The sequence below is a fragment of the Haematomicrobium sanguinis DSM 21259 genome (assembly GCF_000688395.1).
GTDB lineage: Bacteria > Actinomycetota > Actinomycetes > Actinomycetales > Micrococcaceae > Haematomicrobium > Haematomicrobium sanguinis.
This window is the reverse complement of record NZ_JIAG01000017.1, coordinates 1-57,671: the sequence shown is the minus strand read 5'-3', so window position 1 is coordinate 57,671 and position 57,671 is coordinate 1. Positions and strand designations below refer to the sequence as shown.

Sequence of the window (57,671 nt, the reverse complement as noted above, 5' to 3'; positions counted from 1 at the left end):
CACTCATCGTGTGCATGGTCATGATGCCGGTTGCACTGGTGATGGCGGTAGCCGTGGTATCAGCAAGCATGGTACCGAATGCCCAGGAACGAGTGAGCGAGTTTGTCGGGGGCTATCAGGCGAAGATTACCGAAATTGGCCAACCGATTCTTCAGGACCCGCGCAGGCCGGACGAGTACTTCTTGTTGTCGCCAGCCGTGCCAGGGGCGACCCAGGAAAATCAGCGCCCGGTATCGTCAGCGAACCAACTCCTGCCAGACCTGCTCCCGGCGAACTCCGAGCTCTTGCCCACCTGGCAAACGGGGGTTTCGGTAAGCACAAGCACCTACTCATTTGGCGCGAACTTGATATATCGAGACATCTTTCGGCCCGAGGAGCGCGGCGGTTTTACAGTAATCGACGGCGGTGCGCCCCAGGGCGATACCGAGGTCGCCGTCACCGAACAACTTGCGAAGAACTTTGAGCTCAAGGTGGGAGACTCGCTGGAAATCCCGGTCGCACCCAACGGCGTCACTCTCACTGTAAGTAGCGTCGTCCGCCCAGAAAACCGGGAGACACCATCCGGGGCGATCTACTTCTTTGGCAAGACATTCGCTGGCGCAAGTTTGGAATCGTCAAGGGGAAGCTCCCCTGTGCAAACTTGGTATGTCGCTTCGGATTCGTCTGTGGGCTGGAATGACGTTCAGAAACTCAACAAGGCCGGCTTTCTGGTGGATTCGCGGACCGTCCTCCTGGATCCCCCACCCGGAAACGTGAATATTCCGGACGGTTTGCAATCGGTGCAACGTTCGGAATCGGGAGAAATTCTCTTTGTGGGACTCGGAGTTATTGGTGGCGGTGTGCTCGCGCTCATTTTTGCTATGGTCTGCGTCTCAGCATATTCGGTGTCTGCTCGGCAACAGTACCGATCAAGTATTCTGCTGGCGATTACCGGTGCCGATCGCCGAACGGTTTCGGGATCGCTGACAAGCATGGGTCTGATTCTTGGTGCGGTGGGAGGAATTGTCGGTGTTGCCGTAGGCATTGGTGCGGGGGTCGGGGCCGTCGCGATAGGAAAGAACGTCATCGGCGGACTCTACGGTCCCCATATCTGGTGGGCAATTATCCCCATTCTTATTCTGGCGGCCATCGCCGTGAGCATGATTTCCAGCGGCATCCCTGCGCGCCGCCTCAAGAAATCCAGTATGCGAGCAGCACTGAGACTAGCCCGAACAGCGGGCGACACGAAACCGCCTCGATGGCGCGCTGGAATCGTAACGGTGACGTGCGGGCTTGCCGTGTCTCTCGCGGGATACTTTGCATTTAAGGCAGCATTTGAATCCGAATCGCAGAACTCAACCCAATTTTTGGGGAGTGCCTTGGCCATGGTGGGGCTCGTCGTCGTACTTATTGGAATCTTGCTATTGGTCAGCCCCATTGTTGCCCTGCTCGCGAAAAACCAAGGGAAACTCCCGGTCTCGCTTCGCATGGCGTTGCGCGATTCGGCGAGAAATCGGACCCGAACTACCGCATCGGTAGGTGTGATCGCCGTGGTGACGATGGGAGTGTCGCTCGGGATGATCTCGTCCGCATCGGCGGAAAACTACATTCTCAGTTCACAGCCGCGCGCCACCGCTGAAAATACCTTGGCATTGACGGTCAACAGTCAGGCAAGGCCAAAAGGCGTCGACCCGATGGACTGGTACGCCCAACTGGATTCCGCAGTGCTTGAAACCCAGCCGAGCGCGAATACGGCACTCATGATCAATGCCGTCGAGTCAATGGCTAATTGCACCGTGACGGAGGAGAAACCCGACTGCGATCCCTACCTTGCGCTCACTCCAGAAGCTAACCGTTGCACCCCAGATCGAAACGGGACGCTGCAGTGTGAGGGCGGATTCACCCAAGGGCGGATGCCAAGTTATGTCGTGGGAGATGCGGCCACGTTTCAGCGAATCACGGGCGTTGCACCGAGTCCCCAAGAGCAACAGGCCCTAGACTCTGGTGGCGCGCTCACCTTCATGCCCGCACTCATCGACGGCCAGGTCCTCAAGTTTGTTCAACTCGATGACGAGTCCCCTCGGGACACCAACGCGCGCGATCTGGAGGACTATTACGCCAGCTCGCCAGTTGGCGAGGTGCCCGCGACCGTATCGGACAAGGCGAGCTATGGAACTCAAGTGTTGCTCTCGCCCTCAGCCGCGGAGCGCCTGGGTATGACCGCGGTACCTATCTTGCGCACATACGACATTCCTCAGCCGTTGGGCGCGCAAAAGGTCGCCCAGCTGGCCAAAACGGTGTCAGAACTTTCGGTTCCAGGCCGGCCCGTGCAGGTATTGGACGCATCAGAGGGCCAGTCTCAGGCTGAGGGAATTTCCACTGTTATAGCCGCTGGCGCTGTGGGATTCCTCGTGATCGTGTTGCTCATTAGCGTAGGGCTCGCGGCGGCCGAGGGCCGCGAGGCGAACGCCGTACTTGCGAGCATTGGGGCGTCGCCGCGGGTCCGTAAAGCGTTGGCAGGGTGGCAGTCTGGAACGACCGGTATGTTGGGTTGCGCACTGGGCGGTCTCATTGGTGTCATCTTTGGAGTGACATTTTCCCAAGTGATGTCCGGGGCGTCCCTTAGCGTTCCGTGGCTAGGACTGGCAGTTCTGCTGCTCGGAACGCCGTTGGCTGCCGCTGCGGTGGCGTGGCTCTTCACCAGGGCAAAATTGCCTCCGCCACGGCGCGAGCGGCTAGGTTGAAGCTTGCGCTATCTGTTCTTGCGGGTGAGTAATATGAGATTCACATCACCGATGTCATGACCGTAAAACTCGCAGCGCCGGGAAGCGCCAGCCACCTCAAAGGAGAGCACCGTGAGCCAGACCGTGGGGAATCAGGAACTTCCGCCGCCGGCCGTCGATGAGAAGGTCGCGCAGGCCGAAGACCGCAAGTGGACACCGATCAAGATCATCATTTGGGTCGCGATCGCGCTACTGGGCGGCGTCGCCTGGACGATCCTCGCGATTGTGCGCAGCGAACCGGTGAACGCGATCTGGTTTGTGTTTGCAGCGGTGTGCACCTACTTCATTGCCTACCGTTTCTACTCCAAGTTCATCGAGAACAAGATCACCCGTCCCAATGATCGGCGCGCCACCCCTGCCGAGTACAACGCCGATGGCAAGGACTTTGTCCCTACCGATCGCCGGGTGCTCTTTGGCCACCACTTTGCGGCCATTGCCGGTGCCGGCCCGCTCGTCGGCCCAATCCTGGCCGCGCAAATGGGCTACCTGCCCGGCACCATCTGGATCATTGTCGGCGTGGTGCTCGCCGGCGCGGTTCAGGACTACCTGGTCATGTTCTTCTCGATGCGCCGCGGCGGGCGCTCGCTCGGCCAAATGGCGCGCGAAGAACTGGGTGTGATCGGTGGCACCGCAGCGCTCATCGCAACCCTCGCCATTATGGTCATCATCGTGGCGATCCTCGCGCTGGTGGTCGTCAACGCGCTCGGCGAATCCCCGTGGGGCGTGTTCTCGGTAGCGATGACCATCCCGATCGCGCTCTTTATGGGCCTGTACTTGCGTTACATCCGCCCCGGCAAAGTCACCGAAGTCTCGATCATCGGGTTCGTGTTGCTGATGGCCGCGATTATCGGTGGCGGGATGATCGCGGACACCGCCTGGGGCCAAGAGATCTTCACCCTGGGCCGCACCGAAATCGCATGGGGCATCATCATTTACGGTTTCATCGCCGCGATCCTCCCGGTCTGGCTGCTCCTCGCCCCGCGCGACTACCTCTCCACCTTCATGAAGATCGGTACGATCGTGATGCTCGCCGTCGCGATCATCATCGTCCGCCCGGAAATCAACTGGCCGGCCTTCAGCGAATACGCCGATAACCCCGCGGGCGGCCCCGTAGTCCCCGGCTCGCTCTTCCCGTTCCTCTTTGTCACGATTGCCTGCGGCGCGCTCTCCGGCTTCCACGCCCTGATCTCCTCCGGCACCACCCCGAAGCTGGTAGAGAAGGAAAAGCAAACCCGCTTCATCGGTTACGGCGGAATGCTCATGGAGTCCTTCGTCGCGATCATGGCGCTCGTCGCTGCACTGTCAATCGATCGCGGCATTTACTTCGCCATGAACTCCTCCGCGGCCGCAACCGGGGGCACCATCGAAGGCGCGGTCGCGTTCGTCAATGGGCTGGGTCTGACCGGCGTCAACCTCACTCCGGACATGCTCTCCAGCCTCGCGAGCAACGTCGGCGAAGAGTCCGTGGTTTCGCGCACCGGCGGCGCCCCGACACTCGCGGTCGGCCTCGCGCAAATCATGCACTCGCTCATTGGCGGCCCCGGATTCATGGCCTTCTGGTACCACTTCGCCATCATGTTCGAGGCGCTGTTCATCCTCACCGCGGTCGACGCCGGCACCCGCGTCGCCCGCTTCATGCTCCAAGATTCCATCGGAAACTTCATCCCGAAGTTCAAGGAAACGAACTGGCGTCCCGGCGCGTGGCTCTGCACCGCGATCATGGTTGCCGCCTGGGGTGCGATCCTCATCATGGGCGTCACCGACCCGCTCGGCGGCATCAACACCCTCTTCCCGCTCTTCGGCATCGCGAACCAGCTTCTCGCGGCGATCGCGCTGGCCATCTGCATGACCATCGTGGCGCGCAACCGCCGCTTCAAATACCTGTGGGTGGTCGCGTTGCCGCTCGGTTTCGCCTCGGTTGTGACCATCACCGCGAGCGCCTACAAGATCTTCTCGCCGGTTCCCGCGGTCGGTTACTGGGCACAAAATGCGGCCTTCAGCCAAGCGCTCGCCGACGGCAAGACCGAATTCGGCACCGCAAAATCGGTCGCCGCCATGGAAGCCGTGGTACGCAACTCCGCCATCCAGGGCACGCTCTCAATCATCTTCGTGGTGCTTTCCATCATCGTGATCCTGGCTGCCATCCTGGCAACCTGGCGCGCATGGCAACACCGAAACGAGCCGGCCCCGGTGAGCACCGAGGACCCCGAAGTGCCGTCCAAGATTTTCGCGCCCGCGGGCCTGATCCCCACTCCCGCTGAGCGCGAGTTGGAAAAGGAATGGGCCAGCGTGGGCGCGGCACCTCGCCGCGGTGGGCACTGATGAACGACGGCGTCTTCCGCACTCGAGCGCGGAACGGCTGGCTTGAGCTTCGGCGCATCTTCCGGGGCGTCATGGGTGCGGACGCCTACGAGAAGTATCTGCAGTACCACGCGGCCCACGGGCATGCTGGACCGCCAATGACGGAGAAGGAGTTCTGGCGGGAGAAGACCGACCGCCAAGACGCCAACCCGCAAGGCCGCTGCTGCTAGCTCCCTAGCCACCCCCGCACCACCCTCGCCGAGCGCCCCACCCCCGCCGAGTCGGCATGTTTTCCGCTATAGGGCGGCCCTATAGCGGAAAACGTGCCGACTCGGCGGCGGGAGTGTCGTCGAAGGGGGTCCAACCTCGCTTGCGAAGTGCGGACTTCACCTTCTCCACGGCGATCTCCATGTTTCTCAAGTCCACTTTCGTCAGTCGGATTTGAAGCCAGCCGTTCATTTGGACGCGCATGTCCCGGCTCGCATCGGAATGCAGCTGGTCGGCCGTGAGGTGGTGGGCGCCCTCGTATTCAACACACACTTTGAAATCAAAGTTCGCAAGATCCGGCCATGCGACGGGTTGCTCATGCTCGTCGTGAATGGGCATATTTGCGTGGAAAAATGGGCAGCCAGCGTCTTCTAATGCCAGTCGCAGTTTGGTCTCTGGAGGCGAGTCCGCACCGTCGACGGCGCGATCGATAGCGGCCATAAGCCTGCGAATTCCCCGCGTCCCTCGCTTCTTTGCCAAGTATTTCAGCAACACCTGACGCGGCAATCTGGCCTTTTTCGTCAAACGCAGACTGCGCATGCCGCTCGAGAATAAGTGATCCAGAGCAACGATGAGATCTACCTCGCTGAGGTATTGGGCGAGATCCAGAATCGTTCGTGCTAGCGACGTCACCGCGATCCCACCCACTTCGGTGATTTCCTCGGGTTGGAGCTCGCTGGCGTGGCCTTTTGTCCCCCGGCGGCGCGGCGCGCGATGCTCGGGCGGGACCGTGATGTGGACCAGGTCAAGCGGGCTGACGAGTGTTCGCTGAGTGCCAACGCTCATCCATTGTCGCCGCACGCGGAACGGTAGAGGAATTCCATGCAAATGCGCCGCCGTGAAATGACTGGCGACGCCGGTTACCGATTCCGCGACAACGCACCTGACGAATTGGGGGTAGGAGCCTTCGCGGGGTTCCAAGTCTGACACTGCGCGAATTCCCCGGCTCGGGGTGAGCAACTCCTGGCGGCCAAGTTCGTGTTTGGTTATCCCTAGCCTCCGCGCGTCTGCAGCCAGGAACGCGGGGCTAGCTAACTGTGGCGGTAAGGGACGTGGGCGTTTTGGCATGGAACAATTCAAGCCAAAATGTGAGAACCGCGCAGAAGTTATCCACAGGCTGGGTGTGCCGGCGAAGCGAGATGCCAGCGTCGCGGCTCCCCACCTACGCCGAGTCGGCACGTTTTCCGCTATAGGGGGCGCCTATAGCGGAAAACGTGCCGACTCGGCGAAGGGGCGCGCTACGCGGGGGTCGACGCGTTCCGGTTCCGCTTCGCGACCAGCACGCAGCGCACCACGTAGAAGATCACCACCGCGCCGCCGATGATCCCTGCAACCCACAACCGCTCCACTGGGAAGAGGAAGTACGCGAGGAGCGCGAACACCACCAGCCCAATCACACCGGCCCGGATCTCTCGGCCCACGGTCGGCAAGAGCGAAAACGTCGTCAGATCTTTGAGCAGTTCCATCGTTATCGTTTCTCCCATTTCATTGTTGTGCTTGCCAGATATCCAAAGAGCGCGGCCCACGCGAACAACGCAATGAGCGCAAGCCAGGTATCCCCGGCCACAGCCCCGCCTTCATAGCTCGCCTGCAACACCACGTAGAACGATCCGCCGGGCGTCACTTGCGCGTACCGGGCCATGCCCTCAACCGCGAACTGGGCCCAGAACATCGTGCCGAGGAACACCAACATGAACGGCATGACGGTGATTTGCGCGGCGCTGGCCGAAGGCGTGAAGTTCGCGGTTAAGAGCGCCGCCGTCACCGACATCGCCACCAGCCCCACCATGGCCAACCCGAATAGCAGTGCGCTCGTGGGGGGAACGGTGCCCACCCACACGAGACCCGCCGCAACAATGAGCGCCTGAAAAACGGCAATCCCCAGCACCGGCAGCACGATCGCGGAAATGATCGCGCCATCGCTCATGGATGAGGTCCGCAATCTCTTGAGATACAGGTCCTCCCGACGGGTTGTCATGGTCGTGGTGAGCGTGAAATACACCGAGAAGATCCCGTTGTACATTGCCACGATCGAAATCATGACCACTGCCACGGCCGGGGTGCCCATGCCGCTGTTCGGGCGCAACACGATAAATGCGCTCAACGCCAAGGGGATGACGATGGCCGAGATCGAGACGGTCTTGTTGCGCAAAATCATCTGCATTTCGCGTTTGGCTACAATCATGATCTGGCGAAACGTCCCGGGCCCTTTGCGCCCAGCGTGCACGTAGCCCACGGGTGCTTGCTCCATTGTGCTCATTGCTCTCTCCTTACGCTTCCTCGGCGGCGTCGCCGCTCGTCTGACTGATCTGACGGAAAACCTCGGCAAGGGATGCCTCCGACGCCCGCAAATTCTCCAGTTCCACACCCAACGCATCGGCTCGAGAAAGCAAGCGGTAAAGCTCGCCTTGCAAATCCGCGGGCCGCAACGCCACCTGTGTCACCTCGCCGCGCGGCGTCAGCGCCGCTGAACCGCGGCTTTCCAACCCACCAAGAACCCCATCAACCAGCTCGCCCGGCACGGCAAACGAAATGTTCGCCGGCTGGCTGGCCAGCACCTCGGTGAGCGAGCCCTCCAGCGCGATCCGCCCCTCGTGCATGATCGCGAGGCGATCGGCCATGGACTCGGCCTCCTCGAGATAGTGCGTGGTGAGGATGACTGTTGTGCCGCCGTCGTGCATTTTCTGAATATGCGCCCAGGTGCGGTCCCGCGATTCCGGATCCAGCCCGGTGGTGGGCTCATCCAAAAACAGCAGATCCGGCTCATTGATCGTCGCCATCACGAGGTCCAGGCGGCGGCGCTGCCCACCGGAGAGTTTGCGCACACGCACGTCCGCTTTGTCGGTGAGCTTCAGCCCGGCAAGCGCCTCGGCAACCCGCGATCGCACCGCCGCGGATGAGAGTCCAACGCTGTTCAGCTCGAGCCACATCCGCGCCGTCTCGGCAACCGTGAGATCCTCGGCGAGTCCGGCGCTTTGCAGCATGACCCCGAGGCGCCCGGCCAGCTTGGCGCGGTGCGCGTAGGAGTCCATACCGAAAAGATGTGCGACGCCGGAGCTCGCCTTGCGCTGTCCCTCGAGCGTTTCGAGGGTGGTCGTCTTTCCGGCCCCATTGGTGCCCAACAGGGCGTAAAACTCACCGGTCTTGACGCTCAAGTTGATCCCTTTGACGGCGGTGAAATCGCCGTACTTGACCACGAGGTTTTCCGCCTGGATCGCCTGGGCTTCCGGGTCCACCTGCCGTGCAGGTTGTTCGGTCTGGGTGATGGTCATGGCCGCCTCTCTTTCGGTGTCGAGCTGATGTTTCTAGTCTTCGCGAACGTGTCCGGCTCCTATAGTGGCTAGCCGTCACCGGTTCGCCGGGTACACCTCACATGGAGCTCATGACAAATGTCACGGCCCTAGGATGGGAAGCATGGAGCAGATGATCGCCACCGCACGCGAGGCGAGCCGTGGAGCGATCGCGGCGCCCAAACGGATGCGGCAAGCCTGGATTTACACCTGGGTGTCGGTGGCGTTTGTGCTGGTGATGTACCTGTTTCTGATCGACTTCTTCTTGGTGCTCTACCTCGTGAAGCAGCAGCCGCCGAGTTCACCGATCCTGGTGGCGTTGATCGCGCTGAGCCTTCTCATTGCGGGGATGTGCCTGCGGGTGCTCTTTGCCGCGAGGTATATGTATGGGCGCGGTTTGGCGAGCCTGAAGATGGTGTGGGTGCCGATCGGTCTGGCCGCCGTCTTTGCCCTGCTCGCGTTTTTTGATCCCTTTCTTGGGCCGGTGGCGGTGCTGCCGTTGACGGTGGCGCTCAGTTTTGCGTTCTTGCCCGCCACGGTAGAGCAGCGTCGGATCATTTGGGTGGCGCTCGCGCTGATTTTGGCCTTCTACCTTTGGTATAGCGGACAGAATCCGTCAGCGGTTTCGGCCAGCTACGGCTCCTTTGTGCTGTTTGCCTTGATCCCGCCGCTGACGATCATGCCCACGTTCTGGTGGTGGCAGGTGATGCTCCAGTTGGACGAGGCACGCACCGCCGAAGCGGAGTTGGCAACCGCCCGCGAACGGCTACGCATCGCTGGCGAACTGCACGACATTCAGGGCCACCACCTGCAAGTCATCGCGCTCAAGGCCGAGCTTGCCGCCCGGCTCGTGGCGAAGGACCCGGATGCCGCCGAGGAAGCGATGCGCGAGGTTCAAGACATCGCCCGCAACACCATGGAAGATACCCGCGCCCTGGTCCGCGGCATGCGGCACACCGAGTTCGGCGCCGAACTGGTCAACGCCGTGAGCGTGCTGGAAGGCGCCGGGATCTCGGCCCGCATTGATGCACCCAATACCGATGTCCAGGCACCTCTGACTGAGGTGCTTGGCCTGGCAGTGCGGGAAGCGACAACCAATATTTTGCGCCACTCGGCCGCAAAGCACGTGGTGCTCAGCCTGCGCCAGAGCGCCACCAGCGTGGACTTGCGCATCAGCAATGACGCACCCACCACCCCCACCGCGCAGGTCAATCCGGGCTCGGGCCTCAAGACCCTGCGCGAACGGGTCTCCGAACTCGGCGGCACCGTGGACACCAAAGCCCTGGAAACCGAATTCATCCTGACCATTACGGTCCCCACAGCATCCACCTCAGTGCGCCCCGCCCCGGCGGCGCCCCCGAGTCCACAACGAGCCACCCCGCCGAACCGCAGAAAGACCCGACATGATCCGCCTCCTGTTGGCCGATGACGAGGACCTCATCCGCGGCGCCCTTGCCGCCCTACTTGGCCTCGAAGACGATTTTGACATCCTCGCGCAGACCAACAACTCCGCCGACGCGGTGACACTCGCAATGGAGCACCGCCCCGACGTCTGCGTCCTCGACCTGGAAATGCCGCCGACCGACGGCATCGACGCCGCCGAGAAGATCACTCGCGCCACCCCGGCCAAGATCATCATCGTCACGCGGCACGCGCGCCCCGGCGTCCTGCGCCGCGCGCTCGCCGCCAAGGTCTCCGGTTTTGTCCCGAAATCCACCCCCGCCGAACAGCTTGCGCGGGTGATCCGGGATGTCGCCCACGGTAAGCGCTACGTGGACCCGGACATCGCTGCCAGTGCGCTATCCGGGGAAGTCAGTCCGCTCACCGACCGTGAACTGGACGTCCTGCGCCTCACCCGGCGGAACCTGAGCCTCGCCGAAATCGCGAAAGAGTTGCACCTCGCGCCGGGAACTGTGCGCAACTACGTCTCCACCGCGATGGCCAAACTCGGCGAAAGCTCCCGCTACGGTGCCGCCGACCAAGCCTGGCAGCAAGGCTGGATTTAGCGCCCCGGTAGAGACAGCGCCCGGCAATTTTGACACAATGAACCCGTGACCGACGCATCGCAAGCACCCGCCGCAACCGCACCCGCGGGCACTGCGCCGACCTGGCCGACCGAGCCGACCGAACCGACCGGCCTCGCCGAAATCCACGAGCGCTCGCTCAAGGAGCTCGAGGACGGCCTCTCACCCGAGCTTCAAGACAAACTGCGCCGCATCACCCTTCCACTGAGCGACACCGACGACGCGCCACCCACCGAATCCGAACTTCGCATCGCCCAGGCACAACTCGTCGGGTGGCTCGAGGGCCTCTTCCACGGCATCCAAACCGTCATCGCCGCGGGCGTCATCATCGGCGAGGACGGCGAACCGGTTCGCCAAGCGCCCGGCTCACCGAAGCTGCGGGACACCCAAGAGAAGCACGACGGCGATGCCCCCTCCACGGGTCAGTACCTCTAAGCGCGTGGTCACCAAGGCGAATCTCGCGTGAAACTGTTCAAGAAGAAGCAACGGCAACCGGACCTTGGAACCGGGGTGTGGAAGCGAGCGGCGGACCGATTCGACCGCTCGCTGGATCGATACCACCAGGTCCTCGACGGAATCGAGGACACCGAGGATTACAACCATGCGGTCGTGATCGGCAACGAACTCGTCCAACTAGCCGGCCACGTGCGGGAGTTGGCGGCCCGCGCTCAGGAGGCATCGCCGTCGTACACCTTGGACGTCCCCGGGAAACTCTCCGATGCGCACCGCGCGCTCTCGCGGGCGAGCAACTCGCTGGCCACCGCGGTCGAGGCGCTCGCGCTCTATCGGTTGGCAAGCGAGCAAGGATTGCGCCTCGATGCCACGACCCATCTAGACGCGGTGCGTTTCAGGTTGGACATTGTTAAAAGAGACGTCGCGGAATCGGAATTGATCCTGGATGCCGCGAGTTAGACGAGACTGTACGGAAAAAATCGAGAGAAGGAACAGCGTGAGCAAGTCACCAGAACTGAAGTTTAATGACGGCAACTCGATCCCTCAGTTGGGGTACGGCGTGTGGCAGGTCGAGAGCGATGTTGCCGAAGACGTGGTCGGGAAGGCGCTGGACGCCGGGTTCCGTCACGTGGATACCGCCAAGATTTACGGGAATGAAGAGGGCGTGGGCAAGGCTCTGGCCGAAAGCGACGTGCCGCGCGAGGACGTGTTTGTCACTACCAAGCTGTGGAACGAGGATCAAGGTTATGACTCCACACTTGCCGCCTTTGACGAATCCATGCAGCGCCTCGGTTTGGACGAGCTGGACCTGTACCTGATTCACTGGCCGGCGATTGCCAAGGGCAAGTATGTGGATACGTGGAAGGCATTCGTGGAGTTGCAGAAGCAGGGCCGCGTGAAGTCGATCGGTGTCTCCAATTTCCCCATTGAGCAGCTTGGGGAGATCATTGAGGCGACCGGGGTGACCCCGGCGATCAACCAGGTTGAGACGCACCCCTACTTCAATCAGGAGGAGTTGCGCGCGTTCCACAAGGAGCACGGCATTTTGCACGAGTCCTGGTCCCCGCTTGGGCAAGGCAAGGAAGTTCTCGAGGATCCGGTAATCGTCAAGATTGCGGAGAAGCACGGGGCGACCCCGGCGCAAGTCATCATTGCTTGGCATCTGGCGCTCGGCAATGTGGTCATCCCGAAGTCGGTGACCCCGGAGCGCATCGTGGAAAACTTCGCGGCGCTGGACGTGAAGCTGGATGATGAGGACGTTGAGGCGATCAACGGCCTGTCCAAGGATGACGGGCGCATCGGCCCCGACCCCAAGACCGCCGACTTCTAACCCCCACCCCTCCCCATCGACTGTGCAGAACACGCACGCGACACGCCGTTAAAGTGTGCATTATCTGCACAGTCGATTTCGAGTGTGCAGTCGATTTTGAGCCTGCACAGGGGTGGGCGCTCCGGATGGCGTGAAAAAGCCCCGCTTCCCGAATGTGGGAGGCGGGGCTTTTTCGTGTTGGAGTCTGTGGAGCCACCTGTCGGAATCGAACCGACGACCTAGTCTTTACGAGGGACTCGCTCTACCGACTGAGCTAAGGTGGCGCGTCAAACACGCAAGAAATAACTGTAGCCGGGCGGTGCGCGGTGGGTCAAAGCGGCGTCTATAGGTTCGCTTCTTTGATGAGCCAGGCGTAGAGCTTCTCCAGGCGGCTCTCCTCGGGGACGGCCAGGCCCAAGAGCGTGTTGATGTACACGCCGTCGCCGACCAGGACGATCGCATCGGCGAGAACCGGGTTTTTGACCACCTTGCGCACCTCATTGCCCCACTGGCCGTAGAGCTTGCGGATGCGTTCACGGATCTCATCGTTGCCAGCGCCCGCCGAACGCAAGACCGCGAGCACCGACTGGGACAGTTCCTTGTCCTCGGTCTCGCCAGGGACGGACGTGTCCAAATACCAGCGCACCATCTCGCGGGGGGTGCGTATCTGGGTCAGTTCTTCTTGGGCGGTCGCATCGAGGCGGTCAATGAGCCCAAGGTAAAGCGCTTCCTTGCTGGGGAAGTGGTAGAGCAGACCGCCCTTGGAGACTCCGGCGTTGTCGGCAACGGCCTCGAGCGTGACCGCTTGGGTTCCTTCTCGGGACAAGATGTCCTGAAGCGAGTTGAGGATGTTGTCTCGAGTCTCTGAGGCCATGGGGCAAGTCTACTTAAACCCCGCCGGCCACTGTACCGGCCGGACGGAATAAAGTTCGTGCTATCCTGGTTACTGTACCGACTGGACGGTTTTATTTTCAGATACTTTCAACCACATTCTTTACGGCGGGATACCGCCGTGCGCCATCGTGAGGAGGAATCATGGCTCAGCTACACACCGCGCCGCAAAAGATTATTGCGGCGCCAACACGAAATGACGGAACCGTATCGGGTGGTGTGCCACGTGCCGGGTTCCGCCAGTGGATCAGCCTCGCGGTGTTGACCCTCCCCGTGGTGCTGGTCGCCGCGGACTCCACGATTCTTGGTTTTGCCGTCCCATCGCTCAGCCGGGCGCTGGAACCCAGCGCATCCGAGATGCTGTGGATCATTGACGTCTATTCGTTTGTTCTGGCCGGCTTGCTTGTCACCATGGGTACCTTGGGCGACAAGATTGGCCGCAAGAAGCTCTTGCTCATCGGCTCGGCCGGCTTTGGCGTGGCCTCTGTCATCGCCGCGTTTGCCCCGGATGCGACCTCGCTCATTGCCGCCCGCGCGGCCCTGGGCATTGCCGGTGCAACCCTCATGCCTTCCACCTTGTCCATGTTGCGCGACATCTTCCGTGACAACAACCAGCGCCGGATCGCGATCGGCATCTGGTCCGCCGCCGCCTCTGCTGGCGCGGCACTGGGCCCCATCGCCGGCGGGTTCCTGCTGGAGCACTTCTGGTGGGGATCGGTATTCCTGGTGAACGTGCCCGTCATTGTGGCGATCGTGATTGCCGGAGCGTTTTTGCTTCCCGAGTCCCGGAACCCGCACCCGGCCAAATTCGATATCTTGTCCTCGCTGTATTCGCTGGCGGGCATCCTGCCGGTGGTATTTGCGATCAAGCACATGGTGGAGTCAGGGTTCGATCTGGTGACACTCGGTAGCGCCGCAGTGGGCGGCCTGTTCTTGGCCGTGTTTATCCGCCGCCAGCGCGTGCTTCGCGACCCGATGATTGACGTCGAACTCTTCAAGAATCCGCGTTTCTCCACGGGTATCGCGGTGCAAACGGGCAGCATCTTTGCGCTAGCGGGAAGCTTGTTTGTGATCACCCAGTACCTGCAGTTGGTGCTCGGAATGGGGCCGATGGAAGCCGCATTTTGGCTCATCCCGGCCATGGTTGCCGAAGCCGGATCTGCGCTGCTCGCGGCCGCCGTTGCGAAAAAGATCGGTGTTCGCCCTGCGATCACCATCGGGATGACGCTCGTGGCGGTGGGCTTTGCCATCGCCGTGGTCGCCGGCGCGCACATGCCGGTGATTGTCTTGGGCGCCGGAATGTTTGTTCTCGGGTTCGGCACAGGCCTCTCCTATGCGCTCTCCAGCGACGCGATCATGGGCTCGGTGCAGCCAGAGCGAGCCGGCTCGGCCGCCGCCGTGGCCGAAACCGCGTATGAGATGGGCCACGCCTTGGGTGTTGCTATCCTCGGTAGCATCCTCGCGGTGGTGTATCGCGCGGCCATTGACGTCCCGGCAACCCTCGGCGCGGATCTAGCCGACAAGGCCCGCTCCACCCTGGGCGGTGCCATGGAGATCGCCAGCGATGTACCGAACCCGGCTGCGGCGAAGGCGCTGACCGAATCGGCTCAGGGCGCATTCCTGAACGGCTTCACGGTGCTCGGCATCATCGCGTCGGCGCTCATGCTCGGCATTGCGCTCCTTGCCTGGAAGACGTTGCCGAAAGATCTCGCCGTCGACGCCGCAAGCGCCGCTGAACACTAAGCCACGGTGCCCCGAGCCACCGGCGGGAACCCGAATTACACAGGTGTTTACCCGGCGGTTGCCTCGCGGTCAGCGAGGGGAAGCGTAGGAACATCACACTTGAGGAGGCGCGCGTACACATGCGCGCCTCCTCACGATGTCCGCGAATAACCTGCGGCGAGAACTGAAAGGTCGGTGGCATGTCGGTCAACGCGAGCAGGATCGCTTTGGCGGTTCTGGATATGGGCGGCACAACCATTGACGAGTCAGCGGTGCATGACGCAGCTCTGACCGAAACCCTGCAATCCGTTGACGCACGCACCGGCACCGATCAGATCGCCAATGTGCGCCGTTACGCCAAAGCGCACTCGGGCATCCCCAAGATCAAGGTCTTTGAGCATTTCTTCGGCAACCGCGCCCCCGAGTTCAACCGGGCCTTTGAAAATGCCTACGACAGCCACCTCGCCGCCCTCGGAGTCCAGCCGATTCCTGGCGCGGAGGACGCGATCAATGCGCTCAGGGAACGCGGGCTACAGATCTGCCTCATGACCGGGCTCGCCCGCCACACCCAAAATCAGATCTTGGAATCCCTGGGGTGGATGGGGCTTGCCGACCTCAGCCTGTGCCCATCGGATGCCGGACGCGGCCGACCCTATCCGGATATGATCCTGACCGCGATCCTCGCCCTGGACATTAACGATGTGCGTCAGGTGATGGTCGTGGGCGACGCGCCCTCCGACATCGTCGCCGGATTGAGGGCGGGCTCTCTCGACGTGATTGGCGTACCCACCGGAGCGCACACGGAAACGGAATTGACGCTCGCCGGCGCGAAGGCCGTGGTCCCGTCCATCCGCGATGTACCGGCATGGCTGGATACCGAGCGCGCCCGTTACGCGCGTCCCGCTTAACGGCCTATTAGCACCGCATCCCTGCTGCGGGCACGGTCCCATCCAGCAAGTACTTATCGACCGCATCATTCAGGCACGCATTCGCCCGCCCATACGCGGTGTGTCCTTCACCCTCATAGGTGAGCAACGTCCCGGAAGATAACTGATCTGCCAAGGACACCGACCACTCGTACGGGGTGGCCGGATCGCCGGTCGTGCCAACAACCAGAATGTCCCCCGCTCCTTCGGCGCTAATCGGTGCGGGCGTCCGGTTTGCCTTGACCGGCCACTCCTGACATCCCACATCCCCGTACGCCAAATACTTGCCGATCGTCGGCGACACCTTCTCCAACTGTGCCGCCTGCGCCCGCATCTGCTCATCGCTCGCATCTGCTGGGTAGTCCAAACAATTCACCGCGGTAAACGCGTTCATCGAGTTCCCGCTATAGGTGCCATCCGCTTCGCGGTCGGCGCTCAAATCCGCGAGCAGCAACACCGTGGTCGGGTCCCGCCTGGACACGAGCTCTTCGAGAGCCTGCGTCAGCGCCGGCCAATTCGCCTGCGAATACAGCGGCAAAATGAGCCCGGAAACCATGAGCGAACCGTTGACCATCCGCCCATCGCGAGCTTGAAGCGGTTGCGCCGTCGCCTCCTCAATCAGGGATTTGATGGTCGCCAACCCCTCATCGACCGACCCGGTCAGCGGACAGTCGGACCCGCTCATGCAATCGGTCACATACGCGCGGAATGCTTTTTCAAATCCGGCCGCCTGACCCAACGTCAATTCCGAAGAACTGATGGACGGGTCAACCGCACCATCGAGCACAAAACGTCCAACGTTCTTTGGAAAAATGTTGGCATAGGTCGCGCCAAGTAGCGTCCCATAGGAAAACCCCAGATAATTGAGCTTCTTATCTCCCACAAGGGCACGAATAATATCCATGTCCCGTGCGGCATTCTCGGTACCGACATAGTCCAAAATACCCTTGGAATTATCGGCGCAGGCCTGCCCGAAAGCCTTGGCAACCTCCCGCGCGGCCGCCATCCCCTCGGGTGTGCTGGGATCATTGTAGGTGGCGCGATACTTGTCGGTGCCTTGCGCGTCATAGCAGGTCACGGGCGTTGAACGCTTGACGCCGCGCGGGTCGAAACCGACCACATCATATGCGTCGCGTACCGGCTGCGTTGTGAGCGCCTGCGCGCTCTCGAGGACAGAGTCCACGCCAGAGCCGCCGGGCCCCCCGGGGTTAATGAGTAGCGATCCCTTTTTCTCGCCTCGCGCCGGCGACTTGATAATTTCCAGCGTAATACTGCGGTCTCCCGGATTCGCGTAATCTAGGGGAACTTTGATCGTTGCGCATTGGTAACTATTCTCACAACTCTTCCATTCCACCTGTTGCGTGTAAAATTCTCGCAAGTTATCCGGAATGGAGCCGATAATTTCAGGATCGGCGGTAAATGTCTTGCCGTCGGGGGCCGCGGGCGCGCCGACACATCCGGCCAGCGCAAGGGTGAGCGCCATGAGTGCAGCGATCAATGATGAACGACGGCGTTGCTCGCCTTTTCGATGCCGCTTACGGTGTGCGGGGGTCAAGTCAGGCATCGCCGAGCTCCAAACGTTTCGATCGCAAAAGTCTTAGCCCAATATCTCAGCTTTGTCCGACTTTTTCCGCATTGACACCGGCTACCGGCATTTCCCCAGCGACGCTAGAGAAGCGCTAGCGTCATCGCCTCGATAGCCAATTGCGGGGCAACATTGGTCTTGGTGAGCCGCGTCCGGACCGTGTTGATCGCGTCAATACGCCGCAAAGTGTCCAGCGCCGATCCCTGCTCGGCGATATCCCGTACCGTGCCCTCGATCTCCTGGTTAATGATGCCGACGCTCTCCCCCCTCGCCAACTGCACCACCAACACGTCGCGGTAAAAGGACAGCAGGTCCGTGAGGGCGCGGTCGTAATAGTCGTTCTTGGAACGCTTAGCCCGCCGCGTCTGCTCCTCCTCTAGCCGCTTTACCTGGCTTCGCAACGCCGGGGGTAGCGGCCCGGACTCCGGAGCGCCAAGAGTCTTTAAGAGTTGCTCGCGCTCGGTCGCATCCCGATCCGCCAGCGATGAAGCCGCCTCCTCATCCGCCAAGGTCACCAAAGAGCGCGCCGCCGCCATCGCATCTGAAATGGAGTGAAGGCGTCCAGGCAGTGCCACGATGTCCTGCCTGCGTTTGCGGGCGTCGTCATCGGCGGCAAGCCGACGTGCAATGCCGACATGGCTTTGCGCCAGGCGCGCGGCCACTCCGGCAACTTGCGGGTCGGCGCCATCGCGTTCCACCAAGAGCCGCGCCACATCGGCAACCGGAGGTACCGAGAGGCGCACCGGTCGGCAGCGTGAACGAATTGTGACGAGCACGTCCGCGGGGCTCGGTGCGCACAGCATCCAGATGGTGTGCGGCGGCGGTTCTTCGATGGCCTTGAGGAGCACATTGGTGGAGCGCTCCAACATGCGATCGGCGTCTTCGACAATGAGGATCCGCCAACGGCCGGTGGCGGGCTTATCAAACGCGCCAGAAACGAGGGCTCGTGCTTCCTCGATCTTGATGGTGACCGCTTCGGTTGCGGTGATCTGCACATCCGGGTGGGTGCGGGCTAGCACCGAGCGGCACGCCTTGCACTCCCCGCAACCGCGCAGGGAGGGGTCTGCTTGCTCGCATTGCAGGGCAGCGGCAAAGGCGAGCGCCGCATTGGAGCGGCCAGAGCCCGGCGGCCCGGTGAACAGCCACGCGTGCGTCGGCCGTTCGAGTGCCGCGGCCGCGCGCAGCTGATCAACCACCATGGGCTGGCCAACCAGCTCATCCCAAACGCTCATACCCGCTCCCGTGAGTTCAATAACTCGTCGACCCGCCGAGCGATGACCGCGCTGATCTCTTCGGGCGTTTTGCCTGCGTCAATAACCACATAAGAGGCCGGGTGGGACTCGGCGATCCGCAAAAAAGCCTCCCGAATGTTTTCATGAAAACTATCCGCCTCGGCTTCAAGGCGGTCATCGGCACTGTGGAGGGAACGCCGTCGTGCTTTTGCCACCTCGAGAGGAACATCCAGCAACACGGTGAGATCCGGGCGCAACCCTGCGGTCGCGAAATCGTTGATGAGTGTCACCGGCGCGACGCCCAATTCGCGGCCCACGCCCTGGTAGGCGATCGAGGAATCCACGTAACGGTCGGTAATGACCACGCGGCCCTCGGCGAGCGCGGGCAACACCAACTGCTCGACGTGCGCGGCCCGCGCGGCGGCGAAGATGAGCGCCTCGGTGCGCGCATCGATCTCACCGTGCCCGTGCTCCAAAACCAGCGCGCGCAACTTCTCGGAAATCTCCGTGCCACCCGGCTCCCGGGTGCGAACCGCCTCGAATCCGCGCGCCTGAACGTGCGCCGCGAGCGCCTCGCTTTGCGTGGACTTGCCCGCACCGTCACCGCCTTCCAATGCGATGAAAATCCCGGGCAGTCGCCGGGCGGTCGGATCGGAAGGAATGTCGAATTGCGTCACGGACTATAGCGTACCCACGTGCGCTGACATTCGGGCTCGATTACCCTGAGAGCATGCACCCCAGCGACCTTCACCCCGAGACGCTCGCGATCATTTCCGGGCGTCCGCCGCGCGAGGACGGCGCTGCGGTGAACGTGCCGATCAGTTACTCGTCAACCTTTGTTTCCGCGGGTCCGACCGGTCAAGGCGACAACCGGGTCTATGGGCGTTTTTCCAATTCGACCTGGGAGGCGCTGGAGGCGACCATTGGCGCGCTGGAGCACCCCGCGTCCCTGGGTGAGGATGCGCTGGTTTTCGGTTCCGGTATGGCCGCCGTCGCAGCCGCCCTCAACCTCGTAAAGCAAGGGGGACTAGTGCTTATGCCGGATTCGGCATATAACGGTTCGTTGGCTCTTGCGCAGGAAATGGCGGACGCCGGCCGGATCCGACTGCAGACCCTTCAACCCGCCGAGCTGACCCCGGCGGCGCTCGCCCGCACACTAGCCAACCTGCCTGCTACCCCGCAAACTAACCCCCAAGCCAGCCCGCCAACCAACCCTCACGCGCTCCTCTGGCTGGAAATCCCGTCCAACCCGCTCCTGCGCGTTCCCGACGCGAGAGCGCTCATCAAAGCGGCCCGCGATGCCGGAGCGCTCACAGTCGTCGACTCCACGATCGCCACCCCGCTCGCCGCCCGCCCGCTCGAATGGGGCGCCGACCTCGCGCTCCACTCGGCGACCAAGTATCTCTCCGGGCACTCGGACGTCATCCTCGGCGCGCTCACTCCCGCGACGGCTCAACTGCGCGGACGCCTGCACCAGCACCGCACCCTGGCGGGAAGCATTCCGTCTCCCATGGACGCATGGCTCGTGTTGCGCGGCATCCGCACGCTTGCGGTGCGCCTCGGCGCGCAATCGCGCACCGCCCAATTCCTCGCCGAACGTCTTGCTGCGCACGCCGCGGTGAGTAACGTCAGCTATCCCGGGCTTGCCGACCACCCGGATGCGAAGACCATCGCCTCGCTCGGGTTGCCCGGTGGCGCGATGCTCGCCGCGCAGATCGGCCGCGGGGCCGAAGACGCGGACCGGTTCATCGCCGCCTTGCGGTTGTGGGTTCCGGCGACCTCCTTGGGCGGGGTGGAATCCAGCATTGAAAGACGACGGCGACACTCCAGCGAGCCGGGCACAGTCGCCGATAACTTGACTCGCCTTTCGGTCGGATTGGAGCATCCGGAGGATTTATGGCGCGACCTAGAGGCTGCTCTCGCACAGATTGACCCCGTAAGCTTGGAGTCATGACTCTCTACATTGTGGGCCAACTGCTCTGGTGGATTACTCTTGGGCTGAATGTTATCGCCATCGCTATCGAGGCGTGGGCCCTCTTTGACGTGATTCGACGCAAGCCAGTCGAGTTTGAGCGGGCCGACAAACGGACCCAGCCATTCTGGCTAGGTATGTGCGCCGGGGCGCTACTGGTCGGAGTGTTGAGTACGTTCGGTTCGCTTGGACCGTTCCAAGTGTTCGGCCTGATCCTCTCCATTGCCGCCGTCACCGCGTCCGCCGTGTATCTCGCCGATGTGAAGCCAGCGCTCAACCTGTACGGCAACGGCGGCCGCCCGAGCGCCAACCCGCGCTGGTAACCCCAATGCCCGGTGTGTGAGGCAACTGGGTGAGCAACGCCGTCGTACGTCTTTAGGCCAATGCGTCCCACGCAATCGTGACCTCGCCGAGCCGCCACCGAGACACCCCGCCCAATACCGGGACCCCGGAGTCTTTGAGTGCCCGGCACATTGCAATCCACCGTTGGCGATTGCCGAAACTGGCAAGCGGCGCGTTGACGGTCCACGCCGCGTCCATGGCGGCGAGGAGCGCGTGGATGCGCTCGCCGGGGACGTTGCGGTGGATGAGCGCTTTGGGGAGGCGCTCGGCGATATCCGATGGCAGCTCGAAACTGCCGAAGCGCATTGAGATGCTCAGGCTCTCCGGGCCTATTTTGCCGATTGCGATCCAGGCGGCGCGGCGGCCGATTTCGTCGCACGTGCCGTCGATAAAGAGGCCGCCCGGCGCGAGGCGATCGGTGACGGTGGCCCAATGCGCGGCGTACTCGCTCTCGGGGTATTGGCGCAACACGTTGAACGCGCGGACCACCAGCGGCGGCCGGTCGGTGCCGAGCTCAAAACCGCCGCGTTGGAAGGTGAGGCCAGGGCGGGCAAGGGGGAGCGCGGCCGCGACGCGGTGCTGGTCGATTTCGATGCCGATGACCTCGGCATCCGGGGTGCGGCGGCGCAAGCGGTCGAAGAGCTCAAGGGCAGTCGTGGCGTTGGCGCCATAGCCGAGGTCGACGAAGAGCGGATTGTCCTGGTGCGCCCAGCGGCGGTGCTGAGTGTCCACCAGCCAGCGATCCATGCGGCGCAGACGGTTTGGGTTGGTGGTGCCGCGAGTGGGGGAGCCGATGGGTGACGAGACCGCGGAACCGGTTGAGGAAGGGCGGGGCGCTGGCACAAATATAGGGTAACGCGGGTTCTTCTCTTCGGCGGCGATAGGGCAGACTGGGAGTATGAGCGAACCGAAAGAATACACGCTGATCTTGTTGCGTCACGGTCAGAGCGACTGGAATGAAAAGAACCTGTTCACCGGCTGGGTCGATGTCGATTTGACCGACCAAGGCCGCGCCGAAGCCATTCGCGGCGGTGAACTGTTGAGCGAGGCCGGGCTGTTGCCGGACATGGTGTTCACGTCCTTGCAAAAGCGAGCCATTTTTACCGCGCAATTGGCGCTCGCCGCGGCGGATCGGCAGTGGATTCCGGTCAAGCGCTCGTGGCGGTTGAATGAACGGCACTATGGCGCGCTGCAGGGGAAGAACAAGGCGGAGACGCTGGCCGAGTATGGCGAAGAGCAGTTCATGCTGTGGCGCCGCAGTTTCGATGTGCCGCCGCCCCCGCTCGAGGATTCGAGCCAATGGAGCCAATCGGGCGACCCGCAGTACGCGGATCTCGGCGACGAGTTGCCCCGCACCGAGGCGCTCAAGAATGTGATTGAGCGGCTGAACCCTTACTGGGATTCGGAGATTAAGCCGGAGTTGGCCTCGGGGAAGACGGTGCTGATCGCGGCCCACGGCAATTCCTTGCGCGCGCTCGTGAAGGAACTGGACGGGATCAGCGATGAGGACATCGCCGGGCTCAATATCCCGACCGGCATTCCGCTCGTGTACACGCTGGATGAGAATTTCAAGCCGACCAAGCCCGCGGAGTACCTGGACCCAGAAGCTGCCGCGGAGGCGATTCAAGCCGTGGCGAACCAGGGCAAGAAGTAAGGGCGCTACATCCCTCCCCTCAAAGTAGTAGGCGCAGATTAACGAAAGTGACCGGAATTCCGGTCACTTTCGTTAATCTGCGCCAACTTTTGCTAAGCGGCAGCCTTCCACTCCCGCTAGTGATTGGGATACGCTAATCACTGCGTCATCCTGCACGATTCGGCAAACCCAGGAGTTCAGCAAGTGGCAGATGAGAAAGTCGACGTGGGTCCCGAATTAGTCACCCGCGAAGTGAAACCGTGGTCGCTAACGGTCGCTCGTTATCTTGAACATCTCCTGGCCAAGGGAATTGGCGGGATACCTCGCCCAGCGTGCGCCGAGGAAGGGCTGGAAAGCGTTACCTTTATCGACGGCGAGTCGATGGGTTCCCAGGTCTTTACCGAAGGGCAATTGCATGGCTTAGGAGTTCTGTTGCGTCGGATTCATGACGCAGGTTTCTCTCCCGCCGACCCAAATCGCGACGTCTGGCAACCGTTCGAGTTCAGGGCAGAGGCCAACGCTGAGGGAGTCAGGTACACGCAGCAAATCCAGCTGAACGACATCGTTTATGGCCACGGCGATACCGGACCGTGGAACGTCATCAAGACACCAAACGGCGACATAGCTCTCATCGACTGGGAGTTTGCCGGACCAATAGTGCGAGGAGACGAGCTAGCTGCGACCGCCTGGCTCAATGTGAGATTTCACGATCCGGACGTTGACTCCACCACGTCGCGAAGCTCTCTCCACGAAAAGGTGCGGGGACTTGCCGCATTCCTCTCCGGTTATGGGGTGCCGTCCATCGACTGGCCATCAATCGTCTCCAGAATGAGCGACTACGCCATCAGGGATGCCGCATATGAGGCGACACGGCTTTCCATTTCACCGACGCCTGGACCACAGGAACCCCAAAACGCGGCATGGCGCCTTGCCTGGAGATCGCGAAGCGCCGCCTGGCTGGTACGTAACAGGGAAACGGTTCTCCAACAGCTACACGATCTGACCGCAGGGCCACCAAATATCGGTTAGCCGAGCCCCTCAAAGCTCGGATCCCATTCGCCAGTGACCAAATACGTCACCTTGCGGGAAACGGACACGCCGTGATCCGCAAAACGCTCAAAGTACCGGCTCGCCAGCGTGACATCGACGGTAGTGGGTGCCGGCGCATCCCAGTCCGGCGCGGCAATCGTGGTGAACACGCTCGCGTGCAATTCGTCGATCCGCGAATTCGCCTTCTGGATGTCCTGGGCCAACTTGAGATCCCGAGTTTCCAGTAGCTCGGTGACCTTCTTCGCGATCTCAATATCCAGTTGCGCCATTTCGGCAAAGGTAGGTCGAACAGCCTCCGGCAGGGCGTGGTCCGGGTAACGCAACCGGGTAATTTGCGCGACGTGACGGGCAAGATCGCCCATGCGCTCCAGCGAGGCGCTCATGCGCAGCGCCCCCACAATCATGCGCAAATCGCTGGCAACCGGCCCCTGCAATGCCAGCACGTCGATTGCACGCTCGTCGAGATCGTTTTGCAGGAAGTCGATCCGCGCGTCATTGGCGATGACCTCTTGAGCCAACTCGGTATCGGCAGTTTCCAGCGCGTTTGTGGCGTTGACAATCGCCTGGGAAACCAGGGATGAAATCTCGGTCAGTTCGTCGCCGATCTGAGCGAGCTCGGCTTGAAACACCTTGCGCATTGCGCCGTCCTTTCACAGTGCTGATTGACACAGTGGTTCTCAGTACAGTTCTCGATACTTGGGTCAACGATGAATGCCGCGCAACAACGCCAGCGCCTAATCGACTCAGGCACCAACCCACAGTTCATGTTGAAGAGTGTCAGTCTCTCGTGAACTCTTGAGTCCCTTTAGGTAAACGTTAGTTGAACCGCGAGCATAAGTCTCACAGACCGTGCAAAAACCCTTGTCAGCCCGTTTACGCTAGATAGGTGGATTTGTTTTGGGCCTCAATCATCGCGGCCGTTTTCGGCCTCTTGGTGGGGGTCGGCGGGGTGCTCGCATTCCGTTATTCGGAGCGCCGCCGCGATGACGAGATCGACGTGGATGAACCGGGCCTGCCGGACGGCGCCGCCGAAGTCCTCTCGGTTGTGGGCAAGGCGTACATCGTCGTGGACACCATTGACGGCGTCGTCAAAGCAAGCCCCGCCGCCTACGCTTTCGGGCTGGTTCGCGGCCATACCATCCTCCACCAAGAGCTCCTCGATCTGATTGCCAAGGTCCGCCGTGACAGCGTCATCGAAGAAAAAACCCTGGAACTCCCGCGCGGCCCGCTCGGCCAGGGCACCATCATCCTGAATGTGCGCGTCGCCGCGATTAGCGAGGAATACATCCTGCTCTTGGCCGATGACCGCACCGACATGGTCCGCACCGAAGCGATGCGCAACGACTTTGTCGCCAACGTCTCCCACGAGCTCAAAACCCCGGTCGGCGCGATCTCCCTGCTCGCCGAAGCCCTCGATGACGCCGCCGAAGACGAGGAAGCTGTCCGCCGTTTCGCTACCCGCATGAACAAGGAAGCGATCCGCTTGGCCGCACTTGTCCAAGACATCATCGAGCTCTCGCGTCTCCAGGGCAGCGACGTGATGCGCGGCGGCGGCCCGATCAACCTCGATGGCGTCATTGCCGAAGCAGTGGACCGCAACAAGCTCACCGCCGAAAGCAAAAACATGAGCATCCGGGTTGGCGGCACGGTCCCCGAACCCATCTACGGCGACCGCGACCTCTTGATGACCGCCTTCCGCAACCTCATCGACAACGCGATCCGCTACTCGCCGGACGGCGCCACCGTGGGCGTGGGCCTCTCCGCCAAAGACGGGGTCGCACGCGTCTCGGTCACCGACCAGGGCCCCGGAATCTCGCCGGAGGACCAGGAGCGCATCTTCGAGCGCTTCTACCGCATTGACGCCGCCCGCTCGCGCCAAACCGGCGGCACCGGCCTTGGGCTCTCCATCGTCAAGCACGTCATCTCCAATCACGGCGGCGACGTCAGCGTCTGGTCGCAGCTTGGCCGCGGCTCCACCTTCACGGTGCGGTTGCCCTTGATTGACACCGAAGATTCGCCCTCCATGATGAACGACGGCGATACCCACCAACCAGCGGAAGGCACCGTGGGTGCCGCTACACTGGGCGAAACCCCCACGGCGAGCTCGCTCTCCGAAGCGCGTGCAACCTCACGCGCGGAAAAGAACAGTTAGGAACACCAGTAGCGTGAGTCGAATTCTGATTGTGGAGGACGAGGAGTCCTTCAGCGACCCGATCTCCTACCTTTTGGCTAAAGAAGGATTTGAAGTACAAGTTGTGGACAACGGCCTGGATGCGATCACCGAGTTCGATCGGGCGGGCGCGGATCTGGTGTTGCTAGACCTTCAACTTCCCGGCCAGTCCGGCACCGAAGTGTGCCGACAGCTTCGGGTGCGCTCCTCGGTCCCGGTCATCATGTTGACGGCCAAGGATTCCGAGATCGATAAGGTCGTGGGGCTCGAACTCGGCGCCGACGACTACGTGACCAAACCGTACTCGTCTCGGGAGCTTGTGGCACGCATCCGAGCGGTGTTGCGCAGGCAGGGCGAGCCGGAAGAACTCGTTTCGATGACGGTCCAGGCGGGGCCGGTGCGCATGGACATCGAGCGGCACGTCGTCTCGGTCAACGGCGAGCAGGTGTCGCTGCCGCTCAAGGAGTTCGAGCTGCTGGAAATGTTGCTTCGCAACTCTGGCCGGGTGCTGACCCGTGGACAGTTGATCGACCGTGTGTGGGGCTCGGATTACGTGGGGGATACCAAGACCTTGGATGTGCACGTCAAGCGGTTGCGCTCCAAATTGGAACCGGACCCGTCCAACCCGAAGTACCTCGTCACGGTGCGTGGCCTCGGCTACAAGTTCGAGCCGTAACCCCAAAAAAGTTGTCGCAGATTAACGAAATAGGCCGGAATTCCGGCCTATTTCGTTAATCTGCGACAAGAAAAACGGCGTTGCGGCGTTATGGGGTGGTTGTGGGGGAAGGTGAGGGGGCTTCGGTGACGAGCTCTTCTTCGGTCGGCGCGCCGCTCTCTTCGGTTCCGTTGGGCGCGGTTGGCACAGCAGTCGGCACGTATGGGCGGTACTCGGGCAGGGTGCCGTCCAGGATCGGGATGTACAGCTTCTGCTCCACCGAGTCCGAGCCAAGTTTCACAGTCACCGGCATGTACAGCGTGGCACCGGGAATCTCGGGAACACTCGGGAAAATCTGAGGCGGCTCGGCGTCTTCCAGGCGAACCTCCGCTTCCGCTGCAATCGGGAAGGAGATGCTTTCTCCACTCAACTGAAAGTCAATGCTGCCGGTTGAGGATGAGGGGTTGAGCACCGTGCCGATCATGCGTCCGGGCTCGCCCTTGTCGCTGGAGATGATCATGATGTTGCGCAGCTGCATGTCGTTGATGTTGGCGCTGACGCCGTCGGAGGCGGAATAGACCTTTTCGGTTGCTTGCTCGTTAATGCCGCTACACCCCGTGGCGGCCCCCAAGAGCGCCAGGGACAGGGCGGACACGGTCAAAATCTTGCGAGTGGATGAACGGCTCACCGTGGATGACTCCCGATATTCTCGGGGCGCACCCCGAACCAGTATTGTTTCTACGCTTAACCCTAACGCCTTGCTACCCGAGCGCGTGACACGTGGCATCATTCTGGGCAAAAGTCAATGGCAAATTGTAGTCACGTCCTGCCGTTTTCCGCGCTTTGACAAGCTGAAACGTGCCTTCGGCGTGTCTAAATCGTGATAAGATTGTCTGCGGGAAAGGGGAAACTCCACATGGTTTTTGAAGTTGGCGAAACAGTAGTTTATCCACATCACGGTGCAGCGAAGATTGAGGAAATCAAGATGCGCACCATTCGCGGCGAAGAGAAAATGTACCTCAAGTTGCGGGTCGAGCGGGATGATCTCACCATCGAAGTTCCAGCGGAAAATGTCGATCTGGTCGGTGTGCGTGACGTCGTAGGAAAAGAAGGCCTGGAGCATGTTTTTGACGTGTTGCGTGCCGAGTTCGCTGAAGAGCCAACTAACTGGTCCCGTCGTTACAAGGCAAATGGCGAGAAAATCGCATCCGGAGATGTCATTAAGGTTGCCGAGGTTGTTCGCGACCTGTGGCGCCGCGATCACGGCCGTGGGCTGTCTGCGGGTGAAAAGCGTATGCTCGCTCGCGCTCGTCAGATCCTGATCTCCGAACTTGCCTTGGCAAAGAAGACGGATGAGGAAAAGGCTGAAAGCGTTCTTGACGAGGTTTTGGCCAGCTAACACTGTCCACAGCCTCTGATGAATCTAGCCCTTATTGTTGTTGCCGCAGGGTTGGGGCAACGTCTAGGCGCTGGCATTCCGAAAGCCCAGGTTAACGTGGGCGGACGTGAAATTTTAGGGCATGTTCTCGACTCCTTGGAGTCAGAGAACATGCCCTCTTTCATGCAGATTGTTATCGCCGTCCCCCCAGGGGAGGCAATTTTGCGGTCGATGTGCGCGCAAAGGCAACCATCCGGCGTCGTAATTCAGGCGGTGGACGGTGGAGGCGAGCGCGCGGACTCGGTGCGCAATGCGCTCGGCACGCTGGACGATTCCGTGACCCACGTTCTGATTCATGACGCCGCCCGGGCGCTCACACCCGCGGCGGTGTTTTCGCGGGTGTGCGCCGCGCTCGAGGAGGGGGCCGGTGCCGTCATTCCGGCCGTTCCGGTTGTCGATACCATCAAATCGGTCAGCAGCCGCGGCGGAGTAGAAAGAGTCGAGTCGACCTTGAATCGCGCGAATTTGCGAGCCGTGCAGACACCGCAAGGTTTTGCGCTGGACGTGTTGCGCCGCGCGCACGAACTGGTCTCGCGCGAGGGCGTTAGCGTCACCGATGATGCCGCGGCGGCGGAACGGCTGGGCGAGCCGGTCGTGGTGGTGGCCGGTGATCCGTTAGCATTCAAAATTACGGCACCCATGGACCTCATGGTTGCTGAAGCGGCCTTGGCCCACGGGGAGGAAAATGCATGAGTAAGAACTTGTACCGCACGGGTATCGGAGTGGACATCCACAAGTTTTCAACCGACCCGCAGCGCGAACTGTGGGTGGCCGGGCTGAAATGGGATGACGGGCCCGGCCTGGACGGTCACTCCGATGGGGACGTGGTGTGCCACGCCGCCGCCGATGCGTTGCTCTCGGCAGCGGGGCTGGGTGATTTGGGATCGGTGTTTGGGGTGGATCGGCCGGAGATGGCCGGGGCGTCTGGGCTGACGATTCTGCAGGAAGCCGCCCGCATGGTGCTGGAAGAGGGCTTTGAGATCGGCAATATTGCCGTGCAACTGATTGGCAATCGGCCTCGCTTCGACGGGCGTCGCAACGAAGCCGAAGTAGCGCTGACCGAGGCGATCGATTACCCGGTGTCGGTCGCGGCGACCTCCTCGGATGGACTCGGGTTCACCGGCGCGGGCGAGGGCCTGGCTGCTATGGCGACCGCGTTGGTGTACGTGCCGTAATCTCACCCGCACTGGTTGCCGGGTGCGGTCTGAGCCCGGAACTGAGCGCGCGTCCGCGATGCCGCGTACGTCCTTTGTTTCTGGCGCCTCCGGCGTGGATCGTCGCCAGTACCGTGGCCGCGAGAGTGATTGCCATGCCGACTAACTGCCAGGCGGTCAGCGATTGGTTAAGAATCGCCCAACCTGCCCCGGCGGCGACGATCGGTGAGAGCAAGGGGAGGAAACTTACGGTGTTCGTGTCCAGCAATGAAACACCGGTGATCCACAGGTAGTACGAGAGTGCGCCATGAACCACGGCGACCACCGCAAAACCCCACCAATTTGTGGCGGACAGCTCCACTGGAAAGTCCATAAGCAATGCGAGTGGGAGCAAAAACAGCCCGCCCCAGCTCAGCTGCCACGCAGCCAAGGCGAGTTGTGGTTGAGTTCGAGTGTCCCATTTTTTGGCGAGAACTGTGCCTGCACCCATAGATGTCACCGACGCCAATCCCGCTGCGATCCCCCAGGCATTGAGCTGAAATGATGACGCCGATACGATCATCGCGACCCCGGCGATACTCACGAGCCCAAGGCGCACGGTGCCGCGGGCCGGCGCTACGTGCAATACGGCGCGTGCAATGAGGGCAACAAGAAGCGGTCCCAATGCGCCGAAGATTGCGGCGATCCCGCCGGGAAGAAGGTACGCGCTTGCGAAAAGCAACGCGAAGAAGGCGCCGATATTGAGTACCCCGAGAACCGCCGACTTCCACCACCACGCGCCGCGAGGAAGAGTACGAGCAATTGCTAGCAGAAGCAGTCCCGCGGGAAGAGCACGCACCGCTCCATCGAGAAATGGCGTGGAGGGCGGAAGGAAGAGGATCGTTACGGCATAGGTGGTTCCCCAAATCATGGGGGCTAATGCGGTTCTCAGAGTGATCATTGCATTCTTCTTCGCGAGGAGAAATCTAGCTTAGTAATAAGTATCTTACTACTAAGAAAGATTGTGTCAAGATATACTCGACGGGTGAGCGCAGATGAACCGTTAACATCTAGGCTGACGCCGGCCGATGTGGTTGCACAGTGGAGTGCCCAGGATCCTGCGCATGACTACTCCCTCATGGAACCTTTCGGCCAGTTGTTCAGGGTGAACGCAAAAGTGTCAACCCTGCTGGCTGAAATATTCAGGGGTTTTGGCATTGGCCCGGGGGAGTTTGACGTGTTGGCAACGCTCTATCGTTCCGGCGCTCCTTATGTACTGACGCCGCGCGATCTCCTAGAAACAATGATGGTTACCAGTGGAGGCCTCACCGGACGGCTAGACCGTCTCGAGCGCGCAGACATGATTACGCGAAAAACGCACCCGGAAGATCGGCGGTCCATCCAGGTGCACTTGCTTCCGCACGGGCGACTGGTGGTGACGCGAGCGGCGCTTGCCGAACTGGAAGCGTATCGAGAACTCACCAAGAACCTGTCGGCAAAGGACATCAACCAGCTCAATGAGATTCTTGGCAAACTGGGCTAAAAACAAGGGGGGTTCACGGAGAGTTTCACCGCTACTAGCGTGGAAACCATGAGTACCAATCAGTTTGAGATGCAGGATCCAACTCAGCAGTATTCGCGCCTCGACATTCCTGAACAGCGCCAAGACGAACCCGGCCTGGACAGCAAACTAGAGCCGCGCGCCGACCACGGTGAGGACACGTACCGCGGCACTGGGCGGCTTGAGGGCCGCAGGGCGCTCATTACCGGCGGCGACTCCGGAATTGGCGCGGCCACCGCCATTGCTTTCGCGCGAGAGGGCGCGGACGTGGTGATCAGCTACCTGCCCGAGGAGCAGAGCGACGCCGACAAGGTCATCGCCGAGATCGAGGCCGCAGGCCAGGTCGGTGTGGGAATCCCGGGAGACCTTTCCGACCCAGGTTTCCAGAAGTCGCTCGTGCCAAGCGCGGTCGAAAAGCTCGGTGGCTTGGACATTTTGGTCAACAATGCCGGGAAGCAAATCTTCCAGGAGGACTTTGCCGACCTCACCGAAGAGCAACTGGTCACCACGTTCACCGTCAACGTCTTCGCGACGTTCATGCTCAGCCAAGCGGCGCTCAAGGTAATGCCCGCGGGTGCCACGATCATTAACTCGACCTCGATCCAGGCATACCAGCCGTCCAAGGGGTTGCTCGATTACGCTGCGACCAAGGCGGCCATTGCCAACTTCACTAAAGGACTTGCCGAACAGGTTGCTTCCTCCGGAATCCGCGTGAACGCGGTGGCTCCGGGACCGGTCTGGACTCCGTTGCAACCCAGCTACGGGCAACCGATGGAAAAGCTGACCAGCTTTGGACAGGACACTCCGCTGGGGCGCCCGGGGCAGCCCGCCGAGCTGGCCCCAACCTATGTGTTCCTCGCCAGCCAGGAATCCAGCTACATTACCGGGGAAATCATCGGTGTCACCGGTGGTCGGCCGATCACCTAGCCCGGTTTGAGCATGAGGCGCGGGGCGCGCAAGGGTGTACCCACGCGCGCTCTGCCAACCCAGATACACCCGGGGCGCCCCGTGCGCCCAGGCACAACAGTGCACAACAGGGCGCAACCAGGCGCACCCGGGCCCACCCGGGCGCGCTAACCTAAAGTGGTGACTTTGCGTTTCTACGATTCTCAGACCAGGCAGGTTCGCGACTTTGCGCCGTTGCGCGAAGGCGAGGTGGGCCTCTACTACTGCGGCGCCACGGTGCAGGGCGAACCGCACGTGGGTCACATGCGCTCGGCAATCGTCTTCGATCAGCTCACCCGTTGGCTGCAACACAAAGGCTTTCGGGTCACCGTGGTCCGCAATGTCACCGATATCGATGACAAGATCCTCGCGAAATCGCAAGCGTCCTTCGACCCAGACTTTGATCCCGGACAATCCGCAGGCATCAGGGACGAACCATGGTGGGCGCTCGCCTACCGCTACGAGAAGGTGTTTGACGAGTACTACTCCCTCCTCGGGGTACAGGACCCCACCTATGAGCCCCGCGCTACCGGACACATCCCGGAAATGCACCGGCTCATTCAAGACCTGATCGATCGCGGCCACGCCTACCCGGCCGAAGACGGCAGCGGTGACGTGTACTTCGACGTGCTTTCTTGGGGGAAGTACGGGAGCCTCACCAACCAAAACGTGACCGAGATGCAAGCTGCCACCGACGCCGACCCACGCGGCAAACGCGACGAACGGGACTTCGCCCTGTGGAAGGGGCACAAGAGCGAAGACCCGGAAAGCGCCGCCTGGGATTCGCCGTGGGGGAGGGGGCGCCCCGGTTGGCACCTGGAATGCTCGGCAATGGCAGCGAAATACCTTGGCACAGCCTTCGATATTCATGGCGGCGGCCTCGACCTGCGCTTCCCGCACCACGAAAACGAAATGGCGCAATCTCAAGCCGCCGGTCAGGACTTTGCGAACTTTTGGATGCACAACGGCATGGTCACCTATCAGGGCGAAAAGATGTCCAAATCGGTGGGCAACGTGATTTCTCCGGCAGAGATGCTCGCTCAAGCCAGTCCGCGCGTGGTGCGCTACTACCTGGGCCAAGCACACTACCGCTCCGTGCTGGACTACAACCCGGAATCGTTGGCAGAAGCCAAAGCCGCGGTCGAGCGCATCGACGGGTTCTTGAACCGTGCCCTCAAGACAGTCAACGAGGATGATCTCGCCGAGTACGGAATGCAGCGCACGGCAGATGGCGCCGGGTACGCGCTCGCACCGCTAAGTGCCACGCCAGGCGAATTCGCCGCAGCCATGGACGATGACCTGAACATCCCCAAGGCGCTGGCTGTCCTCCACGACCAGGTCACCCGCGGAAACCAGGCGCTCGCAGACGGCAACCTGAGCCAAGCGGCACAAAGCGCCGCCGCGGTCCACGCAATGACACACATCCTCGGCCTACCCCCCGAACACTCCGGAACAAGCGCCGCCGGAAACCAGAGCGCCGACGCCCTGGACGCCCTCGTCACCGCCGAAATTGCACGCCGTGAAGAGGCGCGCCAAGCGAAAGACTGGGCCACCTCCGATGCGATTCGAGAGAGCCTGAGCAGCCTCGGCATTGCCATCGAGGACGGCAAGGACGGCGCGACCTGGTCATTTCGCGCACAGCAATAAGCCGTCCACACACCGCGCCAACCCCTAACCGAGCCCCCGCGAAATAAGCCCAAACGGCCGGTGCGCGTAGAATAGTACCGGTAACTGTGCCGGACCAATGTTGTGCCGCGCAACAGCACGTGCAACACACAGAGCATTATCCTTAAGCGAAAGCCAGCAACAACAAAGGACCGAAAGCAGCAGCCATGGCCAATAAGCCACGTCCCGGTGCCATCCGGAAGAACAAAAAGGGCCCCACCGTGGGTACCGGCGGCCATGGGCGCAAAGCACTGGCCGGTCGCGGCGCCACCCCCAAAGCCGAGGACCGCCCGTACCACAAGGCATACCGCGCCAAGCAGCTCGCCGAGCGTTCGGCGGCGAAACGCGGCGCCGGCAACACTCAAGGTAAAGGCACCCGCGGAAAGTCCATGGAATTGGTGACCGGACGCAACTCGGTCGTCGAAGCCCTCCGCGAAGGAGTCCCCGCCAAGGCGCTCTATCTTGCCGGCCGCCTCGAATCCGACGACCGCGTCAAAGAATCCATGAAAATCGCCGCCGAACGCGGCATTCCGCTGATGGAAATTCAGCGCCCGGAACTTGACCGCCTCAGCAATGACGCCGTTCACCAGGGCATCGCGCTGCACATCCCGGACTACGAATACGCGGACCCGCAAGACATCGCCGAAGAGGCGATTGAAAACTGGAATAAGGGCTACACGCGCACCCCGCCGCTCCTGGTCCTCCTCGACGGCATTACCGACCCGCGCAACCTCGGCGCAATCATCCGCTCGGTCTCCGCATTCAACGGCACCGCCGTGATCCTGCCCGAGCGCCGCTCGACCGGCATGACCGCTTCCGCCTGGAAAACCAGTGCCGGCGCTGCCGCCCGCGTGCCCGTCGCCCGCGCAACCAACCTGAACACCACCATCAAAAACCTGAAGGCGGACGGTTACTTCGTGATCGGCCTGGACGGCGATGGTGACACCGCGCTCACCGAGCTCACGCTCGGGAAGGAACCACTCGCCGTCGTTGTTGGATCCGAGGGCAAAGGTCTCTCCCGCCTGGTCCGCGAAAGCTGCGACTCCATCGTGTCCATCCCGATCTCCTCGGCCATGGAATCGCTCAACGCATCCATGGCGGTTGGCATCACGCTCTACGAAATTGCCCGCCAACGCAACCGATAAGTATGACCATCGAACAAATTCAACTCCCCCACACCGCCGCCGCCGACCCGTTCACATTGGGGTTGAGCCGCCGGGACGGCCACATGAACGTGGCCGTATATGCGCCTGCCATCGAAGCGCTAGATATTCACTTTAAGTACGACGGCGTGTGGCAGCACGCGCGGTTATCGAACCACGAGTCCGGGGTACATTATGCGACGATCCCGGCCCTGGCGGCCGGGACACCCTACGGATTTTGGGCCACCGGGCAAACCCCGGGTGCGCAACTTTTGCTGGATCCTTACGGTAAGGCCATCGTCGAGGAAGAAGTCGACGGCGAAACGGTGTACTACTCCTCACACACCGAGCGGGATTTCGACTGGGGCGAGGACAAGAGTCCGCGCACCCCCGAACGGCAGACCGTGATTTATGAGGCGCACGTCAAGGGCTTGACGATCAATCATCCGGGGATTCCCGAAGAGTTGCGCGGCACCTACGCCGGTTTGGCGCACCCGGAAATGATTGCGTATTTGCAACGGTTGGGCGTCACCGCGGTGGAGCTGCTACCGGTGCATTTCCACATCGACGAACCGCACCTTCAAGAACTCGGCTTCTCCAACTATTGGGGTTACAACACGCTCGGGTATTTCGCCTTGCACTCCGAGTATGCGAGTGCGGCCGCCCGGGCCGGAGGACCGCAAGCCGTGCAGGACGAGTTCAAAGGCATGGTCAAGCTCCTGCACCGGGCCGGACTTGAGGTCATCTTGGACGTGGTCTATAACCACACCGCCGAGGGCGGCAAGGGTGGGCCCGAGCTCAGCTGGCGTGGCTTGGGCGAGCAAGATTACTACCGGCACGATGTTGCTGGAAACTACGTGGACACGACCGGTTGCGGCAACACGTTGGACTTCAGCAACAAGCGCGTCGCCAAAATGGCGCTGGACTCTTTGCGCTACTGGGTCAAGGACTTCCACATCGACGGCTTCCGATTTGATCTGGCGACCTCGCTGGCGCGGGATGAGAACCACGAGTTCACTCCGATGCACCCATTCCTGCACGCCGCCGCGCTCTCGGATGATTTGAGCGGCGTGAAACTCATTTCCGAACCGTGGGATGTGGGACTTGGCGGATGGCAAACCGGAAACTTCCCGCATGGCTGGTCAGACTGGAACGATCGGTTCCGCGACACGGTCCGCGATTTTTGGCTCACGGACCAAGCGGCGCAGCGGCGAGGGGACATGCCCGGTTCCGTCGCGGCGCTCGCCACGCGCATTGCGGGTTCGGCGGATTTGTTCACCACATCGGGGCGGACCGCCATGGCGTCGGTCAATTTTGTGACCGCGCACGACGGTTTCACTATGGCCGATCTGACCAGCTACGACCGCAAGCACAATGAAGCCAATGGCGAAGAGAATCGGGACGGCACCGACAACAACCGTTCATTCAACCACGGCGTCGAGGGGCATACCGCCGATTGCGATGTGCGTGCCGCTCGGGAACTGACGGCTCGGAACCTCATGGCAACACTGCTCTTGAGCCGCGGCGTCCCGATGATCAGCATGGGGGACGAGGTGTTGCGCACCCAAGACGGGAACAACAACGCGTACTGCCAGGACAGCGAAATCTCCTACATGGACTGGAACTTCGACGAGCATGAACGCCACATGTTTGACGTGACTCGGCGGCTGATCAAGATCCGCCAGTCCTTCCTCAAGGGGCAACCCTACGAGTATTGGAGCCGCCCCGACGGCAACTACATGCTGTGGTTTGATGCGCAGGGCACCCCCATGTCCATTGATGCCTGGAACGATCCGAACACCCGCGTTGTCCAAGTGATTCTCGGTTCGCCCAACGGCGCGGTGGACGGGATGATCGTGATCAACGGCTCGCTCTCCGACGTGGAGGTAACCCTCCCGGACGAAGTCGCCCTGGAATCCAGCGGTGCCTTTGAGCGCAATAGCAAAGAGTTCGATCTGCTTTTGGCTACCGCCGACCGCGTTCCGGCGCAACAGACATTCCGCGGCGGTGACGCGGTAGATCTTCCGGCGAATTCGATCCAAGTCTTTCGCGCCAACTAAACCCCACCCCCTTCGCCGAGTCGGCACGTTTTCCGCTAAAGGGGGCGCCTATAGCGGAAAACGTGCCGACTCGGCGAGAATAGAGGCGATGAAAACTCGCACACCGCAGCGTCTTCTTGTTGCCATAGTTGCCGCAATCGTTGCGGTGGTTCTGGCCGTGCTGTTCGTCAATTGGGTGAATTCCCCATCACCAACCGCTCAGGGGGATGAGACCGGGCAACCGGTATCCAACTCGACGGCGCACTCATCCCCTTCAAGCACGGCCTCCACCCCGAGTGCGAAACCTAGCAAGCAAACACCCCAAAAGAAGTTCGGGCTACCGGTTATCCGCGAGTCCGAACTGCCTCCGGAAGGTCGGGATACCCTCGAACTCATCAGAGACGGCGGCCCATATCCGTACTCCCGAGATGGGGTAAATTTCGGCAACTTTGAGGGTTTGCTCCCGAAGAAACGTGGAGGGTTTTACGCTGAATACACGGTGCCAACCCCTGGTGAGGATGATCGCGGCGCCAGGCGCATTGTGGTCGGGGACGATGGCACCAAGTTCTACACGGACGATCATTACGAGTCGTTTTACTACATTCAGGAGGGCACATGATTTTTGCCCGAGTGAGCGCACACGATGCGCAGGAAACGCAAGCCCTCATTCAGGCGCGGTGCGTGGCCGGTGGGGGACACGCCGTCGTGATTCAGGGGGAGGACAAGGCGAGCCTGCTCGCGGACTTTGCCCGGCAACTGGATTTTCCGTCCTACTTTGGTGCGAATCTGGATGCGCTCGAGGAGTCGCTAGGCGAGTGGGTCGCGGCGCAAGGGGCACCGGTCACCCTGGTGGTGCAAGCCGGGGCACCGCTCTGGCGGAGTGCTGCTGGGGCGGCCGTGCGGGAGATTCTCGGCCAACTAGAGGACGCGCAGGTGGCGATGATTGCTCTAGAAACCACGCCGAAAGTACGCGACTAAAATTTCCTTGACCGGCTCCGGATACGCGATTAGGTTTGATCATTGTGCGTGTTTTCGGGGTGATGGTGCAGGCTGGCTTCAAGCGGTTGACCGCATACCCCGGCGCCGTGATTGCGGGCATCGTGGCGAACACGGTATTTGGCCTTGTCCGCGCGGCAATTATGACGGCTGCCATCGGGGGCGCGGGAGCGGCCATTGGCGGCTACAACGTTGCCCAAGCGGCCACCTATGTGTGGCTCACCCAGGCACTTTTGACTGCTGTGAACATTTGGTCCTGGTCCGAGCTGGCGCTCCGGGTGCGCACCGGCGATGTTGCGGTGGACCTGTTGCGGCCGGTGATGCTGCAATGGACAATGTACGCGCAGTCGCTGGGGGCGAGCGCGTTTCAGTTGCTTTTCCGTGGGACACCGATGATCCTCATTGGGCTAGTCACGACCGGAATGGTCTTTTCCCGGGATGCGTGGTCCTATCCACTGGCGGGGCTCAGTATTGTGCTTTCGATGTCGGTGTCTTTCGCGCTGCATTGGCTCATTAATCTCATCGCTTTCTGGGTGATGGAAATCCGCGGGTTCCAAATGACATACATGACGGTGGCGCAGTTGCTGTCCGGCTTCATTCTGCCGATCAGTTGGTTTCCCGAATGGTTGCAAACCTTGTGTTGGCTCACCCCGTTTCCGGCGTTGATGCAGACTCCGATCAATGTGCTGATGGGCCAATCAGAGCCAGGGCTGATGCTGGCGCAGGTTGCCGGTCAAGTATTGTGGCTCGGCGGACTCTGGCTGGCAGGTGCGCTGCTTTTCTTTCGGGGCCAACAGCGGGTGGTGATTCAAGGTGGCTAGTCCGTATCGCGCGGTGTTGGGTTCCCGGGTTCGCTCCCAGCTGCAGTACAAGCAGTCATTCCTGTTGGACATATTCGGGTCAACATTGGTGGCGGCTCTGGAACTAGCCGAACTCCTGGTAATCTTTGGCCGGACCGAGACGTTGGGCGGCTTGAACTTCGGCGCGGCCGCCCTTGTTTTCGCTCTGGCAAATACGGCGTGGGGCATTGCGGATATTGTTTTTGGCCATATGGACCGGTTGCCCAGGTATGTGCGGAGTGGGCAGTTGGACTCCTTCTTGTTGCGCCCGTTGCCGGTGCTCTTGCAGCTCATGTCCTCAGAGATCACGCTGAACAAGTTTGGGCGTCTTGTGGCTATGGCCGTCTTGCTCGTCGTGGCCGTCCTGTTGGCCGGGGTGCCCTTCACTCTGGTCTCCATCGGCGTTCTTTTGTTAGCGCTGATGAGCGGTGTGGTGATTTACGCGTCGATCCTTATTGCGGCGAGCGGGGCTCAGTTTTACCTTATTGACGCCGCAGAGGTCACAAATGCCGCCGTTTACGGGATGAAATACGCGGCCTCGATGCCGACCTCAATTCTGCATGGAACCCTACGGATATTTTTTTGTTTCGTCCTGCCCGCGGCGTTTATTGGGTATTTGCCGGTTCTGCTGGCGTTAGGGATTGACGGGCCGCCGGGCCTCCCGGCGTGGCTTGGATGGTGGACGCCAGCGGCCGCGCTCGTTGCGGCGGCCATGGCGCTATTGATGTGGCGGGCAGGACTCAGACACTACAAAGGAACAGGATCATGAGCGGAGAGCTTGCCATCAACACCGAGGGCCTGGGCCGGTCTTTCCGAATCAGGGACACCTCCGCGAAGTTGCGTCGCCGGAAAGAAATTCACGCGGTCAGCGACTTGAATTTGCGGGTTCCCGTTGGCACGTCCCTTGGATATATTGGCGCCAACGGGGCCGGGAAGTCCACCACCATTAAAATGCTCTGCGGCATCCTTGTCCCGAGTCGAGGAACCGCCCGAACCCTGGGATTGGATCCGGTGCCGCAACGGATTGATCTCACCAAGCGCATCGGTGTGGTTTTTGGTCAGCGCAGCCAATTGTGGTGGGACCTCCCTCTGACCGAGTCTTTCCGCATTTTGGAGGCGATTCACCGGCTCGAACCCGGGCGGGCCAAGAAACGGCGCACAGAACTCGTTGATCGACTGGGTATCGGCTCCTTCCTTGACAGCCCTGTTAGGCAGCTTTCTCTCGGTCAACGCATGCGAGGCGAAGTGGCCGCTGCGCTCCAACACGAACCCGAGCTCGTGATCCTGGATGAACCCACCATTGGTCTGGATGTGCTCTCCAAAGAACAGCTCCGCCAGTTCTTGATCGAAGAGCGACGCGAGCGGGGCACCACGCTCATGCTGACGACTCATGACATGGATGACGTGTCCCGCTTATGCGAGCGCATCGTGGTCATTGATAGGGGACGGCAGGTCTTCAACGGCGACCTTGACACACTGATCGACTCGGTTGGCGGCAAACGCATCATGACCGTGGACTTCGAGGGCCCCACCCCGCCGATCCATCCACCCGCCCCGATTGAACGCAGAGAAGTGCAGGCGGACGGGGCAAGGCAAGTATTTGCCTTCGCGCCCCGCCAGGTGAGTGCCGCCGTCGTACTTCAAGAACTAGGCAAGCACGGACAGGTGCGGGATATCTCGCTTGCCGAACCGGACATTGAGGACATTGTCCGCACCTTGTACCGAAGCCTGTAGCGGCGCTCAGGCGGTGGCAATCAACCCCAATTCCGCGCTGTTGGCGAGGTTCTCGTGGTGGGGGAGCACCCGCACGGTGTACCCGAACGCGCCCGAGTGCGAGATCGGGGCGCTGCCGGAATAGTGCCAGCGGCCACCGCCCAGGTCCTCGGTTGGGGACAAGTTGGTGATCGCGATGTCGGTCAGCTCATCGGAGTCGTCGGTGCGCCCGTGCACCAGCTCAACTCGGACGTCCTCGGGCGCTAATTCGCCCAAGGACACCGTCGCGTTAGCGGTCAACGTGTCGCCAATGTGCGGCTCCTCGCCCACGCCGCTGGAATCGACATACTCGATCCGAACGGCGGGCCAGCCCGCGCGCACCCGCGACTCCCAGGCCGCAAAATCGCGCGCGCCGGCGTGGTCCTCGGCGTCCAACCGGCGCCCGGACAGTGCGGCTGGCCAATACAGGTCGTTGACGTAGTCCTTGAGCATTCGCTCGGCGGAAACCTTGGGACCGAGGGTCGCGATGGTGTGCTTGACCATCGCGAGCCACTGGCGGGGGATGCCCGTGGTTCTCGCGCCAGGGCCAGCCGCCCCGGCCCCCGTCGCATCCTGTTGCCCGTAAAACATCGGCGCCACTTGGGTTTCCAGTAGCTCGTAGAGCGCGGCCGCTTCAATGTCGTCGCGCTCATTCTCGGGCAAATTGGTGCCGGCCGAAGGGATCGCCCAACCGTTGTCGCCGTCATACATTTCATCCCACCAACCATCCAGGATGGACAGGTTGAGCGAGCCGTTGATGGCCGCCTTCATACCGGAGGTGCCGGAGGCCTCCAGTGGGCGGATGGGATTGTTCAGCCACACGTCGACACCCGGGAAAAGCGTGCGGGCCATCCGCATGTCATAGTTCGGCAGGAAAACGATACGGTGGCGCACCTCGGGGTCATCGGTGAAACGCACGAGGTCCTGAATCATCTTCTTGCCCTGTTCATCGGCCGGGTGCGACTTCCCGGCCACCACCAGCTGCACCGGACGCTCCGGGTCCAACAGCAGCCGCTTGAGCCGCTCGGGGTCTCGCAACATGAGGGTCAGACGCTTGTACGTGGGCACGCGACGGGCAAAGCCAATGGTCAACACATCCGAATCCAAGGCAGAATCAATCCAGCCCAACTCGGCGTCCGCCGCCCCGCGCTTTCGCCAGGACGACGCGAGCCGCCTGCGGACATCCGCAACCAGAACTTCCCGCAGTTCCCGGCGAATTCCCCACAGGTCCTGGTCGGAAACCTCATAAATGTGCGGCCAATAGCCACCGTCGGAAATGTCCAGGTCAAAACGGTCCCGGGTCAGATCCACGTAGCGGGGCGCAATCCAGGTGGGCACGTGCACCCCATTGGTGACCGAAGTGATCGGCACCTCATCCGGGTCAAATCCGCGCCACAGGCCGGAGAACATCTCCCGCGACACCGCGCCGTGCAGTTTCGCGACGCCGTTTGCGCGCTTGGCCAGGCGCAACCCCATCACGGCCATGTTGAATTTGGTGGGGTCACCGCCGTCGTAGTCCTCGGCGCCGAGCGCCAGAATATTGTCGAGCGGCACACCCGGCGCCAACTCGCCAGAAGCGAAATATTGCCGGATCAGCTCGGCGTCAAAGCGATCGATTCCGGCCGGAACCGGGGTGTGGGTGGTGAACACCGTGGACCCTCGGCCAGAGGAGAGCGCCTCTTCCCAGGTGAGCCCGGTGTCGGTGAGCTCACGCACGCGCTCGATACCGAGGAACCCGGCGTGCCCTTCATTGGTGTGATACACCTCGGGTGCGGGCGCCCCGGTCAGGCGCGCGAAAGCCCGCAGCGCCTTAACGCCGCCCATGCCGAGCAGCAACTCTTGCTGCAACCGGTGCTCCCCACCTCCACCATAAAGCCGGTCGGTGACAAGCCGCGCGGCCTCGTCGTTTTCGGGCACGTTGGAATCCAGCAGCAGCAGCGGCACCCGTCCCACATCCGCGCGCCACACCGCCGCGTGGAGCGTCCGCCCGCCGGGCAACGCCAGGCTCACGCGCACGGGCGTCCCGTCGTCCTCCTTCAGCAGGGTCAATGGCAACCCGTGCGGGTCCATCACCGGATAGCTTTCTTGTTGCCAGGCATCGCGTGACAGCGCCTGTTTGAAATACCCGGCCTGATAGAGAAGTCCGACGGCGATGATCGGCACCCCGAGGTCGCTCGCCTCCTTGAGGTGGTCACCAGCGAGAATCCCCAGCCCACCGGAGTACTGGGGCAACACCGCGCTGATGCCGTACTCGGGTGAGAAATAGGCAATGCTTCCCGGCGCGCTCTCGCCCAAGGATTGGTACCAGCGCTCGCCGTGCAGATAGGTATCGAGGTTGTCTGCGAGCTCCCGGGTGCGTTCTACAACGGATTCGTCCGCTGCGAGTTCTTCCAGGCGTTCCCGAGACAAGGCTCCAAGGAATGCGTTGGGGTCTTGGCGGCTACGCTCCCACAACAGCGGGTCGATGGATTCGAAGAGCCGCTGGGTGGGCAAGTGCCAGGACCAACGCAGGTTTCCGGCAAGGTCGGAGAGGCCGGAGATGGACTCTGGGAGGACGGTACGAACGGTAAATCGCTTGATTGCCTTCACACTTGTCAAGTTAGCGCACCTGCCCCCCACTAGCGAGGGGGCACGTATTAATTTGCGGCGAATTCGTGTCGCGTGCGGTGAATTCTTGAAGGGCCCAACGGTTTAGGTGCTGCCCCCTACGGTGCCGCCGTAACATTCCGGTTGCGATTTTTCAGCTGCCTAGCCTGATTCTGGTTTGACCCCAAACCGCACCACATAAGCGAGAAAGAAATGAGGAACACCATGCACAAAGTTGTGAAGCGAGCACTGACGGCTACGGCAGCGCTGTCTCTGGCGCTGGGCGCGAGCCTGATTGCAATTGCGCCGGCGCAGGCAAATGATCCCAAGTGCGAGGATTACGAGGCCAGCATCCCCGCGGCCAATGATGCCAAGGGCACTCGCTCGGGCGGACTTTGGGAAAGCGGGAACGCGGGAGCCATTCTCGGCGGCATCATTGGCTCCGCTGTCGCGGATTGCGATGGCACCATCGGTGGTGCCATCCGGGACGCCATCGAAAACAACAACAACCGTGACGTGCCGCCGAACCCGGACTACGGCGACTGGACGCAGTACCCCGGAAACGGTGCCGGATGGAACGGCGGCTCTGACGGCGGGGGCTCCTACGGGGGCGGTAGCTATGGCGGTTCTTACGGTGGAGGTTCGTACGGCGGAAACTACGGAGGCAGTTACAACCAAGGTTCGTACGGTGGTAACTATGGCGGCTCCTATGGTGGTAACTATGGCGGAAACTACGGCGGCGGCTACTACGGTTACTAAACCCCGGATGCGCTAGAACGGGTGTCACCGGTTGGGTTCGAGCGTCGGCCAATTCGAACCCAATCGGTGGCGCCTCAGCGAGTGCTACACGTGATACGCTACTGATTCATGGATGCCAATCACTCGTTTCTCGCCTTTTCCGGGGATCAAGAGGAGCTGTGGAACGCCGCTTCCGCGCAAAGTTATGACACCCCTGGCGAAGGCATGTTTGCGCCGGAGGTGCTGGGGCCGACGGTGGAGGTACTGGAAAGGCTCGCCGATGGCGGTGCGGCGCTCGAGTTCGCGATCGGCACCGGCCGGGTAGCCCTTCCCTTGCGGGAGCGCGGAGTTCCGGTTTCGGGCATTGAAATCTCCCGCCCGATGATCGCGCAGCTGCGCACAAAGGCGAGCGAAGATCTCATTCCAGTTGTCCGTGGCGACATGTCCACGGCGCGAGTCGAAGGCGAATTCACGCTCGTGTACCTCGTGTTCAACACGATTGGTAATTTGCTCACCGAGGATGCCCAGATCGAGTGTTTCCGCAATGCGGCCCGGCATCTGCGCCCTGGCGGCCGTTTCGTCATCGAGCTCGGGGTGCCAAAGATCCCACACCGCGACGACCCGCAAGCCCTCGTCTTTTCGCACAGCCCGGGCTACTTCGGTATCGACACCTATGACACCGTCAACAATCTCATCGTCTCGCACCACTTCCGCTTCGATCCCGAGTTATCCAACGACGCTGACCATAGGCAAGCGACCGTCTCCCGCACACCCCACCGCTATATCTTGCCGGCCGAACTCGACCTTATGGCCCGCATCGCCGGGTTTGAACTAGATGAGAGGTATTCCGACTGGTCTGGCTCGGACTTTACCTCCAGATCGACCAGCCAGGTATCGATCTACCGGCTCACACAGTGAATCCGGTGCCGGTATTCTGCATAAGTGCCTGCTGAACACGAACCCACCCTCAAGGACGTCGCCGCTGCCGCTGGCGTCGCGGTGATGACGGCCTCGCGAGCCTTTTCGAAACCGGATCTCGTCGCGCAGGCGACCCGGGAGAAAGTCCTTTCGGCAGCGCAGCAACTCGGCTATCGGCACAATGCCCTTGCGGCGGCCATGCGGTCCTCGCAATCGGGGCTCGTGGGCGTCATCGTGACCAATATTGACAACCCGTTTCACTCCAAACTCGCTCGCGGCATCGATGAAGTTCTCACCGCCAACTCCCGCAGAATGCTCCTCGGGCACTCTCAGGATGATCCCAAGCGCGAAGCCGAACTCATTCGCGATATGCGTTCGTGGCGCGTCGAGGGCCTGATTGCGGTCCCTGCCCTTGCCAGCACGCCGCCGGAGGCGCGGTTTGCCGGACTTCCCACGGTGCTTGCCGGGCGCGCCGGGAAGACCGGTGCCCTCAATCAGGTCACGGTGGATGATGAAAGGGGCGCGCAGGAAGCCACCGCAGATTTAATTGCTCGGGGAGCGCGCCGAATCGCCTTCATCGGCAATGAAGAAAAAATTACGACGACGACCACTCGCCTGAGCGGGTACCTTGCGGCCCTGGGCGAGAACGGGATACGGCGGGATGATTCGCTCATCCGGTTGGGGTGCCGTAGCGTCGATGACGCGAAGCGTGTAGCCAAACAGTTGCATTCGCAACTCCAGCCGGATGCGTTCTTCGGGGTCAACAACCAGATAACCCTTGGCGTACTCGAGGCTTCCGCGGGATTTGCGGCCCCGCCGCTTATCAGTGGTTTCGATGGCATGGACTTTGCCGACTTATTGCGAGCTCCGGTCAGCTTGGTTAGTTATGACCCCGCCGAACTCGGCGCGCGAGCTGCCACGTTGTTGCTAGAGAGCTTAGAGAACCCAGAAGCGCCGCCGCGCCATGACGTTCTTCCTGTGCGTTTGTTGCACTATGGCGGCAATGTCACCGACGCCAATTAATTGGCTGGATTGACTCGGCGCAAACTTCGTTCAAAAAAGTTCTTGCCAGCACTTTCGCCCGAATGATAACGTTATCATTCAAGAAGTTGAAGGAGACTTCCTGACACCCTCAAAGGACATTTCATGGCCCAACGATCCGCTTATCCCGTTGCCATTGCCGTCATTGCTTCACTCGCCGGGCTGCTTTTTGGTTATGACACAGCCGTTATTGCCGGCGCCATTGGCTTTCTCAGCGACTACTTTTCTCTTGACGCCGCTGAGGTGGGTTTTGCCGTCTCAAGCGCACTTATCGGTTGCGTGGTTGGCGCAGCTGTCTCTGGTTGGGTCTCTGACCGTCTAGGGCGCCGCACCACTCTTTTCCTTGCCGCCATTCTCTACACCATTAGCGCCATTGGTTGCGCCATCGCCTGGGATTTCACGTCATTTTGGATCCTGCGTACCATCGGCGGTCTGGGCATTGGGCTTTCCGCCATCGTCCCCGCTTACATCGCCGAAATCTCTCCGGCCAACATTCGCGGACGTCTCACTAGCGTGTACCAGTTGGCCATCACCGTCGGCATTCTCGTGGTGTACATCGTCAATAACTTGGTCGCCAATGCTGGTGACGCCCAGTGGCAATTGACTACTGCGTGGCGGGTGATGCTCGGTTCCGAAGCAGTTCCGGCCGCCCTGTTCTTGGCCCTCATATACTTCCTTCCCGAGAGCCCCCGCTGGCTCATTGCCCGCGGCCAAGACGTGAAGGCGTCCGCGCTGCTGACCAAGCTAGAAGGTAATGAAGATCCCGGTCGGGTGGAACAAATCCGGGCCGACCTCGCCCGCGAAAAACGAGCTCAAGCCGTGAAGATTTTCACCAGGGCGCTGTTGCCGGTCGTGATTCTCGCCTGCGTCATTGCCGCACTGCAACAGCTAGTGGGAATCAACGTCATCATCTATTACGGCACGGATCTGATGGCGCAAATGAACGTCCAAGATCCCTTCACACAGCAAGTCCTTATCGGCACCGTCAACGTCGGCGGCACCATTCTAGGAATGTTCGTAGTGGACAAGTGGGGCCGCAAGCCGCTCCTTTTACTTGGAACGCTTGGAGTTTCGATCATGATCACAGTCGTCGGCATTGCTAATCTCACAGGCACTACCGGGACCTGGGTAATGTTCTTCATCATTGGCTACATCATCTTGTTCGCGGCCACCCTCGGATCTCTCGCATGGCTGGTCATCGCCGAATTGCCGCCCTCGCTGGCCCGCGCGAAAGTTGTTGCACTGGCCACTATGGTGTTGTGGCTGGCAAACATTGCCGTCGCCCAAACCTTCCCGATGATCAATGAAGCGACGTTCAACGTCGAGGTGATGAACGGCGCGCTGCCCTTCTTCATCTACGGATTCTTCGGAATTGTCTTCTTCTTCGTAACCCTCTTCTTCGTCAAGGAAACCAAGGGCCGCACCCTGGAAGATCTGAGCGAACGCGTGCTTGACAATGCGGGCAACACCGAAGGCGGTACCCGGCCATGAGTGCGCTCTCCATCGACGTTGGCGGGACCAGCTTTAAGGTGGCAATCGTCAAAGACGGCGCCATCCTCACTCAAGACCGACTGCCACACTCTTCGGAGCGGGCGGATCTGGATCGCTTGGCCGAGTTCTGTCAGAACATGATCGGGAGAGTTGCCGCTGAAGACATGCCCACCTCTGTCGGCATGAGCCTTCCGGGCATTATCGACCAAGAACTCGGAGGCATGGTGTCCGCCTATGACAAGGTCGGCTACATGCTTGACGTGGATCTTCGTGGCTGGCTGCGGGACACGTTTTCCCTTCCAGCAGCGGTGGAAAATGATGGCCGGGCCGCGCTCTGGGGCGAAGTCGGGTACGGGGTGGCGCGGGGCAAGCGCGACGTCGTCGTCATGACCTTCGGTACAGGGATCGGCACCGGAGCGCTTATTGACGGTGTGGCGTTGCATGGTCCTCACGAGCACGGTGCCATACTCGGCGGCCACCAGCAGGTGAACCCGTTCGCCGGACGGCTGTGTACTTGCGGAGCCCGCGGTTGCCTCGAAGCCGAGGCCGGAGGCTGGTCCATGCCGGCAATTGTCAAACAGTGGCCGGCAGTCAGCGAGTCGGCTCTGGCTGGCACGAGTGGAACGTTCTCCGACGTCGCTCAAGCAGCGTATGACGGCGATGCCGTTGCCCGTGCAATCGTGGAGCACTGCGCGCGCGTTTGGGCGGTGGGAATCGTCAATTTGGTCCATATCCTCGACCCAGAAATGGTTGTGCTCACCGGCGGACTCATGAATGCGAGCGACTTGGTGATTGACACGATCCGCGAAGAAGTAAACCAAAGGATATGGGCAACCTGGGGTCGACCCGAGATCACAGTCGCCGCCGATGTGTACGCCTCGGCCACCTTGGGCATGGCGTACTTAGCCGAAGTCGCAGGACAACAAAAAATAAAGGACAGTGAATAATGCACATTGAGAGCTACTCGAATTATGACCAGCACCCCACCATTCGAGTGCCGAGCGCGGGGTTGTCAGCGACGGACCAACAAGCCACGCGCGGCGAGGACAGCTACGCTCGCATTTGGGAAGCGGCTAAGAGCCACGCCGGCGATCGACCTGCACTCGTGGTCGTGGATACCTATCCCGGAGTCTCCGCGGAGGACATTGTGACCGGCCTCAAAACTGCCAACCCGGCGGCGCGCGTGATCAACGTTGAGGACCGGGCCGCGTTGCGCGAGGAGGAGCTGACCGCCCTCTTGGCCCAGAATCTCACCGATGACCGCGTGTTCGGAATCATGAGCCATTTTTCCCTCCGCGATTTTTACCAAGAAAGTGCGCTTGCGAGCCTCGCCGCGGACGTGCGCGATGCAGAAGACGATATAGCCCTGGTGGGCTGGGGGGCCACCCTTGCCGACGTGCAATCGGATGCACTGGTTCTCGCAGATTTGCCGCGTTGGGAAATTCAACAGCGGTACCGTGCTGGCGGTAGCAACTGGCGTACTCACAACCCGGATGAAGACATTCTGCGTAAATATAAGCGCGGTTTCTTCATCGAGTGGCGAGTCGCCGACAATCACAAGCGGGACCTCCTCGAGCAGGCAGACTTCCTTCTTGACACAACCCGCGATCCGGTTCTCATTTCGGGAAACGCCCTTCGCTCCGGGTTGGCAGCCGCGGCGCACCAGCCGTTCCGCCTTGTCCCCTTCTTCGATCCAGGTCCTTGGGGCGGGGTCTGGATGGAAAAGACGATCGGTCTCAAACACTTGGAGGGCAAGAAATACGCCTGGTGTTTTGACTGTGTGCCCGAAGAGAACAGTTTGCTCCTGGACGTTGACGGGACGATCGTGGAAATTCCGGCGATGGATCTTGTGCTCTCCCACCCGCGTGAGTTGCTTGGAGCACTTACTTACGCCCGCTTCGGCGCCGAATTCCCGATCCGTTTTGATTTCCTCGACACCATTGAGGGCGGCAATTTGTCGCTCCAGGTTCACCCGCTGACCGACTATATTCAGCGCACTTTTGGCATGCATTACACACAGGACGAGAGCTACTACATGCTTGACGCCGATCAAGATGCCAAGGTCTATCTTGGGCTCAAGGAGGGAGTGGTGCCGGAGGAAATGATCTCGGCGTTGGCCACAGCTCAAGAGGGCGGAGACGCCTTTGACGCTGAAAAATTTGTCAACGTGTTCCCCGCAAAAAAGCATGACCATTTTCTCATTCCAGCCGGTACCGTTCACGCGTCAGGCGAGGGCTCCATGGTGTTGGAAATCTCCGCAACGCCATACATCTTTACGTTCAAACTGTGGGACTGGGGGCGGCTTGGACTGGACGGCAAGCCACGCCCCATCCATTTAGAGCACGGTTCACGAAATATTCAGTGGGACCGTGACACCGCGTGGACACAGCAAAACCTCGTGGATCAAGTGCAGGCAATCGGCGAAGGCCAAGGCTGGCGCGAAGAACGCACGGGCCTGCATGAACTGGAGTTTATTGAGACACGTCGCCACTGGTTTAGCGAACCGGTTGAGCATCATACGGATGGGACCGTCAATGTGCTGAACCTTGTCGAAGGGGACGTCGTCCGCGTCGAATCACCAACTGGCGCGTTTGAACCGTTCGAGGTGCACTATGCCGAAACCTTTGTGGTTCCGGCCGCCGTCGGGGCGTACCGCATCGTTCCGGCGGGAGAAAGCGCTGAATACGGCACGCTGAAGGCATATGTGCGGGGGACAGCACGCTCCTGAGGCCTCTACTCGTCGACGAGCGCGGCGAGCGGGACGGGGCGCGGCCGGGATTAGTTTGTGTCAACACTTTCCATCGGCACCCCTGGCCGATAACGTGAAACTGTGAGTACAGAGCGTAGCGAAGAGACGGCAGTCGCCCGCCATCGGGCGGCGAAGCGGATTGACCACAAGATGACGTACGGTCGTATTCCGGTCACCGACATACACCCCGTCGTCGAGGGCGGGCAGTTCCCGGCCACGGCGTTGCCGGGCGAGGACATCACCGTTGCCGCCACTATCTTCCGCGAGGGTCACGACAAGCTCGGCGCCCACGCCGTCCTCACGGATCCGAGCGGCAAAGAATTCAGCCGCACCGCGATGCGAGAACAGGGCAAGGGCCTGGACCGCTACCGCACCACCGTACGCCCGAACGCCGAGGGCAACTGGGAATTCCACATCGAGGCGTACTCGGACCTCTTCGCAACCTGGCTGCACAACGCCTCGGTCAAGATCAAGGCCGGCATCGATGAAGACCTCATGATCCAAGAAGGGATCAACCTCTTCACCGCCGCCGCCGCGACCGCGCCGGACCAACAGTCGGCCATCTACCAGTCCGCCGCCCAGTACCTCACCAAGCACCGTGCCACCCCGGCGGATGCCCTCGACGGCGTCCTCACTCCGTCCCTCATCGAGGCAACCCGCCAGGCGCCGATCCGCGATTTGGTGACCTCATCGCCGTCGTACCCCATCAAAGTGGAACGCAACGCGGCCGGCCGCGGCGCGTGGTATGAGTTCTTCCCGCGCTCTGAAGGCGCGGTGCAAGCGGAGGATGGGACGTGGACCTCGGGCACCTTTGCCACGGCGGCGAAACGTCTGGACGGGGTCGCGAAAATGAAGTTCGACGTCGTGTACTTGCCTCCCATACATCCCATCGGTTTGGCGCATCGCAAGGGACCTAACAACACGCTGGTCGCGGGAGACCAAGACCCTGGCTCGCCGTGGGCGATCGGCGGGGCGGCCGGCGGGCACGATTCCATCCACCCCGACCTCGGCACCTTTGAGGATTTCGATGCGTTCGTTGCGCGCGCCCGCGAACTGGGCATGGAGGTTGCCCTCGACCTGGCCTTGCAGGCGAGTCCCGACCACCCGTGGGTGAGCGAGCACCCGGAATGGTTCACGACCCGCGCCGACGGCAGCATCGCCTACGCCGAGAACCCGCCGAAAAAGTACCAGGACATTTACCCCATCAACTTCGATAATGACCCGGAGGGCATTTCCAAGGAAGTGCTGCGCGTCGTGAAGCTGTGGATCAAACACGGGGTCAAGATCTTCCGAGTCGACAACCCGCACACCAAGCCGCTCGCATTCTGGGAATGGCTGATTGGCCGGGTCAACAAGAAGTACCCTGACGTGGTGTTTTTGGCCGAGGCGTTCACCCGGCCGGCGATGATGCAAGCACTCGGCAAGGCCGGGTTCCAGCAGTCCTACAGCTACTTCACCTGGCGGAACACAAAGCAGGAATTGGAAGAGTACTTCCAGGAAGTCAGCCATGAAACCTCGGCAAGCTTTCGCCCCAATTTTTTCGTCAACACCCCGGACATCCTGACCGAATACCTCCAGTACGGCGGGCCCGCAGCCTTCAAGGTGCGCGCCGCGCTGGCCGCCACCGCAAGCCCCGCATGGGGTGTGTACGCAGGGTATGAGCTCATTGAAAACATTGCCCGCCCCGGCGCCGAAGAGGCGATTGACAACGAAAAGTACCAGTACCGCCCGCGTGACTGGGAAGCCGCCGAGGAAGAAGGGCGCTCGCTGGCACCGTACCTGACCAGGCTCAATGAAATTCGCCGCGCACATCCGGCGCTGATGGACCTGCAAAACCTGACCATCCAACACACCACTGATGACGCGGTCATCGCCTACTCCAAGCACAAGGAGAACATTGCCGATCATGGCGAGACCGGTGGCAAAGACACCATCATCGTGGTAGCCAACGTGGACCCGCACAGCGTGCGGGAAGCCACCGTGTATTTGGACCTCGAATCGCTGGGTCTTAGCGACAAGGACCTAGATGAGAACGGCCAGTTCACTGTGGAAGAATTGCTGACCGGCCAAACCTGGAAATGGGGCGCCGCGAACTACGTGCGGCTTGATGCCCACGTGGAACCATCACACATCTTGAGTATTAAGAGGAGCGCTTAGTGGCTAGCCCGTTTTCCATCAACACCCCGGGACTCACCCATGACCCGCAGTGGTACCGAAAAGCGGTGTTTTATGAAGCGTTGGTGCGCGCCTTCGCCGACGGCAACGGGGACGGTTCGGGGGACTTCACCGGACTCATTGACAAGTTGGACTATTTGCAGTGGCTTGGCATCGATTGCCTGTGGTTGCCGCCGTTCTTCAAATCCCCGCTGCGCGATGGCGGTTATGACATTTCGGATTACTATGACGTCCTCGACGAATTCGGCACCATCTCCGATTTCAAGCGCCTGATCACCGAGGCGCATGAGCGCGGTGTCCGGGTCATCATTGATCTGCCGCTCAACCACACCTCTGATAAACACCCGTGGTTCGAGGCCTCGCGCAGCGACCCGGAGGGCCCCTATGGAGACTTTTACGTCTGGAGCGATACCGACGAGAAATACGAGGACGCCCGCATCATTTTTGTCGACACCGAAGAGTCCAACTGGGCCTTCGATCCGATCCGCCGCCAATTCTTTTGGCACCGGTTTTTCAGCCACCAACCGGATCTGAATTTTGAGAATCCCAAGGTTGTCCAGGCGCTCTTCAGCGTCGTGCGCTTCTGGCTGGACCAGGGCATCGACGGCTTCCGCGCGGACGCCATTCCCTACCTCTTTGAAGAAGAGGGCACCAATTGCGAAAACCTTCCGGGCACCCACCAGTTCCTCGCCGAACTGCGCGAAATGGTGGATCGCGAATACCCCGGCCGCATCATCATTGCGGAGGCCAACCAGCCCCCGCGCGAGGTTGTCGCTTATTTCGGCACCGCTGAACGCCCCGAATGCCACATGTGCTTTGACTTCCCGATCATGCCGCGCCTCTTTTATGCGCTGCGCGACCAAAAGGCGGCGCCCATCATTCAATCCATGTTGGACAACCCGGAAATCCCGCCGGGCGCCCAGTGGGGTACGTTTTTGCGCAACCATGATGAGCTCACTCTCGAAATGGTCACACCCGAGGAGCGCGAAGCGATGCTCGGCTGGTACGCTCCGGACTCGCGCATGCGTGCCAACGTGGGCATTCGCCGCCGACTCGCGCCGCTTTTGGACAACTCGCGCGCCGAACTCGAGCTCATCAACGCGCTCTTGCTCTCCCTTCCCGGCTCACCCTTCCTCTATTACGGCGACGAGATCGGCATGGGGGACAACATTTGGCTCGAGGACCGCGATGCCTCCCGCACCCCCATGCAGTGGAACCCGGACCGCAATGCCGGTTTCTCCACCGCGGACCCGGGCAAGCTGTATCTGCCGGTGGTGCAGTCGCTGGTCTACAACTATCAGCACGTGAACGTGGAGGCCGCGATGGCGACCTCGTCCTCGCTCTTGCACTGGATGCGCCAAATGCTCGGCATCCGCCGCCAACACCTCGCATTCGGGCTCGGCGACTACGTCCAGCTCGAGGCCGACAATGAAGCCGTGCTCGCGTTCTTGCGCACCGTCCCGCGCGAGGAGGATCCCAACGAGGAAACGATCCTGTGCGTCTTCAACCTCTCGCAGCACCCGGCTTCGGCGACGATCAAGGTGCCCGGTTTCGAGGGGCGCGGCTTGCGGGATCTTTTCGGCGGCACCATTTTCCCGGGAGTTAATAACGACGGCGATGCCACCTTAACGCTCGGTTCTCACGATTTCTTCTGGTTGCGTATGCGATCCAAGAATTCAAATCCAACCAATCCTGCCACCGAGGCGATGCCGGTCATTAGCGCCCCGGTCGCGATTGGGCAGGGGAGTGGGATGTCGGACTGATCCATACACGTACCTATCAGGCAAAAGTCGACCAACGAAGCGAGGCATCATGAGTCTACTCACCACATCTCTACAGCAGTTGCTGCACGAATGGTTGCCCACCCGGCGTTGGTTCCCCGGACACGCCAGCGAGACGTTTGAACTCTTCGAAGTCGGCGGTTTTGCGCTCGAAGACCCGCAGGGAATCGTGGACCTGCAAGTGCTGATGCTGCAGGTGAAGTTCGCCGATCGTCAGGCGACTCTCTTTGTCCCGTTGACCATTCGCGAGTCAAAGTTGCCGGATTTGGAAAGCTGGTTTGTCGGCAAGGTGCAGCACGAGGGTGCCGGCCAGGGTCAGACGGATGCGTTTGTCTATGACGGCACCGCAGACCCGGTATTTGTCACCCAGTGGCTGGAACTGGCTCGGGCGCAAGTGGCGGGTGCGCTACTTTCGGCCGGCTCGAGTGCTGACGTGCAATTGCATTCGTTGCCCGATTTGGTGCAGGTGCGTCCCTTGCTTGGCGAGCAGTCCAATACCTCGGTGGTGGTGACGGGGGCCTGGACGCCGCTCATGGTGAAGTTCTTCCGGGTCATTGGTCCCGGGGAAAACCTGGACCGCAAGCTCACCTCGGGGCTCGAGGGCGCCGGCGCTGAATATGTGCCGGCAACCCACGCCTGGTTCCAGTGCTCCTGGATGGAAGATACCTCTTCCGGGGGCGAGGCGCCGGTTCGCGGGGACGTCTGCGTGGTCCGAGAATTCCTGGCCGAAACCCAGGAGGCCTATGAGATGGCGTCCCGCCTGGCCGCATCCGGTGCCGACTTCACCGAACACGCTCAAGCAATTGGCGAAGTGACCGGGAGGATGCACCGCGATTTGCGGCGCGTTTATGGCTCGTCGACGCCAACCGAGTCGGCGCGGATCGCGTTCATGAGCGCGCTGACCGATCGGTTGCGGGCACAGTGGGAGCAGGTCGTGGCACGAGTTGAGGGCGCCGAGGCTTCGGCGGCCGATTCCGCGGACCCCGCCGCGGCCTTAGACCGCATTATTGACGAGGCCGCTGCCATGGATGAAATGCCGACCCTGCAACTTATTCACGGTGATTTTCACCTGGGCCAGCTGCTCTTTGAAGGTGCCGGTAATTGGTTCATCCTCGACTTCGAGGGCGAACCGCTTCGCGAGCACTCGGATCGCGGGCAGCAAGACATTCCCGCCCGCGATGTAGCGGGAATGCTGCGTTCCTTCGATTACGCGTCCTGGGCGGGCGGCCAGCGCCGGGCCGAGTTCAGCGCCGCGGCGCAGCGGGCGTTCCTCGGCGGGTACAATTCGACGGCCCCCGTCCCGCTCAAGGATGATCCGCTGTTGACCGCGCTTCTGGCTGACAAAGCACTCTACGAGGTGCGTTACGAACTGCGAAACCGGCCCGAGTTTGTGCCGATCCCCGCCGAGGCGTTGCGCATACTTCTCGGCGGCCCGGACGCGGCAGCGGCGGCAGCGGCGGAAGTAGCTACGCCGGAAGTGGCCGTCCAAGACGGGGACAGCACCGATATGCAACGCCACGACGAGTCGAGCCCGGATGCGACCACTCTCGGCCTGGTCGCGGCCGGGCGCTACCACCAGCCGCACGCCGTGCTCGGCGCGCATCTGATTGATGAGAACACCGTTCAGATCCGCACCCTCAAGAGGTTCGCCGATCGAGTGGACGTGGTCACCGAACGCGCCGAATACCCGATGCACCACGAGGTGGACGGCATCTGGGTCGCGAGCATCCCCGCCGAGAGCCCGGGACGGATCCCGGATTACCGGATCGGGGTCACCTACCCTGACTCCGAGCCGTACCTGATCGATGACCCGTATCGGTTCCTCCCCACGCTCGGCGAACTTGATTTGCACCTGATTGCCGAGGGCCGTCACGAAGAACTGTGGAAAGTGCTCGGCGCGCACACCAAGCATTACTCCTCCAAGCTTGGCGACGTGGCCGGTACCGCTTTCGCGGTCTGGGCGCCCAATGCCCAAGCGGTGCGCGTCAATGGTGATTTCAACAGTTGGGACGGCACCGGCGCGGCGATGCGTTCGCTGGGTTCCTCGGGTATCTGGGAAATCTTCATTCCCGGTGTCGAAGCCGGTGCGCTCTACAAGTATGAGGTGCTTGGCAAGGACGGGGTGTGGCGAGATAAAGCGGATCCAGTAGCCCGATTTGCGCAAGTTCCGCCGGAGAACGCAAGCATCGTCGTCGAATCTCACTATCAATTCGGTGACCAAGAGTGGATGGCGCGCCGCGCGGCATCCCAGCCGCACGCGGACCCCATCAGTATTTATGAAGTGCATTTGGGATCGTGGCGGCCGGGGCTCGGGTACCGGGAACTGGCCGAGCAATTGGTCGAATACGTGACGTGGCAGGGATTCACGCATGTCGAATTCATGCCGGTCGCCGAGCACCCCTTCGGCGGGTCCTGGGGATACCAGGTCACCGGGTATTACGCGCCGACCTCGCGTTTTGGGCACCCGGATGATTTCCGGTACCTCGTGGACACGCTGCACCAAGCGGGGATCGGCGTGATCGTCGATTGGGTTCCCGCGCACTTCCCGAAGGATGAGTGGGCGCTCGCCCGCTTTGACGGCGAGCCGCTTTACGAGCATGCGGACCCGGCGCTTGGCGAACACCCGGACTGGGGCACGCTGATATTCGATTTTGGCCGCAATGAGGTGCGCAACTTCCTGGTGGCGAACGCGCTCTACTGGTTTGAGGAGTTTCACGTCGATGGGCTCCGCGTCGACGCCGTCGCCTCCATGCTTTACCTGGATTACTCGCGCGAGGACGGGCAGTGGCGTCCCAACCGGTACGGCGGCCGCGAGAACCTGGAGGCGATCGCGTTCCTGCAGGAAACCAATGCCACCGCGTACAAGCGCTATCCGGGGATCATGATGATTGCCGAAGAATCCACCTCTTTCCCCGGTGTCACCAAACCCACGTCCGAGGGCGGGCTCGGCTTCGGGTTCAAGTGGAATATGGGCTGGATGAACGATTCGCTGCAATACATGGAGGAGGACCCGGTCAACCGCAAGTGGCACCACGACAAGATCACCTTCTCCATGGTGTACGCGTATTCGGAGAACTACATCTTGCCGATCTCTCACGATGAAGTGGTGCACGGCAAAGGGTCGTTGCTGCGCAAGATGCCCGGCGATCGCTGGCAACAGCTCGCCAATGTGCGCGCGTACTTGGCGTTCCAGTGGGCGCACCCGGGCAAGCAGTTGCTCTTCATGGGAACCGAGTTTGCCCAGGAGGGCGAGTGGAGTCAGGAGCACGGGCTTGAGTGGTGGATGAGCGAGCAGCCAGCGCACCGCGGGGTGATGCTTCTCGTCAAGGCGCTGAACGAGCTCTACCGCTCAACACCGGCTTTGCATGAGTTGGACACCGAGCCGCGCGGCTTTGCCTGGATCAAAGCGCACGACGGCGATGCGAACGTTTTAGCGTTTAGCCGCACCGATGGCGCGGGTCGCCCGGTAGTTTTTGTGGTGAACTTTGCCGGCGGTCCGCACGAGGATTATCGGATCGGCGTGCCCGTGGCAGGCGAGTGGGACGAGGTGCTCAACACCGACGCATCCGAATTCGGCGGGTCAGGCGTGGTCAATGCTTCCGGGCTCGTGGCAAGTGCTGGTGAGTATGATGGTCAGCCCGCGTCATTGAGCTTGCGGGTTCCGCCGCTCGGTGCCGTCTTCTTGAAGCCAAAATCCGCGTAAATCCACAGGTTTTGAGGCGTGGCGTAGATCACGTGCGATCGCAGTTGCGCTTTCGGATTTTGTGGTGCTAGAGTTGATATCCGCGCTTCAGACGCCGAAAAGGCAAGGAGCGGAACTCTTATCCAACTGCGAGAGACCTTTCGGGGTCTGTTTTGTAGGCGGCTGAGAAAAAAGTTTCGCGCAGGACTTGCAAAGAGGATCTGAAGGGTGTAAGCTAGAAAAGTTGCGCCGGAGCGATGTTGATCGTGAAGGACTTGTGAGGCGAAGGCCTCAGCCGAGTTCGGATCAGCTGGTGTCGGCGTGGTTGTTGTTTGATATCTCAATAGTGTGTCATTTGTTTGTTGATACCAATATTTTTGTTTATTGGTTGGCCATGACTGCGGGCTTCCCTGTCG

The 57,671-nt window shown here is 61.3% G+C and carries 51 protein-coding genes, 1 tRNA gene and 1 pseudogene; 38 read left to right on the top strand and 15 right to left on the bottom strand.

What is annotated here, in order from left to right; translation table 11 throughout:
• Positions 1-92: 92 nt before the first annotated feature.
• From O148_RS0113135 to O148_RS0113125, 3 genes are all read left to right on the top strand, one after another.
• On the top strand, positions 93-2,723 hold the full coding sequence (locus tag O148_RS0113135; RefSeq protein ID WP_169737539.1) for an ABC transporter permease family protein: 2,631 nt from the start codon (positions 93-95) through the stop codon (positions 2,721-2,723).
• Positions 2,724-2,834: 111 nt separating this feature from the next.
• Complete coding sequence (locus O148_RS0113130) at positions 2,835-5,084, top strand: carbon starvation CstA family protein (RefSeq protein ID WP_026531287.1); 2,250 nt, start codon at positions 2,835-2,837, stop codon at positions 5,082-5,084.
• Complete coding sequence (locus tag O148_RS0113125; RefSeq protein WP_026531286.1) at positions 5,084-5,293, top strand: YbdD/YjiX family protein; 210 nt, start codon at positions 5,084-5,086, stop codon at positions 5,291-5,293. Before O148_RS0113130 ends, O148_RS0113125 begins: the two co-directional genes overlap by 1 nt.
• 79 nt (positions 5,294-5,372) lie before the next feature.
• Here O148_RS0113125 and O148_RS16635 read toward each other — a convergent pair whose 3' ends face one another.
• From O148_RS16635 to O148_RS0113105, 4 genes are all read right to left on the bottom strand, one after another.
• A complete protein-coding gene (locus O148_RS16635; RefSeq protein ID WP_051620214.1) occupies positions 5,373-6,116 on the bottom strand; it encodes a hypothetical protein in 744 nt (247 codons plus the stop codon).
• Between the two features lie 452 nt (positions 6,117-6,568).
• On the bottom strand, positions 6,569-6,814 hold the full coding sequence (locus O148_RS0113115) for a hypothetical protein (RefSeq protein WP_157374639.1): 246 nt from the start codon (positions 6,812-6,814) through the stop codon (positions 6,569-6,571).
• On the bottom strand, positions 6,799-7,590 hold the full coding sequence (locus tag O148_RS0113110; protein WP_026531284.1) for an ABC transporter permease: 792 nt from the start codon (positions 7,588-7,590) through the stop codon (positions 6,799-6,801). Before O148_RS0113110 ends, O148_RS0113115 begins: the two co-directional genes overlap by 16 nt.
• Positions 7,591-7,600: 10 nt before the next feature.
• On the bottom strand, positions 7,601-8,602 hold the full coding sequence (locus O148_RS0113105; RefSeq protein ID WP_075204370.1) for an ABC transporter ATP-binding protein: 1,002 nt from the start codon (positions 8,600-8,602) through the stop codon (positions 7,601-7,603).
• Positions 8,603-8,744: 142 nt separating this feature from the next.
• Between O148_RS0113105 and O148_RS17230 the strand changes: the two genes are divergently transcribed.
• The 5 genes and pseudogenes from O148_RS17230 to O148_RS0113080 all read left to right on the top strand — a co-directional run bounded on the left by O148_RS17230 (position 8,745) and on the right by O148_RS0113080 (position 12,427).
• On the top strand, positions 8,745-10,049 hold the full coding sequence (locus O148_RS17230; RefSeq protein ID WP_169737538.1) for a histidine kinase: 1,305 nt from the start codon (positions 8,745-8,747) through the stop codon (positions 10,047-10,049).
• Entirely contained in the window at positions 10,024-10,626 is a 603-nt protein-coding gene (locus O148_RS0113095) for a response regulator transcription factor (protein ID WP_026531282.1), read from the top strand. Before O148_RS17230 ends, O148_RS0113095 begins: the two co-directional genes overlap by 26 nt.
• 132 nt (positions 10,627-10,758) lie before the next feature.
• Positions 10,759-11,079, top strand: a pseudogene (locus O148_RS17440) (proteasome activator); the annotation flags it as partial.
• 27 nt (positions 11,080-11,106) lie between these two features.
• A complete protein-coding gene (locus O148_RS0113085; RefSeq protein ID WP_026531281.1) occupies positions 11,107-11,556 on the top strand; it encodes a hypothetical protein in 450 nt (149 codons plus the stop codon).
• A 37-nt stretch (positions 11,557-11,593) separates the two neighbouring features.
• Positions 11,594-12,427, top strand: a complete 834-nt coding sequence (locus O148_RS0113080; protein ID WP_026531280.1) for an aldo/keto reductase — start codon at positions 11,594-11,596, stop codon at positions 12,425-12,427.
• A 187-nt stretch (positions 12,428-12,614) separates the two neighbouring features.
• Here the strand turns inward: O148_RS0113080 and O148_RS0113075 are convergent.
• Positions 12,615-12,690: transfer RNA gene (locus tag O148_RS0113075), tRNA-Thr, on the bottom strand.
• A 59-nt stretch (positions 12,691-12,749) separates the two neighbouring features.
• Positions 12,750-13,280: a TetR/AcrR family transcriptional regulator gene (locus O148_RS0113070; protein WP_026531279.1), complete on the bottom strand. Its 531-nt coding sequence runs from the start codon at positions 13,278-13,280 to the stop codon at positions 12,750-12,752.
• A gap of 161 nt (positions 13,281-13,441) precedes the next feature.
• On the opposite strand from O148_RS0113070, the gene O148_RS0113065 reads away from it, so the two are divergent.
• Together O148_RS0113065 and O148_RS0113060 are read left to right on the top strand one after the other, a co-directional pair.
• Positions 13,442-15,040 (top strand): MFS transporter, encoded by a 1,599-nt coding sequence (locus O148_RS0113065; protein WP_084157313.1) that lies wholly within the window; start codon positions 13,442-13,444, stop codon positions 15,038-15,040.
• Positions 15,041-15,219: 179 nt separating this feature from the next.
• A complete protein-coding gene (locus O148_RS0113060) occupies positions 15,220-15,927 on the top strand; it encodes an HAD-IA family hydrolase (protein ID WP_026531277.1) in 708 nt (235 codons plus the stop codon).
• Positions 15,928-15,934: 7 nt separating this feature from the next.
• Here O148_RS0113060 and O148_RS16620 read toward each other — a convergent pair whose 3' ends face one another.
• From O148_RS16620 to tmk, 3 genes are all read right to left on the bottom strand, one after another.
• On the bottom strand, positions 15,935-17,509 hold the full coding sequence (locus tag O148_RS16620) for an alpha/beta hydrolase (RefSeq protein ID WP_084157312.1): 1,575 nt from the start codon (positions 17,507-17,509) through the stop codon (positions 15,935-15,937).
• Between the two features lie 104 nt (positions 17,510-17,613).
• Positions 17,614-18,762 (bottom strand): DNA polymerase III subunit delta', encoded by a 1,149-nt coding sequence (locus O148_RS0113050; protein WP_026531276.1) that lies wholly within the window; start codon positions 18,760-18,762, stop codon positions 17,614-17,616.
• Positions 18,759-19,439: a dTMP kinase gene (tmk, locus tag O148_RS0113045; RefSeq protein ID WP_240470870.1), complete on the bottom strand. Its 681-nt coding sequence runs from the start codon at positions 19,437-19,439 to the stop codon at positions 18,759-18,761. The genes O148_RS0113050 and tmk overlap by 4 nt, the downstream gene beginning before the upstream one ends.
• A gap of 53 nt (positions 19,440-19,492) precedes the next feature.
• On the opposite strand from tmk, the gene O148_RS0113040 reads away from it, so the two are divergent.
• Both O148_RS0113040 and O148_RS0113035 read left to right on the top strand, forming a co-directional pair.
• Complete coding sequence (locus O148_RS0113040) at positions 19,493-20,716, top strand: trans-sulfuration enzyme family protein (protein WP_026531274.1); 1,224 nt, start codon at positions 19,493-19,495, stop codon at positions 20,714-20,716.
• A complete protein-coding gene (locus tag O148_RS0113035) occupies positions 20,713-21,057 on the top strand; it encodes a DUF2516 family protein (protein ID WP_035746163.1) in 345 nt (114 codons plus the stop codon). Before O148_RS0113040 ends, O148_RS0113035 begins: the two co-directional genes overlap by 4 nt.
• A gap of 52 nt (positions 21,058-21,109) precedes the next feature.
• Here O148_RS0113035 and O148_RS0113030 read toward each other — a convergent pair whose 3' ends face one another.
• Positions 21,110-21,925: a class I SAM-dependent methyltransferase gene (locus tag O148_RS0113030; protein ID WP_420805798.1), complete on the bottom strand. Its 816-nt coding sequence runs from the start codon at positions 21,923-21,925 to the stop codon at positions 21,110-21,112.
• Positions 21,926-21,974: 49 nt separating this feature from the next.
• Between O148_RS0113030 and O148_RS0113025 the strand changes: the two genes are divergently transcribed.
• Entirely contained in the window at positions 21,975-22,730 is a 756-nt protein-coding gene (locus O148_RS0113025; RefSeq protein ID WP_026531271.1) for a phosphoglyceromutase, read from the top strand.
• A 183-nt stretch (positions 22,731-22,913) separates the two neighbouring features.
• Positions 22,914-23,738: an aminoglycoside phosphotransferase/kinase family protein gene (locus O148_RS0113020; RefSeq protein ID WP_026531270.1), complete on the top strand. Its 825-nt coding sequence runs from the start codon at positions 22,914-22,916 to the stop codon at positions 23,736-23,738.
• Here the strand turns inward: O148_RS0113020 and phoU are convergent.
• Entirely contained in the window at positions 23,735-24,397 is a 663-nt protein-coding gene (phoU, locus tag O148_RS0113015; RefSeq protein WP_026531269.1) for a phosphate signaling complex protein PhoU, read from the bottom strand. The two genes, O148_RS0113020 and phoU, sit on opposite strands and share 4 nt — an antisense overlap.
• Before the next feature lie 248 nt (positions 24,398-24,645).
• Between phoU and O148_RS16615 the strand changes: the two genes are divergently transcribed.
• A complete protein-coding gene (locus O148_RS16615; RefSeq protein WP_084157311.1) occupies positions 24,646-25,911 on the top strand; it encodes a sensor histidine kinase in 1,266 nt (421 codons plus the stop codon).
• 13 nt (positions 25,912-25,924) lie between these two features.
• Complete coding sequence (locus tag O148_RS0113005) at positions 25,925-26,605, top strand: response regulator transcription factor (protein WP_026531268.1); 681 nt, start codon at positions 25,925-25,927, stop codon at positions 26,603-26,605.
• A gap of 88 nt (positions 26,606-26,693) precedes the next feature.
• Here O148_RS0113005 and O148_RS16610 read toward each other — a convergent pair whose 3' ends face one another.
• On the bottom strand, positions 26,694-27,239 hold the full coding sequence (locus O148_RS16610; protein ID WP_157374638.1) for a hypothetical protein: 546 nt from the start codon (positions 27,237-27,239) through the stop codon (positions 26,694-26,696).
• Between the two features lie 261 nt (positions 27,240-27,500).
• Here O148_RS16610 and O148_RS0112995 point away from each other — a divergent pair, with 261 nt between their 5' ends.
• Genes O148_RS0112995 through ispF form a run of 3 tightly spaced genes read left to right on the top strand, consistent with a single transcriptional unit; the run spans position 27,501 to position 29,197 of the window.
• Positions 27,501-27,983 carry a CarD family transcriptional regulator gene (locus O148_RS0112995; RefSeq protein ID WP_026531267.1) on the top strand — a complete coding sequence of 161 codons (483 nt, stop codon included), beginning with the start codon at positions 27,501-27,503 and terminating at the stop codon, positions 27,981-27,983.
• Between the two features lie 18 nt (positions 27,984-28,001).
• Positions 28,002-28,715, top strand: a complete 714-nt coding sequence (gene ispD / locus O148_RS0112990; protein ID WP_026531266.1) for a 2-C-methyl-D-erythritol 4-phosphate cytidylyltransferase — start codon at positions 28,002-28,004, stop codon at positions 28,713-28,715.
• Entirely contained in the window at positions 28,712-29,197 is a 486-nt protein-coding gene (gene ispF / locus O148_RS0112985; protein WP_026531265.1) for a 2-C-methyl-D-erythritol 2,4-cyclodiphosphate synthase, read from the top strand. The genes ispD and ispF overlap by 4 nt, the downstream gene beginning before the upstream one ends.
• Here the strand turns inward: ispF and O148_RS16605 are convergent.
• A complete protein-coding gene (locus O148_RS16605) occupies positions 29,166-30,116 on the bottom strand; it encodes an EamA family transporter (RefSeq protein WP_075204369.1) in 951 nt (316 codons plus the stop codon). The two genes, ispF and O148_RS16605, sit on opposite strands and share 32 nt — an antisense overlap.
• A gap of 84 nt (positions 30,117-30,200) precedes the next feature.
• On the opposite strand from O148_RS16605, the gene O148_RS0112975 reads away from it, so the two are divergent.
• From O148_RS0112975 to O148_RS0112930, 10 genes are all read left to right on the top strand, one after another.
• On the top strand, positions 30,201-30,698 hold the full coding sequence (locus O148_RS0112975) for a MarR family winged helix-turn-helix transcriptional regulator (protein WP_075204368.1): 498 nt from the start codon (positions 30,201-30,203) through the stop codon (positions 30,696-30,698).
• A 48-nt stretch (positions 30,699-30,746) separates the two neighbouring features.
• On the top strand, positions 30,747-31,643 hold the full coding sequence (locus O148_RS0112970; protein WP_026531263.1) for an SDR family oxidoreductase: 897 nt from the start codon (positions 30,747-30,749) through the stop codon (positions 31,641-31,643).
• 159 nt (positions 31,644-31,802) lie between these two features.
• Positions 31,803-33,308, top strand: a complete 1,506-nt coding sequence (gene cysS / locus O148_RS0112965) for a cysteine--tRNA ligase (protein ID WP_026531262.1) — start codon at positions 31,803-31,805, stop codon at positions 33,306-33,308.
• 185 nt (positions 33,309-33,493) lie between these two features.
• Positions 33,494-34,471 (top strand): 23S rRNA (guanosine(2251)-2'-O)-methyltransferase RlmB, encoded by a 978-nt coding sequence (gene rlmB / locus O148_RS0112960; protein WP_026531261.1) that lies wholly within the window; start codon positions 33,494-33,496, stop codon positions 34,469-34,471.
• A gap of 2 nt (positions 34,472-34,473) precedes the next feature.
• Positions 34,474-36,528, top strand: coding sequence for a glycogen debranching protein GlgX (glgX, locus tag O148_RS0112955; protein ID WP_026531260.1), 2,055 nt, complete (start codon positions 34,474-34,476; stop codon positions 36,526-36,528).
• Positions 36,529-36,616: 88 nt separating this feature from the next.
• On the top strand, positions 36,617-37,126 hold the full coding sequence (locus O148_RS0112950) for a guanyl-specific ribonuclease (RefSeq protein ID WP_026531259.1): 510 nt from the start codon (positions 36,617-36,619) through the stop codon (positions 37,124-37,126).
• Positions 37,123-37,485 carry a barstar family protein gene (locus tag O148_RS16600; protein WP_035746159.1) on the top strand — a complete coding sequence of 121 codons (363 nt, stop codon included), beginning with the start codon at positions 37,123-37,125 and terminating at the stop codon, positions 37,483-37,485. The genes O148_RS0112950 and O148_RS16600 overlap by 4 nt, the downstream gene beginning before the upstream one ends.
• 44 nt (positions 37,486-37,529) lie before the next feature.
• On the top strand, positions 37,530-38,324 hold the full coding sequence (locus tag O148_RS0112940; RefSeq protein WP_026531258.1) for an ABC transporter permease: 795 nt from the start codon (positions 37,530-37,532) through the stop codon (positions 38,322-38,324).
• Positions 38,317-39,111, top strand: a complete 795-nt coding sequence (locus O148_RS0112935; protein ID WP_026531257.1) for an ABC transporter permease — start codon at positions 38,317-38,319, stop codon at positions 39,109-39,111. The genes O148_RS0112940 and O148_RS0112935 overlap by 8 nt, the downstream gene beginning before the upstream one ends.
• The gene (locus O148_RS0112930) at positions 39,108-40,076 is read left to right on the top strand and encodes an ABC transporter ATP-binding protein (RefSeq protein WP_026531256.1); all 969 of its coding nucleotides are present in this window, start codon (positions 39,108-39,110) and stop codon (positions 40,074-40,076) included. Before O148_RS0112935 ends, O148_RS0112930 begins: the two co-directional genes overlap by 4 nt.
• Before the next feature lie 6 nt (positions 40,077-40,082).
• Here O148_RS0112930 and glgP read toward each other — a convergent pair whose 3' ends face one another.
• Positions 40,083-42,683 (bottom strand): alpha-glucan family phosphorylase, encoded by a 2,601-nt coding sequence (gene glgP / locus O148_RS0112925; RefSeq protein ID WP_205618194.1) that lies wholly within the window; start codon positions 42,681-42,683, stop codon positions 40,083-40,085.
• Positions 42,684-42,905: 222 nt separating this feature from the next.
• Here glgP and O148_RS18010 point away from each other — a divergent pair, with 222 nt between their 5' ends.
• The 9 genes from O148_RS18010 (at position 42,906) to glgB (ending at position 57,276) form a co-directional block, all read left to right on the top strand.
• The gene (locus O148_RS18010) at positions 42,906-43,439 is read left to right on the top strand and encodes a hypothetical protein (RefSeq protein WP_026531254.1); all 534 of its coding nucleotides are present in this window, start codon (positions 42,906-42,908) and stop codon (positions 43,437-43,439) included.
• A 108-nt stretch (positions 43,440-43,547) separates the two neighbouring features.
• Complete coding sequence (locus O148_RS0112915; protein ID WP_051620208.1) at positions 43,548-44,336, top strand: class I SAM-dependent DNA methyltransferase; 789 nt, start codon at positions 43,548-43,550, stop codon at positions 44,334-44,336.
• 24 nt (positions 44,337-44,360) lie between these two features.
• Positions 44,361-45,359 carry a LacI family DNA-binding transcriptional regulator gene (locus tag O148_RS0112910; RefSeq protein ID WP_026531252.1) on the top strand — a complete coding sequence of 333 codons (999 nt, stop codon included), beginning with the start codon at positions 44,361-44,363 and terminating at the stop codon, positions 45,357-45,359.
• Positions 45,360-45,482: 123 nt separating this feature from the next.
• Positions 45,483-46,868, top strand: a complete 1,386-nt coding sequence (locus O148_RS16590) for a sugar porter family MFS transporter (RefSeq protein ID WP_051620207.1) — start codon at positions 45,483-45,485, stop codon at positions 46,866-46,868.
• Positions 46,865-47,815, top strand: a complete 951-nt coding sequence (locus O148_RS0112900) for an ROK family protein (protein WP_026531251.1) — start codon at positions 46,865-46,867, stop codon at positions 47,813-47,815. Before O148_RS16590 ends, O148_RS0112900 begins: the two co-directional genes overlap by 4 nt.
• Positions 47,815-49,596, top strand: a complete 1,782-nt coding sequence (locus O148_RS0112895; protein WP_026531250.1) for a class I mannose-6-phosphate isomerase — start codon at positions 47,815-47,817, stop codon at positions 49,594-49,596. Before O148_RS0112900 ends, O148_RS0112895 begins: the two co-directional genes overlap by 1 nt.
• 171 nt (positions 49,597-49,767) lie before the next feature.
• Complete coding sequence (locus O148_RS16585) at positions 49,768-51,774, top strand: alpha-1,4-glucan--maltose-1-phosphate maltosyltransferase (protein WP_035746155.1); 2,007 nt, start codon at positions 49,768-49,770, stop codon at positions 51,772-51,774.
• Positions 51,774-53,555: a maltose alpha-D-glucosyltransferase gene (treS, locus tag O148_RS0112885; RefSeq protein ID WP_026531249.1), complete on the top strand. Its 1,782-nt coding sequence runs from the start codon at positions 51,774-51,776 to the stop codon at positions 53,553-53,555. The genes O148_RS16585 and treS overlap by 1 nt, the downstream gene beginning before the upstream one ends.
• Positions 53,556-53,604: 49 nt before the next feature.
• A complete protein-coding gene (gene glgB / locus O148_RS0112880) occupies positions 53,605-57,276 on the top strand; it encodes a 1,4-alpha-glucan branching protein GlgB (RefSeq protein WP_026531248.1) in 3,672 nt (1,223 codons plus the stop codon).
• Here the strand turns inward: glgB and O148_RS18005 are convergent.
• On the bottom strand, positions 57,207-57,671 hold a 465-nt coding region (locus tag O148_RS18005; protein ID WP_205618193.1), incomplete at its 5' end, for a hypothetical protein. The two genes, glgB and O148_RS18005, sit on opposite strands and share 70 nt — an antisense overlap.

Excerpts from the sequence above, each read along its gene's own strand:
- O148_RS16600 (WP_035746159.1), top strand. The coding sequence starts at position 37,123 with ATGATTTTTGCCCGAGTGAGCGCACACGATGCGCAGGAAACGCAAGCC.
- O148_RS0112950 (WP_026531259.1), top strand. The coding sequence starts at position 36,617 with ATGAAAACTCGCACACCGCAGCGTCTTCTTGTTGCCATAGTTGCCGCA.
- O148_RS0113095 (WP_026531282.1), top strand. The coding sequence starts at position 10,024 with ATGATCCGCCTCCTGTTGGCCGATGACGAGGACCTCATCCGCGGCGCC.
- glgB (WP_026531248.1), top strand. The coding sequence starts at position 53,605 with ATGAGTCTACTCACCACATCTCTACAGCAGTTGCTGCACGAATGGTTG.
- O148_RS0113110 (WP_026531284.1), bottom strand. The coding sequence starts at position 7,590 with ATGAGCACAATGGAGCAAGCACCCGTGGGCTACGTGCACGCTGGGCGC.
- rlmB (WP_026531261.1), top strand. The coding sequence starts at position 33,494 with ATGGCCAATAAGCCACGTCCCGGTGCCATCCGGAAGAACAAAAAGGGC.
- ispF (WP_026531265.1), top strand. The coding sequence starts at position 28,712 with ATGAGTAAGAACTTGTACCGCACGGGTATCGGAGTGGACATCCACAAG.
- O148_RS16635 (WP_051620214.1), bottom strand. The coding sequence starts at position 6,116 with ATGAGCGTTGGCACTCAGCGAACACTCGTCAGCCCGCTTGACCTGGTC.
- O148_RS0112930 (WP_026531256.1), top strand. The coding sequence starts at position 39,108 with ATGAGCGGAGAGCTTGCCATCAACACCGAGGGCCTGGGCCGGTCTTTC.
- O148_RS16605 (WP_075204369.1), bottom strand. The coding sequence starts at position 30,116 with ATGATCACTCTGAGAACCGCATTAGCCCCCATGATTTGGGGAACCACC.
- O148_RS17230 (WP_169737538.1), top strand. The coding sequence starts at position 8,745 with ATGGAGCAGATGATCGCCACCGCACGCGAGGCGAGCCGTGGAGCGATC.
- O148_RS0113070 (WP_026531279.1), bottom strand. The coding sequence starts at position 13,280 with ATGGCCTCAGAGACTCGAGACAACATCCTCAACTCGCTTCAGGACATC.
- O148_RS0113050 (WP_026531276.1), bottom strand. The coding sequence starts at position 18,762 with ATGAGCGTTTGGGATGAGCTGGTTGGCCAGCCCATGGTGGTTGATCAG.
- O148_RS0112970 (WP_026531263.1), top strand. The coding sequence starts at position 30,747 with ATGAGTACCAATCAGTTTGAGATGCAGGATCCAACTCAGCAGTATTCG.
- O148_RS16620 (WP_084157312.1), bottom strand. The coding sequence starts at position 17,509 with ATGCCTGACTTGACCCCCGCACACCGTAAGCGGCATCGAAAAGGCGAG.
- O148_RS0112900 (WP_026531251.1), top strand. The coding sequence starts at position 46,865 with ATGAGTGCGCTCTCCATCGACGTTGGCGGGACCAGCTTTAAGGTGGCA.
- O148_RS0113065 (WP_084157313.1), top strand. The coding sequence starts at position 13,442 with ATGGCTCAGCTACACACCGCGCCGCAAAAGATTATTGCGGCGCCAACA.
- O148_RS0112895 (WP_026531250.1), top strand. The coding sequence starts at position 47,815 with ATGCACATTGAGAGCTACTCGAATTATGACCAGCACCCCACCATTCGA.
- O148_RS0113115 (WP_157374639.1), bottom strand. The coding sequence starts at position 6,814 with ATGGGAGAAACGATAACGATGGAACTGCTCAAAGATCTGACGACGTTT.
- O148_RS0113060 (WP_026531277.1), top strand. The coding sequence starts at position 15,220 with ATGTCGGTCAACGCGAGCAGGATCGCTTTGGCGGTTCTGGATATGGGC.
- O148_RS0113105 (WP_075204370.1), bottom strand. The coding sequence starts at position 8,602 with ATGACCATCACCCAGACCGAACAACCTGCACGGCAGGTGGACCCGGAA.
- O148_RS18010 (WP_026531254.1), top strand. The coding sequence starts at position 42,906 with ATGCACAAAGTTGTGAAGCGAGCACTGACGGCTACGGCAGCGCTGTCT.
- O148_RS0113025 (WP_026531271.1), top strand. The coding sequence starts at position 21,975 with ATGAGCGAACCGAAAGAATACACGCTGATCTTGTTGCGTCACGGTCAG.
- O148_RS0112995 (WP_026531267.1), top strand. The coding sequence starts at position 27,501 with ATGGTTTTTGAAGTTGGCGAAACAGTAGTTTATCCACATCACGGTGCA.
- O148_RS0112915 (WP_051620208.1), top strand. The coding sequence starts at position 43,548 with ATGGATGCCAATCACTCGTTTCTCGCCTTTTCCGGGGATCAAGAGGAG.
- phoU (WP_026531269.1), bottom strand. The coding sequence starts at position 24,397 with ATGCGCAAGGTGTTTCAAGCCGAGCTCGCTCAGATCGGCGACGAACTG.
- ispD (WP_026531266.1), top strand. The coding sequence starts at position 28,002 with ATGAATCTAGCCCTTATTGTTGTTGCCGCAGGGTTGGGGCAACGTCTA.
- O148_RS0113035 (WP_035746163.1), top strand. The coding sequence starts at position 20,713 with ATGACTCTCTACATTGTGGGCCAACTGCTCTGGTGGATTACTCTTGGG.
- glgX (WP_026531260.1), top strand. The coding sequence starts at position 34,474 with ATGACCATCGAACAAATTCAACTCCCCCACACCGCCGCCGCCGACCCG.
- O148_RS16590 (WP_051620207.1), top strand. The coding sequence starts at position 45,483 with ATGGCCCAACGATCCGCTTATCCCGTTGCCATTGCCGTCATTGCTTCA.
- O148_RS0113125 (WP_026531286.1), top strand. The coding sequence starts at position 5,084 with ATGAACGACGGCGTCTTCCGCACTCGAGCGCGGAACGGCTGGCTTGAG.
- O148_RS0113040 (WP_026531274.1), top strand. The coding sequence starts at position 19,493 with ATGCACCCCAGCGACCTTCACCCCGAGACGCTCGCGATCATTTCCGGG.
- O148_RS16585 (WP_035746155.1), top strand. The coding sequence starts at position 49,768 with ATGACGTACGGTCGTATTCCGGTCACCGACATACACCCCGTCGTCGAG.